This is a genomic window from Psychromonas sp. 14N.309.X.WAT.B.A12, from assembly GCF_030397575.1.
GTDB lineage: Bacteria > Pseudomonadota > Gammaproteobacteria > Enterobacterales > Psychromonadaceae > Psychromonas.
The window spans coordinates 115,344-173,014 of the sequence record NZ_JAPNXS010000009.1 but is presented as its reverse complement, the minus strand read 5'-3'; the positions used below and the strand labels follow the sequence as shown (position 1 = coordinate 173,014).

General features: G+C 38.7%; 50 protein-coding genes, 1 tRNA gene and 1 riboswitch. Of the genes, 42 read left to right on the top strand and 9 right to left on the bottom strand.

Annotated elements, in window-relative coordinates:
- Positions 1 to 61: 61 nt before the first annotated feature.
- Positions 62 to 532 carry a hypothetical protein gene (locus OW492_RS12930; RefSeq protein ID WP_290040521.1) on the bottom strand — a complete coding sequence of 157 codons (471 nt, stop codon included), beginning with the start codon at positions 530 to 532 and terminating at the stop codon, positions 62 to 64.
- A gap of 299 nt (positions 533 to 831) precedes the next feature.
- Between OW492_RS12930 and OW492_RS12925 the strand changes: the two genes are divergently transcribed.
- Positions 832 to 2,346, top strand: coding sequence for a YifB family Mg chelatase-like AAA ATPase (locus tag OW492_RS12925; protein ID WP_290040520.1), 1,515 nt, complete (start codon positions 832 to 834; stop codon positions 2,344 to 2,346).
- 11 nt (positions 2,347 to 2,357) lie between these two features.
- On the opposite strand, the gene OW492_RS12920 is transcribed toward OW492_RS12925, so the two are convergent.
- From OW492_RS12920 to pepA, 4 genes are all read right to left on the bottom strand, one after another.
- The gene (locus OW492_RS12920) at positions 2,358 to 3,254 is read right to left on the bottom strand and encodes a hypothetical protein (protein ID WP_290040519.1); all 897 of its coding nucleotides are present in this window, start codon (positions 3,252 to 3,254) and stop codon (positions 2,358 to 2,360) included.
- Between the two features lie 273 nt (positions 3,255 to 3,527).
- Entirely contained in the window at positions 3,528 to 6,386 is a 2,859-nt protein-coding gene (locus tag OW492_RS12915) for a valine--tRNA ligase (RefSeq protein ID WP_290040540.1), read from the bottom strand.
- Complete coding sequence (locus OW492_RS12910) at positions 6,386 to 6,862, bottom strand: DNA polymerase III subunit chi (RefSeq protein WP_290040518.1); 477 nt, start codon at positions 6,860 to 6,862, stop codon at positions 6,386 to 6,388. Before OW492_RS12910 ends, OW492_RS12915 begins: the two co-directional genes overlap by 1 nt.
- A 32-nt stretch (positions 6,863 to 6,894) precedes the next feature.
- Positions 6,895 to 8,409 (bottom strand): leucyl aminopeptidase, encoded by a 1,515-nt coding sequence (gene pepA, locus OW492_RS12905; RefSeq protein ID WP_290040517.1) that lies wholly within the window; start codon positions 8,407 to 8,409, stop codon positions 6,895 to 6,897.
- A gap of 186 nt (positions 8,410 to 8,595) precedes the next feature.
- Between pepA and lptF the strand changes: the two genes are divergently transcribed.
- Both lptF and lptG read left to right on the top strand, forming a co-directional pair.
- A complete protein-coding gene (gene lptF, locus OW492_RS12900) occupies positions 8,596 to 9,696 on the top strand; it encodes an LPS export ABC transporter permease LptF (RefSeq protein ID WP_290040516.1) in 1,101 nt (366 codons plus the stop codon).
- Positions 9,697 to 10,761, top strand: coding sequence for an LPS export ABC transporter permease LptG (lptG, locus tag OW492_RS12895; RefSeq protein ID WP_290040515.1), 1,065 nt, complete (start codon positions 9,697 to 9,699; stop codon positions 10,759 to 10,761).
- A 65-nt stretch (positions 10,762 to 10,826) separates the two neighbouring features.
- On the opposite strand, the gene OW492_RS12890 is transcribed toward lptG, so the two are convergent.
- The gene (locus OW492_RS12890) at positions 10,827 to 11,372 is read right to left on the bottom strand and encodes an RDD family protein (protein WP_290040514.1); all 546 of its coding nucleotides are present in this window, start codon (positions 11,370 to 11,372) and stop codon (positions 10,827 to 10,829) included.
- A gap of 161 nt (positions 11,373 to 11,533) precedes the next feature.
- Between OW492_RS12890 and OW492_RS12885 the strand changes: the two genes are divergently transcribed.
- The 5 genes from OW492_RS12885 to OW492_RS12865 all read left to right on the top strand — a co-directional run bounded on the left by OW492_RS12885 (position 11,534) and on the right by OW492_RS12865 (position 17,068).
- Positions 11,534 to 11,618: transfer RNA gene (locus tag OW492_RS12885), tRNA-Leu, on the top strand.
- A gap of 280 nt (positions 11,619 to 11,898) precedes the next feature.
- Entirely contained in the window at positions 11,899 to 12,468 is a 570-nt protein-coding gene (locus OW492_RS12880) for a PEP-CTERM sorting domain-containing protein (RefSeq protein ID WP_290040513.1), read from the top strand.
- Between the two features lie 1,527 nt (positions 12,469 to 13,995).
- Positions 13,996 to 14,979, top strand: coding sequence for a TRAP transporter substrate-binding protein (locus OW492_RS12875; protein ID WP_290040512.1), 984 nt, complete (start codon positions 13,996 to 13,998; stop codon positions 14,977 to 14,979).
- A 224-nt stretch (positions 14,980 to 15,203) separates the two neighbouring features.
- Positions 15,204 to 16,493, top strand: coding sequence for a TRAP transporter large permease (locus OW492_RS12870; protein ID WP_290040511.1), 1,290 nt, complete (start codon positions 15,204 to 15,206; stop codon positions 16,491 to 16,493).
- Complete coding sequence (locus OW492_RS12865; RefSeq protein WP_290040509.1) at positions 16,493 to 17,068, top strand: TRAP transporter small permease subunit; 576 nt, start codon at positions 16,493 to 16,495, stop codon at positions 17,066 to 17,068. The genes OW492_RS12870 and OW492_RS12865 overlap by 1 nt, the downstream gene beginning before the upstream one ends.
- 80 nt (positions 17,069 to 17,148) lie before the next feature.
- On the opposite strand, the gene OW492_RS12860 is transcribed toward OW492_RS12865, so the two are convergent.
- Both OW492_RS12860 and OW492_RS12855 read right to left on the bottom strand, forming a co-directional pair.
- Positions 17,149 to 17,778, bottom strand: coding sequence for a YitT family protein (locus tag OW492_RS12860; protein WP_290040508.1), 630 nt, complete (start codon positions 17,776 to 17,778; stop codon positions 17,149 to 17,151).
- Positions 17,779 to 18,112: 334 nt separating this feature from the next.
- Positions 18,113 to 18,574, bottom strand: a complete 462-nt coding sequence (locus OW492_RS12855) for an Lrp/AsnC family transcriptional regulator (protein ID WP_290040506.1) — start codon at positions 18,572 to 18,574, stop codon at positions 18,113 to 18,115.
- A 198-nt stretch (positions 18,575 to 18,772) separates the two neighbouring features.
- On the opposite strand from OW492_RS12855, the gene OW492_RS12850 reads away from it, so the two are divergent.
- From OW492_RS12850 to OW492_RS12815, 8 genes are all read left to right on the top strand, one after another.
- Entirely contained in the window at positions 18,773 to 19,000 is a 228-nt protein-coding gene (locus OW492_RS12850; protein ID WP_290040505.1) for a hypothetical protein, read from the top strand.
- A gap of 31 nt (positions 19,001 to 19,031) precedes the next feature.
- Entirely contained in the window at positions 19,032 to 19,352 is a 321-nt protein-coding gene (locus OW492_RS12845) for a zinc-binding dehydrogenase (RefSeq protein WP_290040504.1), read from the top strand.
- A 246-nt stretch (positions 19,353 to 19,598) separates the two neighbouring features.
- Entirely contained in the window at positions 19,599 to 21,479 is a 1,881-nt protein-coding gene (locus tag OW492_RS12840; protein WP_290040502.1) for a methyl-accepting chemotaxis protein, read from the top strand.
- A 201-nt stretch (positions 21,480 to 21,680) separates the two neighbouring features.
- On the top strand, positions 21,681 to 23,945 hold the full coding sequence (locus OW492_RS12835; protein WP_290040501.1) for a DUF1566 domain-containing protein: 2,265 nt from the start codon (positions 21,681 to 21,683) through the stop codon (positions 23,943 to 23,945).
- A gap of 420 nt (positions 23,946 to 24,365) precedes the next feature.
- Positions 24,366 to 25,400: a methionine ABC transporter ATP-binding protein MetN gene (metN, locus tag OW492_RS12830; RefSeq protein ID WP_290040500.1), complete on the top strand. Its 1,035-nt coding sequence runs from the start codon at positions 24,366 to 24,368 to the stop codon at positions 25,398 to 25,400.
- Positions 25,390 to 26,076 carry a methionine ABC transporter permease gene (locus tag OW492_RS12825; protein ID WP_113819748.1) on the top strand — a complete coding sequence of 229 codons (687 nt, stop codon included), beginning with the start codon at positions 25,390 to 25,392 and terminating at the stop codon, positions 26,074 to 26,076. Before metN ends, OW492_RS12825 begins: the two co-directional genes overlap by 11 nt.
- Positions 26,077 to 26,123: 47 nt before the next feature.
- Positions 26,124 to 26,942, top strand: coding sequence for a MetQ/NlpA family lipoprotein (locus tag OW492_RS12820; protein WP_290040497.1), 819 nt, complete (start codon positions 26,124 to 26,126; stop codon positions 26,940 to 26,942).
- Between the two features lie 251 nt (positions 26,943 to 27,193).
- The gene (locus OW492_RS12815; protein WP_290040496.1) at positions 27,194 to 27,664 is read left to right on the top strand and encodes a nuclear transport factor 2 family protein; all 471 of its coding nucleotides are present in this window, start codon (positions 27,194 to 27,196) and stop codon (positions 27,662 to 27,664) included.
- 432 nt (positions 27,665 to 28,096) lie between these two features.
- On the opposite strand, the gene OW492_RS12810 is transcribed toward OW492_RS12815, so the two are convergent.
- Positions 28,097 to 28,582 (bottom strand): YHS domain-containing (seleno)protein, encoded by a 486-nt coding sequence (locus OW492_RS12810; protein WP_290040494.1) that lies wholly within the window; start codon positions 28,580 to 28,582, stop codon positions 28,097 to 28,099.
- A gap of 159 nt (positions 28,583 to 28,741) precedes the next feature.
- Between OW492_RS12810 and OW492_RS12805 the strand changes: the two genes are divergently transcribed.
- From OW492_RS12805 to OW492_RS12680, 26 genes are all read left to right on the top strand, one after another.
- Positions 28,742 to 29,563, top strand: coding sequence for an AraC family transcriptional regulator (locus OW492_RS12805; protein ID WP_290040493.1), 822 nt, complete (start codon positions 28,742 to 28,744; stop codon positions 29,561 to 29,563).
- A gap of 396 nt (positions 29,564 to 29,959) precedes the next feature.
- Positions 29,960 to 31,138, top strand: coding sequence for a hypothetical protein (locus OW492_RS12800; RefSeq protein ID WP_290040492.1), 1,179 nt, complete (start codon positions 29,960 to 29,962; stop codon positions 31,136 to 31,138).
- Positions 31,139 to 31,718: 580 nt separating this feature from the next.
- A riboswitch (cobalamin riboswitch) is annotated at positions 31,719 to 31,852 on the top strand.
- Positions 31,848 to 32,828 carry a DUF4198 domain-containing protein gene (locus tag OW492_RS12795; protein ID WP_290040489.1) on the top strand — a complete coding sequence of 327 codons (981 nt, stop codon included), beginning with the start codon at positions 31,848 to 31,850 and terminating at the stop codon, positions 32,826 to 32,828. Its footprint overlaps the riboswitch before it by 5 nt.
- A 63-nt stretch (positions 32,829 to 32,891) precedes the next feature.
- Positions 32,892 to 33,500, top strand: coding sequence for a cobalt transporter CbiM (gene cbiM, locus OW492_RS12790; protein ID WP_290040487.1), 609 nt, complete (start codon positions 32,892 to 32,894; stop codon positions 33,498 to 33,500).
- Positions 33,500 to 34,099, top strand: a complete 600-nt coding sequence (locus OW492_RS12785) for a hypothetical protein (RefSeq protein ID WP_290040486.1) — start codon at positions 33,500 to 33,502, stop codon at positions 34,097 to 34,099. The genes cbiM and OW492_RS12785 overlap by 1 nt, the downstream gene beginning before the upstream one ends.
- Entirely contained in the window at positions 34,099 to 34,893 is a 795-nt protein-coding gene (gene cbiQ / locus OW492_RS12780; RefSeq protein ID WP_290040485.1) for a cobalt ECF transporter T component CbiQ, read from the top strand. The genes OW492_RS12785 and cbiQ overlap by 1 nt, the downstream gene beginning before the upstream one ends.
- On the top strand, positions 34,877 to 35,572 hold the full coding sequence (locus OW492_RS12775; RefSeq protein ID WP_290040483.1) for an ABC transporter ATP-binding protein: 696 nt from the start codon (positions 34,877 to 34,879) through the stop codon (positions 35,570 to 35,572). Before cbiQ ends, OW492_RS12775 begins: the two co-directional genes overlap by 17 nt.
- A 9-nt stretch (positions 35,573 to 35,581) precedes the next feature.
- Positions 35,582 to 37,387 carry an ATP-binding protein gene (locus OW492_RS12770; RefSeq protein WP_290040481.1) on the top strand — a complete coding sequence of 602 codons (1,806 nt, stop codon included), beginning with the start codon at positions 35,582 to 35,584 and terminating at the stop codon, positions 37,385 to 37,387.
- 24 nt (positions 37,388 to 37,411) lie between these two features.
- A complete protein-coding gene (locus tag OW492_RS12765; protein WP_290040479.1) occupies positions 37,412 to 38,851 on the top strand; it encodes a cobyrinate a,c-diamide synthase in 1,440 nt (479 codons plus the stop codon).
- A gap of 13 nt (positions 38,852 to 38,864) precedes the next feature.
- A complete protein-coding gene (locus OW492_RS12760) occupies positions 38,865 to 40,028 on the top strand; it encodes a cobalt-precorrin-5B (C(1))-methyltransferase (RefSeq protein WP_290040477.1) in 1,164 nt (387 codons plus the stop codon).
- On the top strand, positions 40,028 to 40,822 hold the full coding sequence (locus OW492_RS12755; protein ID WP_290040475.1) for a precorrin-6A/cobalt-precorrin-6A reductase: 795 nt from the start codon (positions 40,028 to 40,030) through the stop codon (positions 40,820 to 40,822). Before OW492_RS12760 ends, OW492_RS12755 begins: the two co-directional genes overlap by 1 nt.
- The gene (locus tag OW492_RS12750; RefSeq protein ID WP_290040474.1) at positions 40,812 to 41,453 is read left to right on the top strand and encodes a precorrin-8X methylmutase; all 642 of its coding nucleotides are present in this window, start codon (positions 40,812 to 40,814) and stop codon (positions 41,451 to 41,453) included. Before OW492_RS12755 ends, OW492_RS12750 begins: the two co-directional genes overlap by 11 nt.
- Positions 41,453 to 42,868 carry a precorrin-6y C5,15-methyltransferase (decarboxylating) subunit CbiE gene (cbiE, locus tag OW492_RS12745; RefSeq protein WP_290040472.1) on the top strand — a complete coding sequence of 472 codons (1,416 nt, stop codon included), beginning with the start codon at positions 41,453 to 41,455 and terminating at the stop codon, positions 42,866 to 42,868. Before OW492_RS12750 ends, cbiE begins: the two co-directional genes overlap by 1 nt.
- Complete coding sequence (gene cobI, locus OW492_RS12740; RefSeq protein WP_290040470.1) at positions 42,865 to 43,602, top strand: precorrin-2 C(20)-methyltransferase; 738 nt, start codon at positions 42,865 to 42,867, stop codon at positions 43,600 to 43,602. Before cbiE ends, cobI begins: the two co-directional genes overlap by 4 nt.
- Positions 43,599 to 44,375: a cobalamin biosynthesis protein gene (locus OW492_RS12735; RefSeq protein ID WP_290040468.1), complete on the top strand. Its 777-nt coding sequence runs from the start codon at positions 43,599 to 43,601 to the stop codon at positions 44,373 to 44,375. The genes cobI and OW492_RS12735 overlap by 4 nt, the downstream gene beginning before the upstream one ends.
- 23 nt (positions 44,376 to 44,398) lie before the next feature.
- Positions 44,399 to 45,184: a precorrin-3B C(17)-methyltransferase gene (cobJ, locus tag OW492_RS12730; protein ID WP_290040466.1), complete on the top strand. Its 786-nt coding sequence runs from the start codon at positions 44,399 to 44,401 to the stop codon at positions 45,182 to 45,184.
- 155 nt (positions 45,185 to 45,339) lie between these two features.
- Positions 45,340 to 46,143, top strand: coding sequence for a precorrin-4 C(11)-methyltransferase (gene cobM / locus OW492_RS12725; protein ID WP_290040464.1), 804 nt, complete (start codon positions 45,340 to 45,342; stop codon positions 46,141 to 46,143).
- Positions 46,130 to 47,221 (top strand): cobalamin biosynthesis protein CobW, encoded by a 1,092-nt coding sequence (gene cobW, locus OW492_RS12720; RefSeq protein ID WP_290040463.1) that lies wholly within the window; start codon positions 46,130 to 46,132, stop codon positions 47,219 to 47,221. The genes cobM and cobW overlap by 14 nt, the downstream gene beginning before the upstream one ends.
- Before the next feature lie 6 nt (positions 47,222 to 47,227).
- Positions 47,228 to 51,019 (top strand): cobaltochelatase subunit CobN, encoded by a 3,792-nt coding sequence (cobN, locus tag OW492_RS12715; RefSeq protein ID WP_290040462.1) that lies wholly within the window; start codon positions 47,228 to 47,230, stop codon positions 51,017 to 51,019.
- Positions 51,016 to 51,669, top strand: coding sequence for a 5,6-dimethylbenzimidazole synthase (gene bluB / locus OW492_RS12710; RefSeq protein ID WP_290040460.1), 654 nt, complete (start codon positions 51,016 to 51,018; stop codon positions 51,667 to 51,669). Before cobN ends, bluB begins: the two co-directional genes overlap by 4 nt.
- Positions 51,670 to 51,764: 95 nt before the next feature.
- Complete coding sequence (locus OW492_RS12705; protein WP_290040458.1) at positions 51,765 to 52,943, top strand: sirohydrochlorin chelatase; 1,179 nt, start codon at positions 51,765 to 51,767, stop codon at positions 52,941 to 52,943.
- 210 nt (positions 52,944 to 53,153) lie between these two features.
- The gene (locus OW492_RS12700) at positions 53,154 to 53,762 is read left to right on the top strand and encodes a histidine phosphatase family protein (protein ID WP_290040456.1); all 609 of its coding nucleotides are present in this window, start codon (positions 53,154 to 53,156) and stop codon (positions 53,760 to 53,762) included.
- Positions 53,759 to 54,685, top strand: a complete 927-nt coding sequence (gene cbiB, locus OW492_RS12695) for an adenosylcobinamide-phosphate synthase CbiB (protein ID WP_290040454.1) — start codon at positions 53,759 to 53,761, stop codon at positions 54,683 to 54,685. Before OW492_RS12700 ends, cbiB begins: the two co-directional genes overlap by 4 nt.
- Before the next feature lie 52 nt (positions 54,686 to 54,737).
- On the top strand, positions 54,738 to 55,763 hold the full coding sequence (locus OW492_RS12690; RefSeq protein WP_290040452.1) for a threonine-phosphate decarboxylase: 1,026 nt from the start codon (positions 54,738 to 54,740) through the stop codon (positions 55,761 to 55,763).
- 162 nt (positions 55,764 to 55,925) lie between these two features.
- The gene (locus OW492_RS12685) at positions 55,926 to 56,375 is read left to right on the top strand and encodes a DUF302 domain-containing protein (RefSeq protein WP_290040450.1); all 450 of its coding nucleotides are present in this window, start codon (positions 55,926 to 55,928) and stop codon (positions 56,373 to 56,375) included.
- A 436-nt stretch (positions 56,376 to 56,811) separates the two neighbouring features.
- Positions 56,812 to 57,573 carry a transporter substrate-binding domain-containing protein gene (locus OW492_RS12680; RefSeq protein ID WP_290040448.1) on the top strand — a complete coding sequence of 254 codons (762 nt, stop codon included), beginning with the start codon at positions 56,812 to 56,814 and terminating at the stop codon, positions 57,571 to 57,573.
- The last annotated feature ends 98 nt before the right edge of the window (positions 57,574 to 57,671 follow it).

Below are 57,671 nucleotides of genomic sequence, written 5' to 3'. Positions count from 1 at the left end.
GGATGAAACTAATAAATAGAGACGGACTAGTATCAGCCTCTATTTATGCTACTGCTTAGTGTTATCTGAATGCTTTTGTAGGTGTGTCAGTTTTACTTTTTGTATATTCTGCGACAGTTAACTGTTCAAAGGCTAATGCAATCCAACTACTCATTAACATGTCATAATGCTGTTCAACACCACTACAAGCTACCACTATGTTTCCGTACACAAATGATCCATAAAATAAGATATCACCATCTTGTAATGCAGAAGGGTGTTTAGATTGAATATCAACATTAGCACAACTGTTACGCCAAGCTTGATGTGCTTTTTTTCTAGCTAATTCATCAAATTGGATTGTCCACTCTTTTGGAGAACCCAATGATTTTTCTACTAAAATAGCGCTATCAAAATCAGACTCCCATGGTTTTAAGGTAGGATCCATAATCACAATATGTAATTCTTTTCTGTTGGTACGCTCAAATAATTTCAGTATTGCAGGGGTCACCAAGTCGATAGCATCTAATGCTATTTCTTTATTACTTCTCATTCATCATTTCCTTACTCTGTTGAGCATTAGTGGTTATATAAATGATTAACATACCTTGATCATTTAACCTTTTAAGTTGTCATACCATACTATTTAAAAATAAAAAATACCGTGAAGAGTCACTCACTTTAATTACCAGAAAAATGATAAATCGGATTTGTTTGTGACTTTAAATTTTGTATTACAGATCTAATTATTGCCTTTGATTATGTGTTTCTAGACACACTATTTTGCTGAATAAGTTTGACTCCTATACTTAAAGGCACATTCAAAACGGATAGCTGGTAAAGGGAGTTAAGATGGCATTAGCGAGGTTAGTATGTCGTTCTATTTCGGGAGTAGATGCTCCTGAAGTAGAGGTTGAAGTCCACCTTGGTACTGGGTTACCTGCTTTTTCATTAGTTGGATTACCTGAAACGTCAGTCAAAGAAGCAAAAGACCGAGTACGTAGTGCTATTTTAAATAGTAATTACAAATTTCCGAGCAAGCGGATCACGGTGAACCTCGCTCCTGCTAACTTACCTAAAGAGGGGGGACGTTTTGATTTAGCCATTGCTTTGGGTATTTTACTCGCCTCAGAGCAATTAAAGTGTCCTGAAATTCTACAATTTGAGTGTTATGGAGAGTTATCATTATCGGGAGAGTTACGCCATGTCGATGGCATTATTCCTTGTGCATTAGCCGCAAAAGAGCAACAACGACAAGTCATTGTGTGTACAGAAAATGCCCATGAATGTGCATTAACGGGAGCGAATGGTGTTGTTGCTCATTGTTTAGTTGATGTCTGTGCCTATTTACAACAACAGCTTACTTTGCCACCTGCTGAGCAAGATGTAACTACCAGCATCGAAGCTTCTTCTCTAGACTTCAGTGATGTTCTTGGTCAGGAGCAAGCCAAGAGAGTGTTGGAAGTTGCAGCTGTTGGGGCGCATAATTTACTCTTAATTGGTCCTCCTGGTACTGGAAAAAGTATGTTAGCTGAACGTTTTATGACGTTGTTGCCTAACTTAGAGGAGCATCAAGCCTTACAAACTGCTGCTGTCTACTCGGTATGTGGCAAGCAACGGAGTGATTGGTTTTTACCACCGTACCGTGCTCCTCACCATAGTGCTTCGGCAGTGGCGCTGGTGGGCGGAGGAGGTAAACCCAAGCCGGGAGAAATCTCATTATCGCATCATGGGGTGTTGTTTTTAGATGAATTAGCTGAATTTCCCCGACAAGTCTTAGATAGTCTTCGTCAGCCGATGGAAAACCATCAAGTTACTATTTCTCGTGCTGCAAACCAAGTAACTTTTCCTGCGCATTTTCAATTGATTGCAGCGATGAATCCTAGCCCTTGTGGACATATTTCAGGTAATTTAAGGCGCAGTACGCCAGATCAAATATTACGCTATTTAGGACGTTTATCAGGCCCTTTCTTAGATCGTTTTGCATTAGCTATTATGGTGCCGTTATTACCAAAAGGTTTATTAGCTGACTCACAACTAGGTGCAAAAAATAGAATAGAAACCAGTGCTGAAATCAAAGAGAGAGTATTAGCTGCTCGTCATATTCAGCTAACACGGCAAGGGAAATTAAATCATTATTTATCAAGTCAGGAAGTTAATCAATTTTGTGTATTAAGCAAAGAGGATGCTGTTTTTTTAGAGCAAGCGATTGATAAAATGGGATTATCTATTCGTGCTTGGCATAGCTTACTAAAAGTGGCCAGGAGTATTGCTGATCTTCAACAACAAACTGATATATCTAAAGCCCACTTGTGCGAAGCATTAAACTACCGAGCGATGGATAGACTATTAAGTAGCTTCAACTAAGGTCGTTTAAGTTATAGAGGTAACCATGGAATTGGTGTCAATGTCTGTATGGAGTCTTCCGGCAATATAACGTTATCGATGGCGATAAGCTTGCGTTTATCCAAATGTAATTTGTCTATTTGTGCTTTGTGATACAGCTTTACGAGCTCAGATAATGCTCCCTTTTCTTTTAACCTGGTTAAGCCCAGAGTGATTCTTTGAGCAAGCTCTGGGTCACTCTCATGGACGAAAAAGAAAATTGGAAAAGGGTAATGAAATAATAGTGTATTCTCTATTTCAAAATTTAAATCAGCGTATTTTTCGTATTCATCAGTTACTTCATTAATACCACGAAGATAGCAATCAAAACGTTGCTTTTTTAATTGTTGAAATAATAAACTGTATTTATAAGAAGTACGTACATCTAAACCACTGCTTTTTAGAATGTGTGCATCAGGCCAGTCTTGATGTTGACCTATGGTTAAGCGATTGTCTATAAATGCTTGTTTATTCTTGATGTTTGAAAATTTAGGTTGATCTCCTTTATTAATCAAACAAACGCGATAACCTAATAACCCGTTTAACAGAGGGACTTTAACAGCAATTGCTCCCTTTTCTCTTTCTAGACTAGAAGCAAAGTGTGCTACATCTAAGACTCCCTCATACTTTATCGCTAACCGCTGTACAGCTCTTCCTTGTTCCATCTCTTTTGATGGGACAATTTCGTACTCCCCATATTCATGACGAGTTATATCCAAAGCTTTGATTAATATTGTGATAAAAATAGGATCAGGATGTTCAATAGTATGTTGCCATACGGTAATTCTTGTGTGTGCAAGAGAGGGATTTTTATCTGCATATATTGATGTAGATAAAGTGGCTATTAATAAAAATAAAAAAGACTGAATTGTTGTTTGTAGAGAGAACATATTTTTTCATAAAAGCCAAAGAGGCTATTAGTGTAGATCATTTTCACAAAGTTGCTAAAAATGTAAGCAGTTATTTTTAATTTTTATGAAGTAATCACGGTTTTTATCAGGAAACAAGAGTAAAGAGCTTCTAATTAATTTTGAGCTTCATTTCAGATCAGTGAGTGGTAGGCGTTTTTACTATGGATGTTAAAAGCTGGATATGAAAAAGGGACTGTTAAACAGTCCCTCAAAAAGTTAAAGCGCATTAAGAAATTAAGCTAATCGATAGGGTTAAAGTGCTTTAATCGTTTCAATTTGCTCACTTAACTTGTCACAAGTAGTTTGGTATTCAGCTTGTTTTGCTTTTTCTTTCGTAATAACCGCTTCAGGTGCATTACTTACAAAGCGTTCATTACTTAGCTTCCCAGAGACTTTATCTAACTCTTTTTTCGCTTTTTCAAGTTGTTTAGCTAAACGTGCTAATTCAGCTTCTACATCAATTAACCCAGCCATTGGGATAAGTAACTCTAAATCACCAACTAATGCTGTCACCGACACAGGTGTTTGTTCACCTTCAGCAACAAAAGTAACACTCTCTAGTTTAGCTAATGCAGCTAAGAATGCTTCATTATCAGTGAAACGACGAATTGCTTGAACATCTGCATTTTTAACTAATACATTGAGTGGCACTTTCGGGCTAATATCCATTTCACCACGAATATTACGTACAGCATCAATCACTTGTTTAACCCACTCAAGGTCTGCAACAGCTTGCTCATCCACTTGTGATGCATCATATTCAGGATAAGCCTCTAACATGATGGTATCGCCACCTTGACCAGTGATTGTTTTCACTCGTTGCCAAATTTCTTCTGTCATAAATGGCAGCATTGGATGTGCAACACGTAATAATGTCTCTAATACATTGATTAATGTATTACGTGTACCACGTTGCTCTTCTTCGCTACCTTTGAATAAAACAGGTTTTGTTAATTCTAAGTACCAACCACAGAATTCATTCCAGATGAAGTCGTACAAAATATTCGCAGCGATATCAAAACGGTATGTATCTAATGCTTGGCGGAACTCTTTGACCATATTTTGTAACTGACCTTGGATCCAACGATCGGCAAGGCTAAATTGCATTGCTTTATTGTCGCCAAAACCAAAGTCTTGGTCTTCAGCATCCATTAATACATAACGGCTTGCATTCCATAGCTTGTTACAGAAGTTACGGTAACCTTCAAGACGGTTCATATCCCAGTTGATGTCACGACCTGTGGATGCCATTGCTGCTAATGTGAAACGAAGTGCATCGGTACCATGTGCTTCAATACCGTTAGCAAAGGTTTTACGTGTATCTTTTTCAATCTTCTTAGCAAGTTGTGGTTGCATCATGTTGCCTGTACGCTTGGTCACTAGGCTTTCAAGATCTAAACCATCAATCATATCTAAAGGATCTAATACGTTACCTTTAGATTTAGACATTTTATCGCCATTTTCATCACGAATAAGCCCAGTCACATAAACGGTTTTAAAAGGAACTTGTGGGGTGCCATCGTCGTTCTTCATAAAGTGCATGGTGAGCATGATCATACGTGCAACCCAGAAGAAGATAATATCAAAACCAGTCACCAACACATCAGTTGAATGGAAAGTTTTAAGATCCATGGTTTGGTTTGGCCAACCTAATGTAGAGAAAGTCCATAAACCAGATGAGAACCATGTATCAAGTACATCATCATCTTGATTTAACACAATACTGTCATCTAAGTTATGTTTAGCGCGTACTTCTGCTTCATCGTGACCTACATAAACTTTACCAGCTTCGTCATACCAAGCTGGGATACGATGTCCCCACCATAACTGACGAGATACACACCAATCGTTAAGGTCATTCATCCATGAGTTGTACATGTTTTCATATTGTTGTGGTACGAATTTAATATCACCATTTGCAACCGCTTCTGTTGCTGTTTTTGCAAGAGGAGCAACACGTACATACCATTGGTCTGTTAACATTGGTTCAATAACTACGCCGCCACGGTCGCCGTAAGGTACGGTTAAGTCATGGTCTTTCACTTCATCTAATAAACCAAGTGCATCTAGTTCACTTACCACTAATTTACGCGCAGCTTCACGTGTTAAGCCTTGAAATTGTGCTGGTAATTCTGTTGGATAATCTTCGCTCTTTTCACCATTAGTATTAAACACTTCTGCGCTATCACGAATACAAGCATCAAAAGTTAATACATTGATCATTGGCAGTTTATTGCGTTTACCTACTTCGTAGTCGTTAAAGTCATGTGCCGGTGTGATTTTTACACAACCCGTGCCTTTTTCCATATCCGCATGTTCATCACCAATAATTGGGATTTCACGATTAACAAATGGCAGTAAAATGGTTTTACCAATAAGGTCTTTGTAACGTGGATCTTCAGGGTTAACAGCAACCCCTGTATCACCTAATACCGTTTCTGGACGTGTTGTCGCCACTACGATGTAATCTTTACCGTCGGTAGTTTTTACACCATTCGCTAACGGGTAGCGGAAGTGCCACATGAAACCTTTAACATCTTTGTTTTCTACTTCTAAGTCAGAAATCGCAGTGTGTAATTTTGGATCCCAGTTTACAAGACGTTTGCCGCGGTAGATCAAATCGTCGTTATATAAATCAACAAAGGTCTTTTTAACGGCTTCAGATAAACCATCGTCCATGGTAAAGCGTTCACGATCCCAATCTACAGAAGTACCTAGGCGACGCATTTGGCGTGAAATATTACCGCCTGATTCAGCTTTCCAGTCCCAGATTTTTTCAATGAAAGTTTCACGGCCTAATTCTTTACGTGTTTGGCCTGTTTCAGCAAATAATTTACGCTCAACAACCATTTGTGTTGCAATACCTGCATGGTCGGTACCCATTTGCCAAAGCGTGTTTTTGCCTTGCATACGTTGGTAACGAATCAAAGTATCCATGATCGTATCTTGGAAAGCGTGACCCATGTGTAAACTACCAGTGACATTTGGTGGTGGGATCATGATGCAGAAACTTTCTTTATCAGTATCACCGTGTGGTTTGAAGTAACCTTTTTCTTCCCAGGTTTGGTAATTTTTTTGCTCAATCGCACTTGGGTTGTATGTTTTTTCCATCATTTGTCTTCTGTCTGGTTGGTTGACTCTTGAGATGTTGCTTCAACATCTTGAGTAGAGAGGGTGTGGCCTAGTTTTTTATAGGCACTGTAACGCATTCGCGCATTAATTCTTAGTTGTTCTTGTGCTGGCACAAAATCAATAATTTGTTGGAAGTTTAAATTAAACTTCGGAATAGATTGGTTTAGGTTGATTAACACAGCGCGAGGGTGCTGTGGAGCAAGCCAGCTAATCTCAACTGGAGAACCATATCGAGGGCCTTCACCCACTAAATTATGGGGTACAAAACTATCACCATCAAATTGCCATAAATACTCGTCAACAACAAAAGCATCCTGTTGATTCTCTGTATAAATAAACACTTTTTTATTTTGTTGATAATAATAAGCCGCTAACTGGCAAGCCTGCACAAAATGTGCAGGCAAATCAGCATTCGTATCGGGTTGCGAATGTATGTAGAAAAGAACTTGGCTCATTATTAGCTTGTACCTTGCTTAACTTGGTACATTTACGCTTCTATATCCGTTAGTTCTTGCTCACTGCGGTTAATCACAAACTGAGTTAATAACGGAACAGGGCGTCCTGTTGCTCCTTTGTTTGTGCCTGAACGCCATGCTGTACCAGCAATATCTAAATGCGCCCATGTGTAAGCTTTAGTGAAGCGAGATAAGAAACAAGCGGCAGTGATTGAACCCGCTGGACGACCACCGATATTCGCCATATCAGCAAATGGGCTGTCTAATTGCTTCTGGAAATCATCATCCATTGGTAATTGCCATGCTTTATCACCGGTTTGGTTTGATGCGCCTAACAGTTCATGTGTTAAGCCTTTGTGCGGACTCATTAATGCACTGATATTATGACCTAGAGCAATAATACAAGCGCCGGTTAAGGTTGCCATATCTACTACACATTCAGGTTCGAAACGTTCTACATAAGTTAGTGCATCACATAATACTAGACGGCCTTCTGCATCGGTATTTAATACTTCAACCGTTTGCCCTGACATAGTGGTTAGAATATCACCTGGACGATAAGCTTTGCTTGATGGCATGTTTTCAGCAGCTGCGACCAAACCAATAACATTGATTTTTAAGTCTAATTCAGCAATCGCTTGCATAGTACCAAACACCGAAGCAGCACCACCCATATCATATTTCATTTCATCCATGCCTGCGCCTGGTTTTAATGAGATACCACCTGAGTCAAAGGTTAAGCCTTTACCCACTAATACAATAGGTTTTTGATCGCTTGGACCACCTTGGTAGTTCATGATCGACATGTAAGCTGGGTTCGCTGAACCTTGTGCAACGGCTAGGTAACTATTCATACCTAGTGCTTGCATTTGCGGCGTATCAATAATCTCAGTGGTGATTTTATCAAAACGCTGACCTAACTCTTGTGCCTGTTGGCTTAGGTATAACGGAGTACAAATATTTGGTGGCATGTTAGCTAGATCTTTACAAAGCTTCATACCTGCAGAGACTGCAATACCATGTTGTAATGCTAATTCAGCACGTGCTAATTCTTTACGACTTGGTACATTGAAGGTTAGTTTACGTAAAGGACGACGTGTGTTGTCTTTATTAGTTTTAAACTGGTCAAAGTTATATAAGCTATCTTGTGTTGCTTCAACTGCTTGACGAACTGCCCAGTAGCTATCGCGGCCTTTGATATGTAATTCAGATAAGAAACAGATTGCTTCTAACGCACCCGTGTCATTTAAGGTAGTAATGGTTTTTTCAATGATTTGCTTGTACTGTTTTTCAGTTAATTCGCGTTCTTTACCACAGCCAACTAATAATACACGCTCACTCAGTACGTTTGGCACGTGGTGTAAAAATAAAACTTGGCCTACTTTACCTTCAATATCACCGCGACGTAATAAAGCACTTAAATAACCTTCACTGATTTCATCTAATACTTCGGCTGCATGGGATAGACGGCGAGGTTCAAAAACACCTACAACAATACAGGCGCTACGTTGCTTTTCCGGGCTACCACTTTTAACTAGAAATTCCATATGTATCCTTAAAACGATTATATTAAGATTAACTGTGCTATTTTTATAAAAATGCAGTTATCATTAGCTCTTGTGGATCTTGAAACGTAATATAAACTTACTAAAATAGCAATTTTACCGCAATTGCTCTCTTAATCCACTATTTTACCGCTTTTGTAGCATTCTTATTTTACATTGGAGATCAGCTTGATAATTCTTCGTTATTTAATGTTAGAAACATTTAAAAGCCAAGTTGGCATTCTCTTTGTTTTAATCCTCATCTTTGTTAGCCAAAAATTCATCACTATTCTTGCTCAAGCTATTAATGGCGTGATACCTGCTGACTTAGTATTAACTATTTTGTTTCTAAATTTTCCGACTTTAGGCATCTTAATGTTGCCTATTAGTTTTTATTTAGCAATCCTTTTTGCACATGGTCGATTACACAGTGAGAGTGAAATGGTGGCGTTAACCTCATGTGGTTATAGCCCTAATAAAGTACTTAAGGCAACCTTAACACTATCCTTATTAACCTTTACCTTTGCCTGTTTTAATAGTTTATTCCTTGCGCCGAGTGCGGAAGATAAGATGATGTCTATTATTGAGCAAGCCGAAGCAAATGCGGGTACAGCAACGCTAATTGAAGGGCGTTTCCATAAAGCTTCTGGGAATGGCGGTGTGGTCTACGTAGAAAAATATGTAGAGGGGCAAAATTTACAAAACGTATTTGCTGCACATTGGCCAAAAGAAGGAGGGGTTTCTCCTTCCGTGATCACCGCAAAAAGTGGTAATGTGGCTGAGAAAAAAGATGGGACCTGGTTAACCTTAGAAAATGGCCAACGCTATGCAGGGGTTGTGGGTGAAAATGAATTCGAAAACTCAAAGTTTTCAACATACCAAGTACATATTGCCAACTCTACCGTAGAGAACAAATCTCGTGACGTAGAGGCTTTACCCACATCAAAATTGATTGGTGTAGATAACCCTAAATACCAAGCTGAGTTGCAATGGCGTATTGCTATTCCTGTTTCTATTTTATTGATCACGTTTATGGCCGTACCATTAGCTAGAGTCAATCCACGTCAGGGGCGTTACGCGAAATTATTGCCTGCCTTAGCTTTATACCTTAGCTTTTTCTTATTATTGAGTGCATCTAAAAGTTTAATAGAAGACGGTGCCATTCCTGCTATTGGTATGTGGGCAGGACAGATATTGTTTTTTATTGTGGGTATTGTTTTACATTTACAAACAATCGGTAAGCTAAATTTTAGTCGTAGAAAAAAATTGACGCCTAAGTTGGGGAAGTAAATGGGGATTATAGATAGATACATTGGTCGCACAATCTTTGCGGCAACGTTTTTAAGCTTATTCGTACTGATTGGTTTAAGTAGCATTATTAAATTTGTTGAGCAGATGAAGAGTGTCGGAACTGGTGCTTACACAGTATTATCTGCGGCCTATTTTGTACTTTTAAAAATGCCGGTTGAGATAGCATTATTCTTCCCGATGGCAGCCTTAATCGGTGCTTTAATTGGATTAGGCTCGTTAGCTAGCAGTAGTGAGTTAGTGGTTATGCAAGCGGCGGGTATGTCTAAATTTAGAATCGCGACGGCCGTATTAAAAACTGCTATTCCAATGGTTATTGCTGTTATGTTACTAGGTGAGTTTGTTGCCCCGCAAACAGATAAAGAAGCTTATTTCATGCGCGATCAGCTTCGTAAGGGGACTGAACGAGTTGATAACAAATATGGTGTTTGGGCAAAAGATGCCAACTCATTTGTGAGTATTGGCAGAATGAACAGCAAAGCAGAATTGTATAATGTACAGCTATACTTTTTTGCTAAAGACCTAACCTTGAGTCGAGCAATGGTTGCTAAGCAAGCAACTTACCAAGAAGGGTCTTGGTTATTACAAGAGGTGAGTCAAACCAGTTTTTACGATGGTGAAACGCGGGTTGAAAATTTCCCTGATTACGTATGGGAAACTGAATTAACACCGAAAAAACTAGAAGTCATTATCAGTGAACCAGATAAGATGTCGATGCGTGATATCTATGACTACATTACTTATTTGGAAAGTAATGACCAAGATGCGAGCAGTTATTGGTTAATACTATGGCGTAAAGCGGTATTGCCTTTCACCGTGGTCGTTATGATGTTGCTATCGGTTTCATTTATATTTGGTGGTTTAAGATCAGTCCCCATGGGTACACGTCTTATTTTTGGTATAGCCAGTGGTTTTACTTTCCATGTATCTGGAGAGTTATTTGGTCCCGCTAGTTTAGTATTTGGCTTACCGCCGATTTTAGGTGCTTTATTGCCTAGTATATTAGTGTTAGTAATTGCTATGTATCAGTTAAGAAAGCAAACTTAAAGAGTGGAATGATAATTTACTTACTCAGTTAAATGGAGCTTTAATTGAGTAAGTAATAATATTTCTTACTTTTCTTTTCCTTCTACCTTTTTAAATAGAGCCCAGGTGTTTAAAGATTTTGGTAATACCACGACTTCACACTCAGCCCATAAATCTTGAAAAGCATTGCGATCTTTAAGTAACGCCATAAAACTACCTAAACCAAAAGCAGAGGTGGCTAAGCGAATCGCAGCTTGCGTCATGCTTATATTACTACCATCACTATTTTGTACTCTCAATTGAACCAGTTTCATGCCAATAGTCTGTCCTGAACAGCTCCAAAAATAAATGAAGAAAGCAATAATAAGTAATGAGATATAGGCTAAAAACCACATGCTATGACCTAAATAATCGCTGCTATCTTGATATAAACTTAAATCAATACCACCCAACTTCGCTACAATATTCACTACCAATAATGCCAGTGCCGTGGCAAAGGCAATGACGAATCCTATTGTAAAAAGATCAATAATATAAGCTCCTAAGCGTCTCCAAAAAGAGGCGCGTTTGCAGCCTTGATATTGCTCCGCTAAGTTGAGCTCTTGATTCTTTTTTTTATTCTGTTTGGCCATGATAATCCCTCAAATATGTGAAAAAACAGTGTAGCAAATGGCTAATAACTTGGCATTTTATTTATTATTCATAAAGATTGAACGGTTTTTAATCGCTTACACAGGATTGTAAACAAAATGCTTGTTTGTCATTGTCCTGTAGGTATAATCCTTTCTACTCAGCCCGAGTGGTGAAATTGGTAGACGCGACGGATTCAAAATCCGTTTCCGAGAGGAGTGACGGTTCAAGTCCGTCCTCGGGCACCATATTCAAAGAAAGCCTCAACAATAGTTGGGGCTTTTTTGTTTCTGAATAATGAACATTCTGTTTTTATCCATTACCTGTTTTGCTATTAGCCTCTATCTATATTTGATATAAGTTAGTAAAAGTTTATTAAAAGATAATGGTTGTCGGATTTTTTAACACTAATGATATTTGAAAATAAAAAAATGATGAAAAAGCATTTTAAAACAATAGTTTATATTTTTGGCATGTTTAGTGCTTTGTTAGGATGTAAATAGCTATTCATAACATTAAGGAAATAATATGAATTTATTCAAAACAGCACTGACAGCTATCATTTTACTGTCAAGTACATATGCTTCGGCTATCTCTTTTTACTCAAGTGTAGACGATGGCTCTAGTAGCACTAGTCCAACAACAACACTTACTGATGATGATCATAATTGGATTGATCCAACTGGTACTGATTTAGATGGTGCAACATGGATTCAACCAAGTGATGCTTGGAATGTTGATGGTAGTGAGTATAGTTTTTATGAGCTAGATCTTGTTACTGTTGATAATTACAACCTAACATCGTTATTCGTTTCTTATGATGACGAGCTGATTGTCTCAATCGGTTCAGATGTTATCTTTGACTCTACACAAACTGATATTGAAAAAGCTTGGAAAAATGTTTATGACATTTTCGATAGCTCACTAACAACATTAATCACTGCAGATAACAAACTAACTTTCGCTGTAACTAATAGCGCTAATGGTAACACTGGTGTGATTTGGAGTGGTACAGCCTCTGTTCCTGAACCAAGCATGTTATTTGTATTAGGTTTTGCACTTATTGCTTTTGCTTACAGACGTAAAACAAACGTATAATCTAATAACACTATTATATATCTGACGAACGGCTCTATCTAATAGAGCCGTTTTTTTATAACCTGTTTTTAATATTAAAGTGCATCACTTAATCCACAATAAATCAGGTCAATCACTTCTTAACTTCTTAAAGATTATTTTTTCTACTATGAGTCTTGATTAATTACTATACCTTGCTCATCAAACTCAATGACTCTTGGTTTATAGTTATAGTTGAGGTTAAATCGATCGTGAATACTTGCTTCTATTTCGCTCCCACAGGAGTGTCTTATTCTAGTTGGCTCTGCCGGGGCATCAGACATAGAAAGTGAAAAGTAATGTTCTGCATAAGTGGTAAAAGGCTTCAATTCTCTTATGTTATGAGAGGTGCATGATAGGCATATAGGTTTGAACGTCGATCTATTAAAGAAATCGATTCCCTTCTTTTGTTATGATCTTTTTTTGATCACGTAGTTGTTTTTTCTTTTTTTAGAAAAATAATAAAATAGTGTGCTTTTAAAATAGTTAATTGTATCAATCGTATCCTCTCGTTTTTTAGTTGTATGCCTTTTAAGATAGGGGAAAGGGATTGAACGATAGTGTCACACTCATCACATCATGCGCCTCTAGTTTGTGGTTTTCTCTCTACAAGGCCGATATATTGATGGGAAGCCCAACTATCATATCCTGTGAAGTCACAGTGAGAGAGTGAATAAGAAACTGGAAAATAAGAGATAACGTGTTACCTTATTGTTAAATTAAAATCCGTTAAATCATGTTCTTAACTGTTATTAGTAACAAACAGAATAAAGAAATCAGTTTCTAAAGGATAACCAACTAAGAGTTATTAAGGTAAACAATTTTTAAACATAAATAGTAGAACCTTTTATAAATACTTACTCAGTTATTACAGTTTGATCACAGCTTTGAAAACCTCTCATCTAAACTCCATTAATCGTCATTTTATTTAAATGGTATGTTCAGTTTTAGCGTAAACATCTAGCATCTTCTACATCCCTATTTATCTACTTTAGCTCTTTACTGAGCGCTCACTCACCTAATTGTACAAAAATCAAACAAAAATGAGAGCGGGTCTTGAGTTTTTTATGCTTTTTTATTGTTATATTATTGTAATACAAAGTGTCATTTAAGGTTGTTCAAATAACTTTTAAATATCAATCAAGTGGATTGCATTCATATTTTATTTGCTCGTATTGAAAGTAGTTATTCTATTGAGAGGGCCTGAGTCACTTTTTATTTTTACCAAAGTGATCGTTTTATTAACTTTATTAATATTTTTAAATTTATCTGCTTCGTAAGTTATTTGTACATGGAAGTCGTCAATTATTTTTAGTGAATACTGACCATCTATTTCAAAGGTATTGGTGTTCATTGATACATATCGTTTTTACTCAGTTTTACTGAATAAGCGGTAACTGAGAAATACAAAGTGCTACTTCTGCAAAAGAAAGAGGACTGTGTGGAGAGTGTTTTAACAATATAAACATTCAGATAAAGAAAGATAACTGATTATATTAGGAGTTAATTATGGGTTTTAATTTTAAAAAGAGCTTGGCTTCAGCATTGTGCTTAGCGTGGGCATCCTCTGCGTATGCTGCAGTCGAATTTAAGCTTGGTCACTTTGGTGCTGAAAACCATCCTTCACACATAGCAGCGATGCAATTTGCAAAGCAGGTTGAGGCTCGTACAAATGGCGAAGTTGAAGTTGAAATTTACCCTAATAATGCTTTGGGTAGCCCGCCAGAAGTGCTAGAACAAGTGATAATGGGGGTTGTTGATATGAGTCTATCAGGACAGGATCAATTGGCAAAACATGTTCCATTATTTGATACCGTGAGTATTCCTTTTTCATTAACTAATGCTGAGCATGCGGATAGAGTTCTAGATGGCCCTTTTAAAGAGTGGGCTACACCTGAGTTAGATAAAATTGGCTTGGTTTATTTATCCAGTTGGGATTGGGGATTTCGTCAATTGACTAACTCAGTGCGTCCTATTTTATCCCCTGCAGATGTCAAAGGGTTAAAGATTCGAACACCTCCTGCTATGACTTATCAAGCTGCAATGCAGGCGATAGGAGCAAATGTGCAAACTATTTCATTCAGTGAGTTGGTGATGGCGATGCGCCAAGGTGTGGTTGATGGTCAGGAGAATCCAATTGGGGTTATTTATAGTTTAAAACTGTATGAATCTCAGAAATATATTTCAATTCTTAATTACCTTTATAGCTCAATGGTTCATGTTGTTTCTAAAGATGCTTGGGATCGCTTAAATGATGAGCAACGTAAGATTATCAGTGAGGAGTCTGATTCAGCCCGTTTATTAATGCGTAAGTTAATGAGAGAGGAAGAATTAAAACAAATCGCAGATATGCGCGCTAAAGGTATTGTAATTGATGAGCCTGATCTTGCACCTTTCCAAGCAATGATGGGGCCAGCCTATGAACAAATTAAAAAGAAAGTAGGTGCCGCTAATTTTGATAAATGGATTGAGATGACTGAGTCTCTTAAATAATCAACATTGTAAATGCTAAACCCTATTTATTTCGTCTTGAATAAAGGCGAAATATTTCAATTTTACTAATGCATCCAGAAGCAGTTTATAGTTTGAAATCAATCTCTCATTAAAAGATCTATAACAAATTTGGCTAGCTTCATTAATACCAGTCATATTTAGTGAGTGTTGGCTGAATTATAGTTGTTTTAAATGCATTAGATATGACGAACAGGTAACCTTGTATGTTGACCTTAGCGATATTCGGGCTTTTAATTTTCCTACTGCTGATTAATGTTCCTGTGGTGGTGGCCATTGGGTTAACATCGGTCATTTTTTTTGTTGGCCTTGGCGATGCGCGGCTATTAGCTATGTTACCTCATCGCATGTATTACGGCACAACGGGCTTTACATTATTAGCCATCCCATTTTTTATTTTAGCTGGCAATTTAATGAATACAGGAGGCATTACCGATCGTATTTTCCGGTTTGCACAAACCATGGTTGGCCACATATCTGGCGGTATTGGCCAAGTTAATATTGTGGCGAGTGTCATTTTCTCTGGCATGTCGGGCTCTGCTGTAGCTGATGCAGCTGGCTTAGGGCAAATAGAGCATAAAGCTATGGTTGACCAAGGTTATGAGCCTGCAGACTCGGCAACACTTGTCGCTGCTTCCTCTGTTATTGGTCCTGTTATACCGCCTAGCATTCCCTTCGTTTTATACGGTTCAATTACCAGTGTGTCAGTGGCTCGCTTATTCTTAGCTGGTTTTATACCTGGTGTGTTGATGGCGTTAGGAATGATAGTTGCGTTAAGTATCTTAGCAAAACGTAAAAACTATCCCTGTGCAGATACTAAAGCCACATTCAGAGATCGTTTATCATCGTTTAATGGTGCTTTTTGGCCATTGATGGCACCGGTTATTATTGTTGGCGGCATTATGAGTGGCTTTTTTACACCCACTGAAGCATCCGTAGTCGTTTGTGTATACGCAGCATTATTGGGTTTCTATTACAGAGATTTAAAGCTAAAAGCATTACCGGGCATAATTTATAAATCCATTACTCAATCAGTTAGTTTGTTATTTATTATCGCCTCGGCTAACTTTTTTGGATGGTTGATTATCCATCAAAAAATTCCAGATAGCGTCATTGAAACCTTAGTCGGATTTGGAGCAACACAATCGATAGTGATGTGGATTGTGATAGGCATAGTGCTCACTATGGGGTTATTTTTAGAGGGTAATGCTATCTTTTTAATTACCTTACCGCTGTTTATGCCGATTGCCACCATGTTTGACATTGACTTGGTTAACTTCGGTGTCGTGATGGTGTTATTGATTATGATTGGTAACTTAACACCGCCAGTAGGCATGTGTTTATTTGCCGTTGATAGCTTTGCAAAAGTCGGCATGCCTGCCTTAGCTAAAAGGGTATGGCCATATTTATTGATGATATTTCTTATCACTGTGTTAATTGCATTTGTGCCGAGTATTTCTTTGTTTTTACCTAATCTTATTATGGGGGAAATGTGATGGTGGGATTATTGCAAAGCATTGATATTTGGGTGCAAAGAATACTACGCTATATTGCTATTACTATGTTTTCAATTCTCGCTCTTTTATTGATTGCGAATATTTCGTTACGTTTAATTAACGACTTAATTCAATTTTTGCTAGTGAATGGCTGGGAGGGAACTGCCAACTTTATTCAGAGTGTAATCACTATTAACTCTTTTTATTGGTTTGATGAGATTATTGAATTGAGTTTTGCTGCACTGGTTTTTTATGGTGCGGCAGCTTTGTGGTGTGCCAAGTTACACTTTTCAGTAGGGGACTGGATAACGCCGCGTATTAATAGTATACACTTACAAAATTTATATAAGTTACTGATATTACTTATTTCTGCGACTTTTATGGCTATCTTATTTTGGTATTCGCTTAAGTTAACTTTAAGAACAAATCAAGTGACCACTGCCTTCCAAATTAAGCAATGGATCCTCTACTCCTGTGTCCCGATCTCTTCGATGATCATGTTGATCTACTCAATCGTTGATGTAGTTATTGCGGCTAAACGTTTGTTGCACGGAGATCACCCAGTACAGCAATAAAAACCAAACCATTTATTTTTCTAGATATGACTATCAAAATACAACCAAACTGATCAATTCAATCAGTTTGGTTGCCTTTATTATACTGTATACCTGTCTTTACGATGATTAAGTGCAATGATTAAGTTAAGTACAATACCGCAGAAAATAGACAAAACTAATTGATATAGCGAGACAATAGATAAAGAAATTAACATGATTGTCAGGTCTGCTCCCATCAATAGCCAGCCAGCTTTGACTGCAAACTTATCTTGTAAATACAGCGCGAGAATATTAAAACCACCTAAACTGGCTTTGTGGCGAAATAATACGATAAAACCTACACCAAAAATAAAGCCGCCAAAAATAGCAGCATAAATAGGGTTAAGTGCTTCAATGCTAATGAATTGGTCGTGTAAGGAGCTGAATATAGAAACTAGTAGCACTGCAATAAAGGTTTTTAGGGTAAACATTCTCCCCATACGATGTAGCGCTAAATAATAAAAAGGGAGATTAATGAAAAAGAAAATAACACCAAAATTGAGATCAAGTTTGTAATGAATTAATAGTGATAGTCCTGCTGTTCCGCCTGTGAGTAATCCTGCATGTTTTAGAAATAAAACACCAAATGAGACCAAACTAGTTCCAATTAATATAGCCATCGCATCTTCAAACCAACGATGCCCAGTTGTTATTTTCTGTATGTTATCTACTAGTCCAGTATCTGACATCCTTTGCAGTCCTATTGTATTTTGCATTAGTCGTGCATGCTTTATATCATGGTGATTATATTGTGCAATAAGTTGTTTTATTTTGTTTTTGTTGTGCATTTTTGGTGCGTTTTTGTCTATTTTGGTGCACGTTTGAGATGTCACTTTTATCTGCTATGTCATTGCTATTTTCGTGAGAGTTAGAAGAAAAAGGTTTAAAGATTAGTTGTGTTACTTAGCGGTCTAAGGTGGTAATGAAATCCATTTTTTCTGTTCTAAAGTTGAACGGAGATTTACAGGCTTTTCTATTTTGGTTGATATTATATAAAGCCCTCCACCTCATTGTATTGTTATTTCAGTTTACCGTTTTAATGCCACTTTCTTTGATTCGTTCAAGTACGAGAGACGTTTTGATATGTGAAATGAGTTTGGTTTGGAATACTCGTGAAAGTAACGCATTCAAACTGTCTAGATCGGAAACTACCATTTTAAGTGAATAGTCTGCATCACCAGTGGTTTTATAGGCATCGATTATACTCGGTTCATTCACAATAAATTGGTGAAAGTCTTGTGCATTTTCATTTTCATGGTTAATGAGTTTAACTTCTACCATTGCCTGCATCTCTTGTTTTAATGCTTTTGGTGCGAGGCGAGCGTGGTAGCCCAAAATAAGTTGTTGTTGCTCCAGACTGATACGACGACGTGAACATTGTGATGGAGATAAACCAACTAACTCACTCAGTTCTTGATTAGTGAGACGTCCATTTTCCTGTAACAAGGTTAATATTTTTACATCATATTCATCAATATTGGACATTACAGCACCTTTTATTAAAGTTAAGAGCACAGAGTCTAGCAAAGAAAATATCAACTGGCTTTCTAATTCATAACCTAAGAATAGTTTACTGCATCATTAAAATGGTGATTTCAGGGGGTTATTTTTAAACTTTCCAATAGCTTCATTATCAAAGCTGTTTTCTATAATAGAGGCAGTAGGGCTAAGTATCGGACCCATATGAAAAGGGCTATTTATTTTACAGCTGAAAACATGCTGACACGTGCCCAAGTCAACCAGCAAGATTGTGTGTTAATCTCAGGCGCATCAGGTGGTGTAGGTTCCGCAGCCGTGCAATTAGCTAAAGCACGTGGTGCTTATGTTATTGCTATTACTAGTCCAAGTAAAAACCAACAACTATTAGATATAGGTGCAGACCAGTATTATCAAGAGATGCTGATATGGTAGAAGCATTGGGGGGAATAGTGTTGATGTTGTAGTGGATTTAGTTGCTGGTAAAATGTGGCCACAATTTTTGACACTATTAAAAGCAAAGCGGCGTTATGCTGTTTCTGGTGCAATTGGTGGGCCGCTGGTGGAGTTAGATGTGCGTACACTTTATCTAAAAGATTTAAGCTTTTTTGGTTGTACCGTGCTTGAGCCAGAGATTTTTCAAAATTTAGTAAATTGTATTGAGCAAGGCAAAATTAAACCGGTTATTTCACAAACATTTCCAATGCAATCTATCGCAACTGCGCAGGAGGTTTTTCTAACAAAACAGCATGTAGGTAAAATCATCCTAGAGATTGAACAACCTTAAAATTTTATTTCATAAAAAGGTATTATTAGCAGGGTTAGTGCTTTTAGCTAACAGCAAGTAATACCTCCTTTATTATGCATTATCTTTATTAATTCCCCCTGCGACCCAGACACTAAACATTATAAAAATGATAAATAATAGTTAAGTTAATTATCATTTGGTCGATATATTTATGTCTCATTAAAAAGAGACATAAATAATGATTATTCAGTTATTTATCTATTTATAATTAATTAAAGGTCTTATATGAAAGTATCAGGGAAAGTCATACTTGTATCATCAATAGTGTTAGCACTAACTATAACTATTCTCTCTTGGGTTCAGTATCAGAGTGTAAAAAGTACAATTCAGAGACAATCAACTAGTGCCATTAAAGAATCTAGCGATGCACTATCACAACAAATTACCAACTGGTTAACGGGAAAGTTGGAATTAATTGATAGTGTTGCACAGGTTATAGATGGAGATTTTAGTGATAAACGTATTCAAGATACGTTTGATGTAAAGGTATTAAAAGACAGCTTTTTATTAGTTTTTGGTGGTTTAGACACAAATGGTCATCCAATTAGCAATGATGCTTCATGGGACCCTGATGGTTGGGATGCGAGAAGTCGCCCATGGTATAGCTTAGCAAAAAGCACTAATAAAGCGGTATTAACTGAACCCTATGTGGACTTTACAACTAACGATATTTTAATTTCTGTGGTGGCAAAAATTACAGATAAAGGCCAATTTAAAGGGGCATTTGGTGGGGATTTAAGTTTAAAAACAGTCTCTGAATCGCTTAATACTTTAAACTTTAATCATGCTGGTTATGCTTTCTTAATGGCTAAAAACGGTAATATCATCAGTCACCCTAATGAAGATAATAATGGTCATAATTATAGTGAACTGTTTGCTGGGCAATCCTTGTCATTTACTAAAGATATTCAAGAAGTGGAAGTAAATGGTAAATCAACCTGGGTTAGTTTTACACCTTTAACCGGGCTACGTGGAGTAGACTGGTATATAGGCGTAGTTGTTGATGCTGATATCGTCATGGCTGAAGCAGATCATATTGGTGTTAGCTCATTTATTGGTGCATTAATTAGTTTAGTCATTGGTATTCTAGTATTCAGCTATGCAATGAAGTTTATTTTGAAACCGATTGCTTTATTAACTCAATCATTATTGGATATTAATAGTGGTAATGGTGATTTAAGTAAACGCTTACCGATCATTTCACGTGATGAATTTTCCGAAGTAGCAAGACAATTTAACCAATTTGTAGATAATCTGCAGGGTATTATTATTAATGTAAAAGCATTAGCTGAAGACACTGGAACCAGTGCTAATGTGGTGACAGAAAAGTCGGGTAAAGCATCACGTGAACTACAATTACAACTTTCCGAGTTAGACCAACTTGCCACTGCAATGAATGAGATGGCTTCTAGTTCCACTGAAGTAGCAAATAATGCACAAGTAGCTGCGCAATCTGCAAGTGCCGCAGATCAAGAAACACAAAATGGTGTGATGGTGGTCTCTAATACAACCGAATCAATTAATGAGCTTGCACAACACCTGGAAATAGCAGTTGAATCTGTGGTTGAGTTGACGCACTTTAGTAATAACATCGAGTCTATTTTATCTGTGATTACTGAAATTGCCGATCAAACTAACTTGTTAGCATTAAATGCAGCCATTGAAGCCGCAAGAGCCGGGGAGTCTGGACGAGGGTTTGCTGTTGTGGCCGATGAAGTACGCTCTTTAGCATCACGTACGCAGGAATCAACCAGTGAAATAAAATCAACGATTGAGCAACTACAAACAGGTGTTCATAAAGCCGAAAGTAAAATTAAAGAGAGCAGAGAGGCGGCAACGATGACCTCAAAAGAAGCGGCTAAAGCTAATGAGTCATTAGAAGTTATTCGCAATGCGATCGTTGAAATTACGGATATGAATATCCAGATAGCTTCCGCTGCAGAAGAGCAGTCTGCGACAGCTGAAGAGATAAATCGAAATACCACTAACATTCGTGATATCAGTCAAGATGTTGCTGAAGGTGCACACGAGCAAGCAAAACAAGCAAGCCTAATGCATAAACAGGTGCAAGCACAATCTGAGCAACTCAATAAATTTAAAGTTTAATTTTTCACCTATAACTGGTCATATTAAGCGGCCACATTCTTAATTTATTTTAAGGGAGTGGCTGCTAACACCTTCACTTAAAAGCTTTTCTGTTATACTTGTCACATTAATGAATGTGATAGGTATTATTATAAATTCTTCATTATTCTTGCACATTGTTATTTTATATTGGCCTTTTTTTAACCAAAGTGGGTGACCAATATGATAAAAATAATACTGAGCAACTGCCTAATCTTAAGTGCTCTTCTGGCCTTCCCTACACAAGCGTCACAAACCTTAACAGCTACCATTATTGGGTCTGGTTCACCTATTTATAATGAGAAAAGAGCGAGTGCAAGTGTGCTTATTAGTAATGGTGAAACTAACATTCTGGTGGATATGGGTAATGGAACACAAGCTAATCTGCATAAACTAGGTGTACCGATTGCTAGCTTATCAAGCTTATTATTAACCCATCATCATTTAGATCATAATGAAGAGTTTGCTCCTTTATTGATTGGTCTATTAATGTCTAATCATGACTTTGATATCGTAGGACCAGAGAATACAACACACTTTACAGAAGCGAACTTAAACCTTTATCAAGAAGATATTAGTTATCGTCTAGGGAGAACCAATAGAAACTTTGATCAGCGTAAAAAAGCAATTCACCTTAGTGAGTTAAAAGGTGGAGAGCAGTTTAAAATTGGTGCGATTAATGTGTCTACACTCGCAGTGCCACATACTATTGCGACCCTTGCGTATCGTTTTGATTATGACCGACAATCTATAGTGGTCACTGGAGATTTAACCTATTCAAAAGCATTACCAAAGTTTGCGAAAAATGCCGATTATATGATTATCGACTCTGGCGGCATGGTGATGTCAAATATGCAACCTAAAAAACAAAAAACTAATCCAAGTAAGCATAAACAAGCCACTAAACGTGCGCATTTAGACTTAAATGATTCTAGTTTGTTAGCTTCCCAAGCTGGCGTTAAACAACTCGTTTATACACACTTTCTTAAGGGAGAGGTTGATACTAAAGAAAGCCTAAAGCAGATCCGAAAAAACTATCAAGGGCCAGTTATTTTTGGTGAGGATTTGATGGTAGTGAATCAAGTAAATAAAACAGTCTCAAACAATCTCACTTATCCTGTGGTTGATACTGGCCAAGTCGCATTTTACAGTGATAAAAAAGTGATTAAAGAGCCTACTGTGGAAGAAGCCTTTTTTGGTCAAGATGGGCAATATGTGATTAATCAGCCTTCCTATACCGATAATCATGATGGCACAATTCAAGACAATATCACTGGATTGCAATGGCAACAGGGGCTGACCGAAAAATTAACCTATCAAGAAGCCTTACAAAAAGTGAAGCAGTTTAGATTAGGCGGTTATTCTGATTGGCGTATTGCTAACATCAAAGAGTTGTATTCCTTAATTCAATTCACTGGCTCTGTAAAAGGGCAAAAAGCTATCACGCCTTTTATCGACACAAATTACTTTAAGCAACCCTTAGGAGATACAAACTTAGGTGAGCGTGAAATTGACGCGCAAGTTTGGAGTAGCACTGAGTATGTAGCCAAAACCATGAATAATGATGAAACCATTTTTGGTGTTAATTTTGTCGATGGAAGAATCAAAGGGTATCCCAAATATAATCCACGTACCCATCAAGCAAATAAAATGTACTTTAGATTTGTGAGAGGGAATGTTGCTTACGGTAAAAATAATTTTACGGACAATGGTGATGGTACTGTCACCGATCATGCAACTGGATTAACTTGGCAAAAGCAGGATAGTCAACAAGCAATGAACTGGCAGCAAGCGTTAGATTATTCAGCCCAACTTCAGTTAGGGGGGCATGATGATTGGAGACTACCTAATGTGAAGGAGTTACAAAGTATTGTCGATTATACTCGCTCACCAGAAACGACTGACTCTGCTGCAATTGATCCAATCTTTGAAACGACAACTATAAAAGATGAAAGTGGTCATAAAGATTACCCTTACTTTTGGAGTTCAACGACTCACTTAGATGGCCCTATACCGGAGAGTAGTGCTGCTTATATTGCCTTTGGTAAAGCGTTAGGTGAAATGCGTGGTACGGTGATGGACGTACATGGTGCTGGCGCGCAGCGTAGCGACCCTAAGACTGGTAAGGCAATGTCTAGAGGTCCGCAGGGGGATATGATCAGAGTTTATAACTATGTCCGAAGCGTGCGAGGAGGCGTGAAGGATACCGAGCAAACTACAGATACAAAGACTCACCTAGCTTTTACTAAAAGTGATAACGAAACCCATGGGCAACAGAAGCAATCATCTCAACATAATCGCTTCATTAAACGCTTAGATAAAAATGGCGACAATAGAGTGTCTAGCGATGAGTTCCATGGCAATCGAACTCAGTTTAATTATTTAGACACTAATAAAGATGGTTATATCAGTGTTCAAGAAGCGCCAACCGGACCTGCTAAAAAATAACAGAAAGCCTTGATAATATTCAATAACTCTATTCATAAAGGTTTAAAGATATAATTTGTTCTTAATGCCTATTTTTTATGTTATTACCATTAGTGAGTGTCCAAATTAACTGGACGAACGGTGGACAAACTCTGTAACTAGCCAAGCAGTCTCAGAGGTTCAAGATTTTAGTCCCTTTAAAAAATAACGACTTTTTAACCTTACTTTTAAAGCATCACCTTAGAGTGATGTTTTTTTTGCCTAGTGAAAATCATCAAACTAAGTTTTTTGCTCTATCAATTAATGTAAATCAAATTTGTTTATTTTAATTAATTGATTTAGACGTCTAGATGGCTTAGTATGCATCCATTATTACAACTTAGCTCACAGATTTTCTATGATGCCTAATATGTAACCAGTATTTAAATTTCAGGAAATCTGATGATAGAAATAAAAGATGTAAACAAGGTATTTTATCAGGGAGATAAGGCGATTAACGCGCTTTCCGATATTAACCTAACCATAGAACAAGGTAGTATTTTTGGTGTGATCGGTTCATCTGGCGCGGGCAAAAGTACATTAATACGTTGTGTTAACTTATTAGAACGCCCAAGCTCTGGTGAAGTGTTACTCGACGGTGTCGACTTAACCAAATTATCAGATCAAGAGTTAACTAATACTCGTCGTAAAATTGGAATGATCTTCCAACACTTTAACCTATTATCATCACGCACGGTTTTTAATAATGTCGCCTTACCTTTAGAGCTTGCTGGCGTTAGTAAAAGCGAGATTAAAAGTAAAGTTGAAGAGCTATTAGCGTTAGTTGGCTTAGCTGAAAAGCGCGATGTTTACCCAGCAAATTTGAGTGGTGGACAAAAACAGCGTGTGGCAATTGCGCGGGCATTAGCGTCAGATCCTAAAGTATTATTATGTGATGAAGCAACTAGTGCATTAGATCCTGCGACGACTATCTCTATCTTAGAGTTACTTCGTAAGATTAATAAAGAGTTGAATCTGACTATTCTTTTAATTACCCATGAAATGGCAGTAGTAAAAGGTATTTGTCAGGAAGTGGCTATTATCGGTGGAGGGAAGTTAGTTGAGAATGGGTTGGTGGGAGACATTTTTGCTCACCCTAAAACAGAGCTAGCGCGTGAGTTTATTCGCTCAACATTAGACTTATCAATCCCAGCTGATTACCAAGAGCGTCTGCACAGTACACGTGTTGAAAACAGTTACCCTTTAATTCGTTTAGAGTTCACAGGTGCCTCTGTTGATGCGCCAGTAATTAGTCATGTAGCTCGTGAATTTAATATTGATATCAGTATCTTAAGTTCTAATATGGATTATGTAGGTGGTGTTAAGTTTGGCTTGATGTTAGCTGAATTTATTGGCCCAGATGAATGTGCAGAAAAAGCCATTGAGTATTTAAAACAACAAAAAATTGAACTAGAGGTGCTTGGCTATGTCATTTAATGCAGTGGTTACTTGGTGGGCTGAAAACACACGCCTAATTGAGCTATTAGTTAGTTCATTGTGGGAAACATTAATCATGGTGTTTACGTCTGGTTTTATCGGTTTTGTGGTCGGTATTCCTCTGGGTGTGTTATTACATCTAAGTAAAAAGAATGGTTTATTAGAAAGCACTAGCTTGAACAAAATATTAGGTGTTGTGGTGAATATCGGCCGTTCAATCCCATTTATTATTTTGCTGGTTGCTTTAATTCCAGTGACTCGCTTTATTGTTGGCTCGTCAATTGGGACTGCAGCTGCAATTGTGCCTCTAACCATTGGTGCGATTCCATTTATCGCACGTCTTGTTGAAGGTGCGTTATTAGAGGTTCCAGCAGGATTAGTTGAAGCCGCACAAGCGATGGGAGCTAAGCCACTACAAATCATTAAGAAAGTATTATTACCAGAGGCATTACCCGGCATTATCAATGCGGCAACCATTACATTAGTGACTTTAGTAGGTTACTCAGCGATGGCAGGGACCGTTGGTGGTGGTGGTCTTGGTGATGTTGGTATTCGTTATGGCTACCAACGTTTTGATGCCACTGTGATGATGATTACTATCGTTATTCTGGTGATCCTAGTACAACTGATTCAGTCTCTAGGTGATTATCTTGTTAAGCGTGTAGACCACCGTTAATCGTTTCATTTTAAATTTTATTAAAGCAACATCTCAAAGGAAAATGTATGAATGTTAATATCAAAAAAGTAATCGCTGTATTAGGTTTTGCGTCTGTATTTGCGCTAGCTGGTTGTGGTGAAAAAGAAGCACCGGCAGTTGATAACAATAAAGTAAAAATTGGTGTAATCGCTGGTGCTGAAGCACAAGTAGCAGAGATTGCTGCTAAAGTAGCGAAAGAGAAATATAACCTAGATGTATCATTAGTCACTTTTTCTGATTACATTACACCTAATGCTGCATTAGATGAAGGTTCAATCGATGCAAATGCATTCCAACACAAACCTTACTTGGATCAACAGGTTGCTGATCGTGGTTACAAATTTTCTGTTGCAGGTAACACATTAGTTTATCCAATCGCTGGTTATTCAAGCAAAATTAAATCATTAGATGAATTAAAAGACGGTGACCAAATTGCTGTACCAAGTGACCCAACTAACTTAGGGCGTTCTTTAATTTTATTAGAGAAGCAAGGCTTACTAACACTGAAAGAAGGTGCTGGCCTGAAAGCAACAGTATTAGATATTGTTAGCAGTGAAAAGAACCTAAAAATTGTTGAACTAGAAGCAGCACAACTTCCACGTTCTTTAGATGATGTTGCATTAGCAATCATTAATACAACCTACGCAAGTTCAATTGATCTATCACCAGAGCATGATGGTTTATTTGTTGAAAATAAAGAGTCTCCATACGTTAACTTAATTGTTGCGCGTGAAGATAATGTAAATGCTGAAAACGTGCAAAACTTTGTGAAAGCATATCAATCAGATGAAGTGTACCAAGCTGCTTTAGAAATATTCAAAGGCGGTGCCGTTAAAGGTTGGTAATCCGACTTTTAATAACGGTAGATTGATTAAAAAGGTATTAAGCGTTGCTTAATACCTTTTTTTATACCTTCATTTTGACTGATTAATGGCTGAGTTAAAAACTGTTCATATTTGTTCTGTAAATCATGTCCGACTAAATGCTATTTCCAACATAGGAAAAAGATAAAAAAGCCGTTATTCTATTGTTTAAATCTTAATACTTATCAGAAATATATGCCTATTGGTTATTTTTAATTTATTGGAGATTAACAATGAAAATCGCACGTCCACCTTTACCCCCTTTTAATGTTGCAAGTGCTACTCTAAAAGTCAGAGCCGCAGAGAATGGGTGGAACAATAAAGACCCCGAAGCCGTTTCACATGCTTATAGCCAAGATAGTCAGTGGAGAAACCGCTCACAATTTATTAATGGCCGCGCTGAAATTGTCGACTTTTTAACAACCAAGTGGGAAAACGAATTAGATTATAAGTTAATTAAAGAGTTGTGGGCATTCAGTGGTAATCGTATTGCAGTTCGTTTTGCTTATGAATATCGTAATAAAGATAATCAGTGGTTTCGAGCTTATGGCAATGAGAATTGGCAGTTTGATGAGTTAGGTTTGATGCAAAAACGCTTTGCTTGTATTAATGATTTACCCATTAATGAGCACGATCGTTTGTTTACTTGGGAAGGGGCAAAGCGCCCAGATGATTTCCCTGGTTTATCCGAGTTAGGCTTATAGATGCCTTATTTTCCTACATTTGATAACGTGTATTACGCTCATTAAGTGAACCATTTCCCTTGTTAAAAAAACTATCTCCTCCTTGTAAGTTTCGTAAAGGGAACAATCATTTACGAAACTTATGCCTTAAACCAAGCCATTGCTCCTACACAATATTTAGAATATTTATTGAGTATAGTTTGCTCTTAGTGAAATTTATTCAGACGTAGGAAGGTCTTTATTGTTGATACTTTTGTTGGTAAGAATAATCACCTTGTCTTTGTAAATGATTGAGTCCATCTATTAAGCGCAGCCGTTATTTTTACTATCAAGAGAAATTATGTTGATCATTTTTGATTCAACTTGATGACTCTATAAGTGATCAACAAAATAGGGCTGATATAATACTAACTATATTGTATTAGCCCTTTTATTTAATTGATTTTTCAATAACTAATTGTTTAACGCTGCAATTTGTTTCTCAGTTAACCCTTTAATGCCGGTCCAGTTTACTTGCGCGGTTTCAATATTGCCTGGCACATCTTTTAACCACTCTTTTTGTACATTTTTATTTAGGTTTAAATAAAGCTTATTATCCTCGATGTACCAAGCCGTTGGCTCTACATCAAATTTTTGATTAACCGCAACACCATAAGCACAAAAACCGCCGTATTGTGGTGCATATTTTGCTGGATCAGATCTAAATAAGTCTCGATTTTTAGCGCTAGCGAAATGATAAATCGCGCCATTATAAGCTGCTGTGTATTTATCCGAACCCTTTGTAGGCTTACCTTTAGTGAAATATGAAACCGTATCATAACCCTTAATTGCTAGGTCATTTTGGTTTGCGTTCACTTCGATGTTAGCAGCGAAGCTAAGGCTACTTGCTAATAGTGCAGTACTCACTAATGTTGATTTAATTATTGATGAAAGTGACATAGTTTTTTCCTTGTAACGAGTTAGATAGTAGTTATGTATTAATTAAAGTCAGGACTCACCCTTGGCTTGATAAGTAATATATGACTTTTTACTCTATGAAAGGGATGAGATAGTCTTTATATTGAACCCAATCGTCCAGAAATAATAAAGAGAACTGAAATGGATCAGCTTTCAAATATCTTGCAGCGTTTTACAATGAATACTGAGGTGTTTTTTACTGGTAATTTATGTGGTGTTAGCTATTTAGATAAACTGCCCAATCAAGGGCACTTACATTTATTACGGAGTGGAGAATTAACTTTTATAGATGAGCAAGGGAAAGCATTATTGTTTAATCAACCGACAGTTATTTTTGTTGCTCTACCATATCGTCATCAGATTATTGGCAGTGTTGAAAACCCACCAGAATTAGTTTGTGCCAACGTTATTTATGACCAAACGCACTCCAATCCCATTGCAAATGCATTACCTGCTCTCTTACACTTTAATTTTAATGAGTGCCCTAATATCAAGCAAACTGCTCAGTGGTTATTTGATGAAGCATTTCAAGATAAATGTGGTCGATTGCCAATGCTCAACGCTTTAACCGATATCTTTATTATTCATATATTACGTTTTGTATTGAATAATAAAATGATGAAACATGGCTTATTAGCAGGGCTTGCTCACCCACAATTATCAAAAGTATTATTAGCTATTCAATCTACTCCTGAATATTCATGGGGATTACAAGAAATGGCTGATATTGCCTTAATGTCTCGATCTAAGTTTGCTGAGTTATTCAAACAGGTAGTAGGGCAAAGCCCTGGCGACTATCTACTTGATTGGCGAATTATTATTGCTAAAACGTTATTAAAACAGAATAAGTCAGTTGCGTTAGTAGCGAATGCTGTTGGTTATGAAAATGGCTCTGCTTTGGCGCGTGTATTTAGGAAAAAATTAGGGCTTTCACCTAAAGAATGGCTCGTTTCAAAGCAGTAAAGGTAAGGGCGGATAAATCCAGTTGTTTAACAAAAGTTTAATTGTGCTGTCATTTTTTGAATATGAGATGGATCTCAAGCTGGAATGATGTTTATAAGCAGTGTACTTATTCAATTTTTAATTACAAATAAGAGAATCTTAAGCAGTGAGTTCAATTATTAACTAATAACTACTGCAAATAGAAGGATTTCAATAGCTTTTTTAAACATTCTACTTTGCATATTGACCTAGTTTGAGTATAGTTTTAGCTAAATATCATGTATTATCTCGTGGAAACAACAGGTATTACTGACAGCTTTTTTTAAAGCATAGTAAAGTTCATATGGACAATAAACTTAACATAACTCCCCTTGGCGATATTATTTGGTCAAGCGGCTCATTTATAATGGAGAAAAAGTGAGATACTGTAAGCTTACAATTGCTTTGATGTTGTCATTTGCAACTAACCTATCTGCTTTAGAACTGATCACAGCATCTGAAGATTCCGCTATTGAAAATATAAATCAACAATACGATATTAATAGTCTTTTAATATCCTCTAATAATAAACTTGGCCGCTATAACAAAAATGAATTTGAATATAGAGCCTTAAGTTTAGAGATCGAAAACAACAAAAACATCTACCAGAACAATATTAATGCGTTAGCTGATAAAGTTGTGGCGAAGGATAATGTTGCTCAGTACTTTAAAGATCTAGAAGCATTGGTTTTAAAAATTGATGCATTAGAGAAAGAGTACGAAGAAAAAGGCCGAGCTTTAAAAGAAGAGCATCAATCCATCATTGAAGATGGTAAAAAATTAAAAGATGCACGCATTAAAAGAAACAGTGAATTAGCATCATTAAAACAGAGAGTAGTAGCTCGTTTAACAGAAGAGTTAGCAAACCCTAAAAGTGTGAAAGATGTTTCTTTGAGTGGCACATTAAGTTGTACGACTTACCAATCTATCAATCAATGTTTAAGTGAAAATGAAAACTTCATTGTTAAAGATGCAAAGAAATCTGACAACTTCTTAAATGAGCGTAGTGTATTACTCTCTTACAAAATTGTAGATGCAAGCATGAATTTAGATGGTGAGTTAGCTTACCGTGCTGCCATGACATTTAAACCTGCTTACAACAATAAAATCGAATCTATCTTAAATGAAAAATTTGGTCTTAAATCAGCAGTATTAACGTTAAAAAGTAACGTAGATGTAGATTGGTATATTGATGGTAATAAAGTCGGTAGTGGTAAAGAGATTACCCAGGAAGTGGCGTTAGGTCGCCATGGTATTTTAGCTTCGTATAATTCTGTAGGTCAGTCTAGTGTCGAAGTTGTCGAAGGTAATGGCGAGTTCTTTTATACTTTTGCCAATACAGATAAAAAAAATAAAGCCAAAAAATCAGCGGCAGCAAAAAAACAAACAGTAAAAACAGATTATCCTAATGTGTCTACTACACCGCCTAATAAAGACTTACATAAACCAGTGATAAAGTTAAAGCCTAAAAGTTCGCTGAATGAAAAAGTAGACAAAGGTTATTTATACTTTATGGGACTAGAACCAGAAGCTGAAACACAAGAAACATTTTTGTAAAAGTTAAGAAGTATTTAAAGTGAGATACCCTAAAAAGTAACGACGGTTTCGTCGTTACTTTTTTTATATCCATAGCATTATAAACCGCTTCTTGCATAAGTTGTTTTATTGAACTGTGATTGAAATAAATCTAGGTCATATCGATTAACTCGGTAAGGTAGTGCTGTTCAGTATACTCCCATTTGGTGTGTCTATATGGATACCCGTTAGTCAAATAGTTTTTATTTCAAGCTCGCACGCTAGTTTAATATCCTTTTCATCAGTATCGCTGACCATTGTGATGATGGGGGCGGAAACTTTAAGTTTTTAATAATCGCTTTAAAAAAATCAAGTGAGCTTTTTCCTACCACCAAGCTTTGTTGGTAAAAGTAGCCACTGATGTAGCCGTTTAATCCAGGCCGTTGAAATGCATCAATTGACAGTGTAAAAGTTTCCGCTTATTGCTGACCATTAAAGTTAGTGAATAATAGGTAAGAAAAGATGTAATGTGTTGTAAAAAACGTCTGAAACGACGGCTTTATATTGACTGTTTACCCGGTTACACGCTATTGTTCAGCCTCCTTAGGATATAGTCTTAAAGCTATGCATCTCATCTTAGAATGAACTAGGAATGATGTGTTTGGGAACTTGGTCAAATACCAAGGCTGCCCCCGCAACGGTAGAGCAAATTACGTTTGTTAAGCCCGGATACCAAACCTTTGGATGATACTTGCATGAGGCAAGTACCGTGGTGTTGCGGAGGGCTTCACCGGCTGGTTTATCTTATCTAAAGTTATTTTTAGGGATTAAGAATGCCATCTCCTCCACAACTTCGCCTGTTATTAACTCAGACGGAGATTTTCCTTTGCTAAACTTTACACAGCTTAAAAAGCTAACACAAACCATTAATTTACAGCGTTTTCTTGCCCCTGCAATTGTAGCTATAGGTTGTATATTACCAACTTATGCCAGTGCACACTTTCAAATGATCTATACCCCAGAATTACTCCGTGCCAAGGGTGGAAATATCAGCCTTAAAATGCCTTTTACGCATCCTGCGGCAAGTGGTCATGTGATGAAGGTTGATCATCCTCAAGCTTTTTACATGATTAAAAAAGGCAAAAAAACTAACCTGATAGACAGCCTCTCTGAAATTGAGTGGGAAAGTGCTGTTGATAAAGGGCATGCTTATCAAGCTGATGTGAAGTTACGTGGATTAGGTGATTATGTATTCATTTCTAAGCCATCGCCATATTTTGAAGCTGAAGAAGGCTTTTATATTCAGCAAATCACTAAAACCATTGTCAACGTAGGCGGCCTGCCAACGGATTGGAATAAGGACTTTGGGTTAGCTGCAGAAATTGTTCCATTAACCAAACCTTATGCAATTTACGAAGGTGGCATTTTTACTGGTGTGGTTAAATCTCGTGGGCAAGCAGTCCCTTTTGCAGAAATTGAAGTGGAGTTTGTTAATTATGTTCCTGAAATGGAAAATAATCGTTTTGCTAAAACACCATTGATGATACCTGCGGCAGATGTATTTATTACACAAACCATTTATGCTGATGCCAACGGCACTTTTAACTATGCATTACCTAAGGCTGGGCAATGGGGATTTGCTGCATTAGACGTAGGTGAGCAGAAAGTCTATAAAGATAAAGCGCTATCACAAGATGCGGTTATCTGGGTTGAAGCGACTAAATTACCCTAGCTAAATTAATACTCATTGAAGATCAGTGAGTATTTTTCCTATTAAAATATAAAAAGGTAAATTATGCATATAGTTGATGGCGCCTTATCTTCACCAGTATTAATAAGTGGAGCTGTATTGAGCGCAATAGGCGTCTTTATTGGCCTTAAAAAAATGGATTATGATCATTTACCTTTGGTTGGGGTACTCGCCTCTGTTTTCTTTATTGCATCTTATATTCATCTACCATTAGGCTTTTCTAGTGTGCATTTAATTATGAATGGTTTATTAGGTATTATTTTAGGCTGGGTAGCCTTTCCTGCTTTATTAGTTGCGCTATTGTTACAGGTGATTTTCTTCGGTTTTGGCGGGCTATTAGTGTTAGGTGTTAACACGCTTAATATCGCTCTTCCTGCAGTGCTTATCTATTACATTTGCTATAAAGGCGTACGTCATGAGAGCCCTAAAGTCGCGGCAACATGGGGAGCTGTTGGTGGTGCTGGCGCGATATTTATTACCGCGTTGATGGTGGCATTTTCATTAGCATTATCTGGTGAGTCTTTTGTTTTAGCGGCAAAAGCCGTGGTACCTGCACATATTCCAATTATGGTGATTGAAGGGTTTGTTTCTTATGCTGCTGTCTATCTCATCCATACCGTTAAACCAGAGTTTATAAGTAAAGGTTCAAATTAATGAAATGGTTAATCTCTTTTCTTACTGTTTTAAGCTTATCTATCTCCTGTCATGCAGTTGCTCATAATGTCATGGGCGGCGTCTACGCAGAAGGGTTTGAAATCGAAGGCGAAGCAGGCTTTTCTAATGGTGCTATGGCAAATCCGGGCACAGTGGTGAAAGTCACTGACGATCAAGGGCATGCTTTAGGCGAAGTCTTAATAGATGAAGAAGGCGCTTTTGTGTTTACTGCTAAACAGCATATTACTCATCATTTTGAAGTTAATATGGGAGCTGGGCATATATTGAAAATGCAGTTACCCGCTGAAGAATTACCTGACAGCCCAAATGATGATTTAACGAGTGATAGCTTTGAGAGGGTAGATGCACATTCTTCTATTAATTCTCCTGATCAGCAAGCATCAAACAATGCACAACAAGTGACTAATTTGATGCTAGAAAAAGCTATTGCTAAACAGCTCAAGCCCTTAAGACGTGAAATACAAGAGTTAAAAGAGAAGTCAGGGTTGCGTGATATTCTTGGTGGCATTGGCTATATTTTTGGACTGCTCGGGTTAGTTGCTTTTTTACGTGAGCGTAAGCAAAAGGTTAAATCTTAATGTCACAAAGCTTAGAGCACAGCTTAACATCTTGGTCAGGACAAGCCCTTAAACATCAAGCCTCTTGGATTGATGATATTGATGCACGTGTGCGTGTAGTTTGCTCTGCTTTATTTGCATTAGTGGTGGTATCGAGTCACTCTTTTGCCCCTACTTTGTTAGGGTTGTTCTGTGCTTTTCTGTTGGTGAAAGCCAGCAAGCTGAACATTAAACGAACCCTACGTCGAGTGGTAGCGATGGATTTATTTATGTTGACATTAATTTGTATCTTACCGTTTACCACACCAGGCGATGCAATGTTTACAGTGTTTGGTTTAACCGCAAGTTGGCAGGGTTTGCTTCATGCTTTACTGATCACGGTGAAAGCAAATGCGGTATTATTAGTGTTATTTTCTTTGGTCGCTACCATGAGTGCATCAACCTTAGGGCATGCACTTGCACACCTTAAGGTACCCGATAAATTGGTACATTTAATGTTATTCATGGTGCGTTATTTGGATGTGATCAGCCAAGAATATAAAAAAATGCGAAGAGCTATGCAGGCTCGCGCTTTTGTATTACGCACTAATTTACATACTTGGAAGAGTATTGGTTATCTTTTTGGTATGCTATTAATTCGTTCAGTTGAACGTGCAGAACGTATCTCAGATGCCATGAAATGCCGTGGTTTTTGCGGGCGTTATTATCTTAACGACGAAATGAAAATCCGTTCAATTGATTGGATTTTTAGTATCGTGTTTATCTCTTTTTTAATACTGCTAATAGGGCTTAATATTGATGGCTTATTCAAATAACCCCCTGATTAAGATAGAAGGTCTTAACTATGCTTACCCAAGGCGTGGCAGTGTGTTAAACGCAGTTAATTTTTCGTTATATGAAGGTGAAAGAGTAGTAATTAATGGTGATAATGGGGCTGGAAAAACCACCTTATTACATCTTATCGTTGGTTTAAAAAAAGCGAAAAAAGGCCAAGTATCAGGATTTGGTCAAGTTTGTAAAACTGAAAAAGAATTTAATCAATTACGTGCTAAAGCGGGTTTATTATTTCAAGATCCCGATGATCAGTTATTTTGTCCTACCGTATTAGAAGATGTGATGTTTGGGCCATTAAACTTAGGGTTTACTAAACAACAAGCCGTTGAGAAATCGATGCAAACATTAGCAAGTCTTGGAATGCAAGGTTTTGAATCACGGATCACTCATCAGCTATCAGGTGGTGAAAAACGCATGATAACCTTAGCCAGTGTGTTGGTAATGGAACCGAAAGTATTGATTTTAGATGAGCCAACTAACGCACTCGATGAAAAAGCCAAAGCACGCTTGTTATCTGTATTAAAGGCATTACCCCAGGCAATGATTATTATCTCTCATGACAAATTATTTTCTGAGCAATTAGCAACGCGACAATTAACCTTAAAAGAAGGTTCACTAATCGATAGTGAAGCAACAAAACAAACAATAGCAGTGGCCTAGGGGAGCAATATGAATAATAACATTGAAGATATCACTTTTCCTTTTAGCGCTGTGCAGGGACAAAAGCAATTTAAACTAGCCTTGTTATTAGCAACCGTGAACCCATTAATTGGCGGTGTATTAATCTCTGGCCCAAGAGGCTGCGCAAAATCGACCTTAGCGCGCGCGGTGGCAGATCTTTTACCTGTGACTGAACACACTGTTTCACAATTTGTTACCTTGCCTCTAGGTGCTAGTGAAGAGATGTTAATTGGTACCCTGGACTTAGACCATGTATTAAAAGGTAAACAAGTTAAGTTCTCACCTGGTTTATTACAAAAAGCGCATACTGGTGTGCTTTATGTTGATGAGGTTAACTTATTGCCTGATCACCTTGTTGATCAAATCCTAGATGTGGCAAGCAGTGGGGTTAACATTGTCGAGAGAGATGGTGTGAGCCATCGTCATGATGCTCGCTTTACACTGATAGGCACAATGAATCCTGACGAAGGTGAGTTACGCCCACAACTAAAAGATCGTTTTGGCTTAATGGTTGAGTTAGATAATCAATACAGTATCGAAGAGCGTATTAACATTATTAAAACACGCCAAGCATTCGAGCTCGATAAAGTGGCTTTTTGTGATGAATACCAGGCACCACAAATTTCATTGCAACAACAAATAAGTGACGCGCAGGAATTACTGCCTAAAGTAACCTGTGATGATGCTTGTTTAATTGAAATCGCCACACGCTGTCAGCAAGCTAATGTGGATGGTTTACGCGCAGATATTATGATGCATCGTGCGAGTTTAACCCATGCTGCTTGGTGCGGTAGATCGGCTGTCTCGTTACAGGATATAGAGGAAGTTGCGCCATTAGTACTATTACATCGTTCGCAACCATCTGGGACACCACCGAGTTCGCCGCAATCGCCCGATGATGCTGCTAAAGATAAACCCCAAAACGGTGGTTTTTCTCGTCCAACACCTCCTCAGTCAAATGATCCTAAATCGCAAATATCTGAGCACAAATCAGAGCAGGAAAGTCAATCGAGTAACGATCAAGATGACACTTCTGAACCTTCTGGTGAATGGGGAGCAATGCCACCACAATCAGGTGAAAAACAAAAAACGGTAATGCAAGCCATTGAATTACCAGAATTACATTATAAGTCATTAACTCAAGTATTGAATAACAGCGTACTGCAAGGCGAGTTACAACAAAATGCACAAGGTAAAACAGCAAAAGGGTTAAGAAAATCAACTTTAGATAGCCACAAACCAGATTGGTTTAATACCCTGTCTAAAAATTTAGGGCAGTGGCCGCCTACACAGTTTAGTTTTAAAAAAGCTAAAACAGGGCAAGCTAAACATCACCTCATTTTATTGGATACGTCGGCTTCCACACTAGGACAAAGTTTATCGTCATTAGCCAAGTCAGTAGTAATGAATATCGCAGATAGTGCTTACCTTCAACGCGAAAAAATGAGTCTATTAGGGTTTGGTAATAATCAAGTTGAAACCTTGATTAAAGCGGGTAAAGCGCCTAAAAAAGTACAAAATTTATTGGATGATATTAGTGCAGTAGGTGGTACGCCTTTACGTCAAGTATTAGAAAAGGCGTTACAGAGTATTAAACAGTTAACAATACAAACGCCTGACCTTGCATTGTTTTGTTACTTGATCACCGATGGTCGTAGCAGTGTAGATATTGATGATTTGAAATTAAAGGTACCTACGTTATTGGTGGATATCGAAAAATCTACCATAAAACGTGGTCGAGGTAAGCTCCTAGCAGCACAATTAGATGCGCAATATTTTGCACTTTCATCTTAAAACAGAGCAACATAAAGGAATCAAATGACCAACAAAGCAAGTTGTCCTGCACTATTTTTAGCGGCACCCGCATCGGGACAAGGTAAAACGACCATAACATCAGCGATTGCACGTTACTTTACTGAGCAAGGTAAAGTGGTACGCGTGTTTAAAACAGGCCCTGATTACCTTGATCCGCAAATTTTAGCGCAAGCATCACAAGCCCATGTTGAACAGTTGGATATGTGGATGGCAGGTGAAGCTTACTGTCAGCAAAAGTTATTTGAAGCAGCACAACAAGCGGATCTAATTTTGGTTGAAGGAGCAATGGGGGTATTTGATGGCGAACCTTCAAGCGCAGATTTAGCGGCACGTTTTCATATTCCCGTAGCAATTGTGATGGATGTAAAAGGCATGGCGCAAACTGCGGCTGCTGTGGCAATTGGCTTAGCTAATTTCCGTGATGATTATACTTGCCATGGTTTGATCGCAAATAACTGTAGCAGTGAACGTCATGCGCAATTAATTCGAGATGCCTTAGGTGAACAGCTGCCTTTATTAGCTTGCTTGAAAAAAGATCCTGAAGTGGCATTACCTGAACGTCATTTAGGTTTAGTACAAGCCAGTGAAGTCTTTGATGAATTAGAGGCTAAATTTACGCTTGGCTGCGAATGGTTAGTTGATGGCGTAAATCGTGCGGATGCTAATAGCCCGTTATTAAATTTACCTGCGCCTGTTGATTTTTACTCCGCTGAACAATCTCCAGTTCCACCATTATTAGTGGGTAAAAAGATCGCAATAGCCCAGGATCTAGCTTTTAGTTTTATCTACCAAGCCAATACCCGTTTATTAGAAGAGATGGGGGCAAAGCTACAGTATTTCTCCCCATTACAAGGTGAGCAATTACCTGAAGCGGACGCATTATGGTTGCCCGGTGGTTATCCTGAGTTATATGCTGAAAATCTAGCAGCGAACGCTGCCTTACAATCGCAAATTATCGCGTTTAATAAAGCAGGAAAACCTATCCTAGCGGAATGTGGTGGCTTTTTATATTGCCTCAATGAGCTGGTAGATTTGGATGAAAAACACCATAAAATGCTTGGCTTATTAGATGGCTATGGAAGCATGTCAGGTAAACGTGGTTGTCAGGGAATGCAAAAAGCCATCTTACCCGAAGGTGAGATTCATGGGCATGCACACCATAGATCCCGTGCCATTATGAACATGCAGCCTATTGGTTACGGACAACGCCAACGTCATCCTGCACCGGGTGAAGCCATTTATCGTACGGGAAACTTAACCGCGAGTTATTTACACCTGTTTTTCCCATCTAATCCAGGGTTAATTGCTGATATTTTTACCGGGAAATTACAAGCGGTTGACCAGAAAAAGTTAGTGGAGTGGGAAAACTACAATCATCAATCTGTGGCGAGCCCAGTTAGCAAAGAGACTCAGCAGCAAGCAGCAATGCAAGCGCAGCAATAGGAACAATAAAGTTATGTGGCCGGAAACTAGCGAAACAGAGCAACCATTACGTAATGGTTTAACCACGGGAAGTTGTGCAACAGCTTGCTGTGTTGCTGCTGTGCGTGCGTTATTAGCCAACAAACAACCAGCCAGTGTTGAGATTACTTTGCCGCGTGGTGAAGTCGTTAACCTCGATATAATCGACTATCAATCCCTTGAAAAGGGCATGCGTACCAGCACCATTAAAGATGCCGGAGATGACCCTGATGCAACACATGGCGCAACCTTATTTGTCGAATTACGTTTACTACCAACGCCGGGCATTATATTTAAAGCGGCTGAAGGAGTAGGCACGGTAACACGTGATGGATTAGTACTGGCGATTGGCGAGCCAGCGATTAATCCTGTGCCACGTAAAATGATGACAGGGCATCTTGAACATTATGCGCAAGCATACCAGTATCAGGGCGGCTTTGAAGTGTCAGTAGGTATTGTTAACGGTGAGCAAATCGCAACTAATACCATGAATAGTCGATTAGGTATCATTGGCGGCCTCTCTATTTTAGGCACCACAGGTATTGTACGCCCTTATTCTTGCGCTGCTTATATCGCATCTATTCATCAAGGTATTGATGTGGCCAGAGTCAATGGTTTTACCCATTTAGCGGCTTCAACGGGTATTGCCAGTGAACATGCCATTAAAGAGTTTTATCAAATGGATGAGGTAAGCCTGATTGAAATGGGCGACTTTGTTGGGGCTATGCTGAAATATTTGCGCCGTGAAAAGATCGATCCTAAATCAGGGAACCGTATTAAAAAGCTCAGCATTAGTGCTGGTTTTGGCAAGTTAACTAAGTTAGCCAACGGGCATTTAGATTTAAATAGTCGCCAGTCTAGTATCGATTTTGAGCAGTTAGCCACTATCGCAAAAGATTTGGGAGCTAGTGCTGAGCTACAACAACAAATTGTAACCGCAAACACCACCATTCAAGTACTTAATATGACTAAACAAGCGGGCTTAGATATCGCCACTGTGGTATGTGTTGAAGCGTTAAAATTTGCTAAAACCATTGTCCATGAATCCATTGAGGTGGAAGTCTGGGCTGTAAATAGAAAAGGTTTGTTTGTGGCAAATAGTCATCAAGATAAATTCGATGTTCATGGCAACATAATCAATCAAGCAAAGGCTAACTAATGAGAGTTTTAGTCGTTGGCGGCACTGCAGATGGGCGTAAATTAGCAACTCAATTACATGAATTAGGGGTTGATGTTATCTACAGCATTGCTGGAATCGTGCGCAAAGCGACGGTACCTTGCCTGTCTATTAGTGGCGGTTTTACTCAGTTTGGTGGTTTGGCGCAATATCTAACGGATAATCACATTACGCATGTTATTGATGCCACACACCCTTTTGCTCAAACTATGAGTAATACCATTGCCAAAGTGACTAAGGACTTGTCTATTACTGCCATTCGTTTTCACCGTAAAGCTTGGCAGAAAACAACACGGGATAATTGGGTAGAAGTAGATGATTGGCCATGTTTGATTGAAAAAGTAGCTAAACATAACTCATTATTCATCACCGCAGGACAAGTATCACAATCAGTGATTGATGCTTTATCTGCGCAGTCGAGTCAGGTGTTATTGCGCACTGCGATGCCCGCTAAAATTACTTTGCCAGCTAATGTCACCTGGTTAAAAGCAATTGGTCCATTTCATCTCGAAGATGAAAAACAGTTGTTAGCAACTTACCATATTGATGCGGTGATCAGCAAAAACAGTGGTGGAGATGCCACTTATGCCAAGATTGAAGCTGCTGCGTTAGCGAATATTCCCGTTTATCAATTTAAGCGTCCCGTGCTACAAGCATTAACTTATCAGTTTGATGATGCACTAAGTTGTATTGCATTATTGCAATCATCATCGACTTTAGCTGAATCTGAAGCCACACCTAATACCAGAGTAATTGAGCCAAATAATGAAATTTGATTATATCCACGATCCGAGTTTGATCGAAAATGAAAGCTTTCGTCAAATCAGAACTTTAACTGATTTAGAACATTTATCTATTGAAGCCCAACAAGTAGTGATGCGCGTGGTGCATAGCGTTGGTATTCCTGCTGTCGCAACACAAGTTAAATTCAGTGCGAATGCTTGCCAGTCTGGTATTGCAGCCTTAAGAAAAGGCGCGCCAATTCTATGTGATGTAGAGATGGTAAAGCAGGGCATTACCAAACGAATGATTAATACCGATCCTTATTGTTTTTTGAATGCACCTGGTGTGCCTGAGCGAGCGAAGGAAACCGGTGAAACCCGTACCATGGCAGCATTAACTGCATGGTTACCCTATTTAGAAGGCAGTGTAGTAGTTATTGGAAATGCACCAACTGCACTGTTTCGTTTATTAGAGATGATCGACCAAGGATCGCCTAAACCCGCTTTGATTATCGGTATGCCTGTGGGGTTTGTTGGCGCCGCGGAATCAAAACAAGCTTTGTGGGATCTACACCAAACTTTAGGTATTGAATGCATCACACTGTTAGGCCGCGAAGGTGGCAGTGCAGTATCAAGTGCAAGTTGTAATGCCTTATTACGTTGTATTAAAGGGGAATTATATTAATGATCAATTTTTTCAGTAAATTAGTTAATAAATTAGGGTTAGCTTCCAGTACAAGTAACCAGATTAGATCGCATGCAACTGGCGTACGAGAGATCTCGGTGATTGGCTTAGGGGTTGCGGAGAATGCCACGTTAAGTGAGCAAGCATTATTAGCGTTACAGTCGGCTGATTTAGTGATTGGCTCTGAGCGCCAACTATTAACCTTAGAGAAATATTTAGCAGTACCGCCGGCTATCGACTCACTAGAAGAGGGGGAGCAACAAGCTGTTGAACCTAAGGGGGATCATCTTCCGCCAAGAACCGAAATACTGCCTAAATTAAAAGACTTAAAAGCGTTAATAGAAACAGAACAAAATGTAGTGGTGTTAGGGTCTGGTGATCCACTTTATTATGGTATTGGTACTTGGATTAGCAAAAACTTTAAAGACGCATCCGTCCGCTTCTTTCCTGCTGTATCAAGCATTACACAAGCTTGTCATAGTTTATCGATAGCGCAACAAGATGTGAATGTAGTGAGTTTACATGGACGACCTTTAGAAAGGTTAAAAGTGGCTTTAAAAGCGCAGCAAACCTTGTTGCTATTAACCGATCAAGATAGCTTACCTCAACATGTGGCTAGCGTTTGTTTAGAAAGTGGCTTTTTTGATGCGGAAATTATGGTGTGTGAGCGCTTAGGTTACAAAGAGCAAAAAATATCACGATTCACTGCTGCTGAATTATGTGAAGCTGAAACGAATGGGCAACGACCAGCATTTGATACTCTACATGTCACCTTCGTCATTTGTGGGGAAAATAGAGGCTTCTTACCTGAGTTTCCAGGGATTAAAGATGCCGATTTTGAAACCGGAGAATTAGGTAGTAAAGGGATGATCAGCAAACGTGAAGTGCGTTTGGCTATTTTATCATTATTGCAACCAAGCAAAGGTGATTTAATTTGGGACATTGGTGCAGGTTGTGGTGGCGTTTCTATTGAATTGGCTTATTGGCAATCAAAAGCCACTGTCTATGCTATTGAGCATAACCAAGAAAGGTTTAATTGCTTGATGAAAAATCAGATAAAATTTGGTGTTGTCAAAAATCTTAAACCGCAATTTTCGCGTGCACCAGAAGGATTAGCAACGCTACCTGCAGCAAATAAAATCTTCATTGGTGGAAGTGATGGTGAACTACCTACTTTATTAACGCAGTTATGGGCTAAATTACCTGAACATGGCCAAATCGTTGTTTCTGCTGTAATGGAAAAAACCAAAGCTCAGTTGTTAGACTTTTACTCTCAACGTGAAGACTTAAAAGATGCTGAATTAGAAACATTACAGATTGCTGTCAATAAAAGTAGAACCCTAGGAGGGCAACTAGCTTACCGTCCTGCGCTAGCAGTTAGTTTATTTAGTTTCACTAAAAAGGCAGTGTCATGAGCGAATTAACCTCAACACCAAACACGGCATTATTCATCGGTGTGGGTGTGGGACCTGGTGATCCTGAGTTATTAACGTTAAAAGCGTTCCGAGCGATTCAAGCTGCCGATGTGATCTGCTATTTAGAGAATGAAGCAGGGCAATCACAAGCATTAGAAATTGCTAGCGAAGCATTAAAAGAGCCGGTTAAAGTACAGCAACACTTAGGTGTGCGTTTTGCTATGTCTCGTGAGCGTATTGCTGCTAATGCCGCTTACGATAAAGCGATTATGCAGATACAAGCAGAACTTAAACAAGGTAAAACCGTGGTGTTTTTATGTGAAGGTGACCCGCTATTTTTTGGATCTTTCACTTATCTACTAGAACGCTTGGAAAGTCAGTATCAGTCACAAGTAATTCCTGGGGTGCCTGCTTTTGTTGCTGCCACAGCGCAATTACAATTACCGTTAACCGTATTAAAACAGTCTTTTGCGGTGATCACAGGACGCCATAGTGATGCCAAAATTAAAGCCGCATTATTAGAGCATGATGCCGTGGTTATCATGAAAGCGGGTATTGAACGTCCGCGTTTAATCGCATTATTAAAAGAGACTCAACGATTTGATGATGCCAATTATTTGGAATATGTCAGCCGAGACCAACAGAAAATAATACGAGACTTAAATCAATTAGACAATGTTGCAGGGCCTTATTTCTCACTCTTTGTTATTACCAGAGAGGAGCTTACCGCGTGATTCGCATTATCTGTTTAACTGATGTCGGGCTGCAATTGGCGAGGCGTTTACAACACCTTTTAAATAATGCTTCGACAGCAGTAAACAGTGAGGTTTGCTTTAAGCCAACACCTTTTAAAAAGGGGGTGCAAGGCTACTTTACACAAGGTGATACGCTTATTTTTATCTGTGCCACTGGCATTGTTATGCGAACTTTAGCGCCAGTAATAAATGATAAATATAGTGATCCCGCTGTTTTAGTCTTGGATGAGCAAGGACAGTTTGTGATCCCGTTATTATCAGGTCATGAAGGTGGTGCTAACGAGTTCGCGAGGCAAGTTACAGAGTTACTGCAAAATCAATTAGTGTTAACTACAGCTAATAGCTACTTAAAACCTCAATATGTTGTAGGTATGGGCTGCGAGCGCCATTGCCCTGAACAGGTTTTACAAGGTTTATTAGACCAGTGTTTAATCAAAGCTGGACTTACTATTGATGATATTAGCGCGATTACTAGCATCGATATTAAAAGTGATGAAGTGGGATTAATTGCCTTAGCTGACACCTTACAAAAACCTTATCTAACTTTTTCTGCTCAGACGCTAAGTTTAATGGAAGATCGCCTTTCCACTAAGTCTGATTATATTTTTAAAACTGTTGGTGTGTATGGCGTGGCAGAATCTGCGGCACTGTATCAAGCGCAGCAGCTGACTAATAACGGTAGTGAATTGCTACTTAATAAACATAAAAACAAACAAGCTACCTGTGCGATTGCCAGAAGTTATAGCCTGTAAATTATTAAAAACTAGGAAATAAAATGAGTTTAAAAAAACAACTTTTTGTTGTCGGTATGGGACCGGGAAATGCAGATTTAGTAGCACCAAAAGCATTAAAAGCGGTTGAGCAAAGTACTGATTTAGTCGCATATGGACTGTATTTAGACTTGTTAGGTGAGCCTTGTAATAACAAGGTTCATCATGATTTACCGTTAGGGGAAGAGATTGGTCGTGCTCGTTTAGCATTAGATCTCGCGGCAAGCGGCAAAACCACGTCACTTATTTCAAGTGGTGATATTGGTATTTATGCGATGGCCACCTTGGTGTTTGAATTGTTAGATAGACAACTTCAAGGGCTTGAAGATCATCCTGAATGGCTAGACGTAGAAATTGACGTAGTACCAGGGATATCTGCTATGCAAGCTGGCGCAAGCCGAATTGGTGCTATGTTAGGCCATGACTTCTGTACGGTAAGTTTGTCAGATCTATTAACGCCTTGGGAAACTATTGATAAGCGTATTCATAGTGCTGGTGAAGGAGATTTTGTTATCTCTTTCTATAACCCTGTGTCGAAAAAGCGTGATTGGCAGCTTAACCATGCACGTGACGTATTATTAAAATATCGTCCAGCTTCAACACCTGTTTTATTAGGCCGTCAATTAACCCGTGAAGATGAAACCATTCGTATTATTCGTTTAGATGAATTAGATGCTAAAGACGTTGATATGTTTACTCTAGTCAGTGTGGGTAATAGTGAGTCAAAGCATATTGTTAATGGAAGCCAACACTGGGTTTATACACCGCGTGGTTATAAAAAGAAATTATAACGTCGTACGTTAATTTATCTGTGAAAGCACTTACTTGGTAAACCAACCTTTGTGCTTTTACCTTGAGCTAATAGGAATTGCTTAGCTATAAATCACTTTTCCTATTTGGATTAAAGTAAAAGATTAATAACTAATTATTAAAAAATGGAATAACTATGAAAGTTTACTTTATTGGAGCAGGGCCGGGTGATCCTGAGTTGATGACCATCAAAGGGGCACGCTTATTAAAGCAGTGTCCTGTTGTCTTGTATGCTGGATCGTTAATTCCACGTCAAACATTACAAGATGTTGAAGACAGTGCGGAATTAATTGTTGATACCGCAAAGATCAATTTGGATGAGATGGAAGCCTACTTTGTTGAAGCAGCAAAAGCAGGCAAAGATGTGGCACGTCTACAATGTGGTGATCCTGCATTATATGGCGCTATCGCAGAGCAAATTCGTCGTTTAGAAAAACACGGTATTGACTATGAAGTGATTCCAGGTGTCAGTGCGACAGCAGCCTCAGCGGCTTATTTAGGTAAAGAGTTAACCCTGTCTGGTGTATCACAAACAGTCATAATGACTCGTTACGAAGGGAAAACGCCTTTTCCAGAGCGCGAGCGTTTACCGCAACTGGCACAAAGCGGTGCAACTCTAGCGATCCATTTAGGCATCACTAAAATTCGCAAAATAGTGGCGGAGCTGATCCCACATTACGGTGAAGACTGTCCTGTTGCAGTGTGTTATCGCAGCTCATGGCCAGATCAAGACAAAGTGACCGGGACCTTAGCGGATATTGCTGAAAAAGTTGAAGCTAAAGGCTTCAAATTAACCGCGCTTATTTTAGTTGGCCATGTACTGGATACCACCAACTTTGAAGACTCTTATCTTTACCACAAAGATAAGCCGAATATTTTCCGTCGTCGTAAAGGCGAACTATCAATACAAGAACTAGAGGCTCAACATGACAACAAGTAACGTTTCATTAAATAAGATACCAACTACAGTCGTAACTGGCTTCTTAGGCAGTGGTAAAACAACGCTATTAGCTAACTTACTTAAAAAAGCAAAAGGTAAGCGCATTGCCGTGATCATGAATGAATTTGGTGAATTAGATATCGACTCAGAACTGCTTAGAAGCTGCCCATTAGAATGTGAAGATGAAGCGGCTGAATTAGTTGGCGGCGAAGATGGTATTTACGAACTGGCCAATGGTTGTATCTGTTGTACCGTTGAAGAAGAATTTTTACCTGTGATGGAAAAACTGGTTGAACGTCGTGACCAAATCGACCATATCCTGATTGAAACATCGGGTTTAGCCCTACCAAAACCATTAGTACAAGCCTTCAACTGGCCTGGTATTAAAGAGCACTGCACGGTTGATGCCGTTATCACAGTGGTTGATGGTCCTGCGATTGCAGCAGGGCGCTTTGCTGCTGATGAAGATAAAGTATTAAAGCAACGTGCCATGGACGAGAGCCTAGATCACGATCCAAGCTTACAAGAGTTATTAGACGATCAATTGAATTCTGCTGATTTAGTGGTTGTAAGCAAAAGCGATCTATTAAACGAAGCTGATCAGTTGCGTGTTAAAGAGGTCGTGCAAAAACGTTTGCCGAGCTCGGTAAAAACCGCTTACATCAATAACGGTGATGTGCCACTGGAAGTATTAATCGGTATCAATGCAGGCTCTGAGAAAAATATCGATAAAGTACATAACCACCACGACCATCATCATGCTCATGGCGCACACCACGACCACGCACATGACCACTTTGACTCAATGGTGATCAGCTTAGGTACTGTTGATGCTGACAAACTTAAAGCAAACGTTGAAAAACTATTAAACGAGTTTAATTTATTTCGTATCAAAGGTTTTGCAGCCGTTCAAAACAAACCGATGCGCCAAGTATTACAAGCCGTTGGTAAACGTTTAGATGTACATTTTGACCGTTTATGGGAAGCCGTTGAAACGCCAAAGACAGAACTAGTATTAATCGGTAAAGGCTTAGATGAAGCTACCGTGACCGCTATTTTAAAAAGCGCAGAGGTTTAATCGTTAATGCACCTATTAGCAGCACAACCAGGCGGGTTTGTTGAGCAAGAGGGGATTGTGGATTTAGCACAATCCCCTGCACCTTTAGTGGTGTTCAGCGCCGCCGATAGTCAATTAACGGCGCTTTCTGCTGGATATCAAGCAGTGAGTGAAACACACGCTTTAGCAGAAACGCGTTTAGTGAATTGGACTAATTTATTAAAGCCAGCCGCCTTTGATCTTTATGAAGATAAAGTACTAGGGCAAGCGCAGGTGGTGGTGGTGTCGTTATTAGGTGGCAAAGCTTATTGGCAATATGGTGTGGAAGGACTGATTCGTTGGTCGAAAGAAGCACCTAATCGCCATCTTATTTTAGTGCCTGGTGATGATAACATCGATCCCGAGTTGATTGAGTTATCGACTGTGTCTACGCAAGTTCAGCATCAAGTTTGGCGCTATTGCCGAGCTGGTGGCATTGATAATAGTGCACAGTTATTTACCTTTTTAAATAAGCAGTTTTTTGACCTTTCAGTGGATTATACTGAGGCGGAATTTCTACCTGTTGCACAGTTTTATAACCAAGAAAAAATACACTGGCAAGCTGGGCAGCAAGTAGTTGCACTGCTTTTTTATCGTAGTCATTTACAATCAGCTAACTGCCAGATGTTTGATAAGCTTATTGAATTAATGTCAGATAGTGGATTGAATCCATTACCCATAGTGATCAGCTCATTAAAAGATCCGCAGGCAATGCAAGTTGTCAATGCCTTGCTTGTTGAGCATGATTGTCGTTTGATTTTAAACTCTACAGGCTTTGCATCAAACACTGTCAGCACACCGGGGTTAAGTTCTCAGCCAAATAGCTTTACACGCTTGTTTGACGTAGATATTCCTATTTTACAGTTAGTCTTATCGAGTAGTACTTTAGAAGATTGGAACGATTATAAGCAAGGCCTACGTAGTCGTGATATCGCCATGCAAGTGGTGTTACCGGAAATGGATGGCAAGGTATTAACTCGCGCCATTAGCTTCAAAAGTGAAGCCTTTTATGACGAAAAAACACAAATATCACTCGTGCAATATCAATTACACCAAGAGCGTGCGTTGTTTGTGATTGAATTGGCTAAAAAATATATTCAGTTATCTCAAACCGCTAATCAAGATAAACGCATTGCCTTGATCCTAGCAAACTACCCAACAAAAGATGGTCGAATAGGCAATGGTGTAGGGTTAGATACTCCGAACTCGACAGTCAATATATTAACTAAACTAAAAACAGCAGGTTATCCGATTGGTGAGGTTCCAGAAAATGGTAACCAACTGATTGAACAGCTACTACAATCCGTTACCAACAATCCAAATACCTTACATCATTTAGCGTGTTGGCAAAGTCTCTCTCTAACTGAATACAAAAGGTATTTTGCAGCGTTACCGTTAGTCAGTCAGCAAGCGATTACCGATCGCTGGGGGCAACCTGAAGATGACCTTAAATGTCGTGATGGACGTTTGATGATTGCAGGGATCCGATTGGGTGAAACCTTTATTGGTATTCAGCCTGCGCGTGGCTTTAATATCGATTTATTAGCCAATTACCACGATCCTGATTTAGTGCCACCACATAACTACCTAGCCTTCTATTTTTGGTTGCGTTTTACTTATCAAGTGAATGCCGTTATTCACGTAGGTAAACATGGCAACCTTGAGTGGTTACCCGGTAAAGGATTAGCGTTATCTAATGAGTGCTGGCCAGATGCAGTATTAGGCCCAATGCCTCACTTTTATCCGTTTATTGTCAATGATCCCGGTGAAGGGGCACAGGCTAAACGTCGAACACAGGCGGTAATAGTGGATCACCTGATGCCACCGATGGCGCGTGCGGAAACCTATGGTGATATGGCCGAATTAGAAGGGCTGGTGGATGAATACTATCAAGCGCAAGGGTTGGATACACGCCGTGAAGTGTGGTTAAGAGAACAAATTTTAGAAAAAGTACAAAGTACCAACATCTTAGATGAATTAAATGAAGCAGCGCGTGGCGATGAAAACCAAGTTTTAGAAGAGTTAGATACCTATTTATGTGATATCAAAGAAGCGCAAATCCGTCATGGTTTACATATTTTAGGACAATTGCCAGAGCAGCATAAAGTGGCCAATACTTTGGTTGCCTTATTACGTTTGCCACGCGGAGAAGGGCAGATCAACCAAGGTATTTTGCATTGTTTAGTGAAGGACTTTTCTCTACGGATTGATGGCGAGCTATTTGACCCGTTAAGTGCTGGGCGTGAGCCATGGTTAGGCGAACAACCAGCGCTATTAGTCAATATCAGTGAGTCATTATGGCGTAGTACTGCAGACACGCGAGAACGTTTAGAGTTACTGGCTTTACAGTGGGTAGAACACTATTTATTGGCGAATAACGATCTCGCTGAATTGATAGCTTTTCCTGCAAGCCATGCTTTACTGGTTTATGCCCAAAACACTATCCATAGCGCCTTACAACAAAGTGTTGAAAATGAGTTGAGCGCGATCATAGATGGGCTTGATGGTAAGTTTATTGAGGCCGGGCCAAGTGGCGCGCCTACGCGTGGCCGATTAGATACTTTGCCTACCGGGCGTAATTTTTATTCCGTAGATAACCGAGCTATTCCTTCTAAAGCCGCTTGGGTATTAGGCCAGCAATCGGCCCAAGCGTTAATACATCGTCATCTACAAGAGCAAGGGGATTACCCTAAACAACTCGGTTTATCGGTGTGGGGAACGGCGACCATGCGTACCGGTGGTGATGATATTGCACAGGCCTTTGCGTTAATGGGTGTAAAACCCATTTGGGCAGAAGGGAGTCATCGTGTAGTAGATTTTGAAATTATTCCCTTCCAATTACTGAACCGACCGCGTGTTGACGTAACACTACGAGTATCTGGTTTTTTCCGTGATGCCTTTGCAAACGTAATGGCGCTCTTTGATGCCGCCGTAGTGGCCATTAGTAAACTTGATGAGCCAGGTAATGGCAATTTAATTCAGCATAATATACAACAACGCGAAGCAGAGTTAATTGCCTACGGTATGACAATTGACGAAGCAAAACGACAAGCAAGTTATCGTGTATTTGGCTCGAAACCGGGCGCTTACGGTGCAGGTTTACAAGGTTTGATTGATGAGCGCTGTTGGGAAGAAAAAAGCGATTTAGCTGAAGCCTACTTAAACTGGGGCGGTTACGCTTATGGTAACAGCGATAAAGATGGCGTACAGGCAAAAGAGGCCTTTCTAGATAGGCTAAGCAATATCGACGTAGTGGTGCAAAACCAAGATAATCGTGAGCATGATCTGCTGGATTCTGATGATTATTATCAATTCCAAGGTGGCATGAGCAATGCTGCTCAGGTTTACTCTGGGAAAGCGCCGACCATTTATCATAGTGACCATAGCAATCCAAGCAAACCAGTGATCCGTACTTTGAAAGAGGAATTAAACCGAGTACTGCGTTCTCGCGTATTGAATCCGAAATGGATCGAAGCAATGCGAGAACATGGTTACAAAGGTGCTTTCGAGATGGGGGCGACAGTAGATTATTTGTTCGCCTACGATGCGACTACTGATTTGATAGCCGATTATCAATATCAGCAAGTCACCGACACCTTGTTGATGGATCCGACTAACCAACAATTTTTAAAAGACAATAACCCACAGATAATGGAAGAAATGGCTGAACGATTAATGGAAGCTGCACAGCGTGGTTTATGGCAAGCACCTGATGAATATCAAGAAAAGCTACAAGACTTATTGTTACAGTGTGATGAGATGCAAGAGAGTAAGTCATGAAGAGCCAGCACAGTTATCAAGAAAGTGAAAAGCAGGCTATCTATAAAGTGATTAAAGAGCGCCGCGATATGCGTCACTTTAGCCCTAAACCGTTGGAAGAAGGCTTATTGTTGCGTTTATTAACCGTCGCAAATCAAGCGCCAAGTGTAGGTTTAATGCAACCGTGGCGGTTTATACGTGTGACCAGTAAACCGCTACGAAGTGATATTCAACAGCTCGTTGCCGCAGAACGAACTGCAACGGCTAATTTATTAGATGAACGTAAAAGTGAATTCCTAAAGTTAAAAGTAGAGGGAATTGCTGAATGTGCAGAATTGATTGTTGTTGCATTACCCGATGGTCGTGAAAAGCATGTATTTGGCCGTCGGACTATGCCAGATATGGATTTAGCATCAGTATCCTGTGCTATTCAAAATATGTGGTTAGCAGCGCGAGCAGAAGGTATTGGGTTAGGGTGGGTGTCATTGTTTGAACCAGTTCAATTAGCTAACCTATTGAATATGCCAGAAGACAGCCGGCCCATTGCGATTTTATGCATTGGCCATGTTGAAAAGTTTTATGAAAAGCCAATGTTAATCGAGCAAAAGTGGGGAGAGGCCGCTCCCATAGAAACATTTTTGTTTGAGAACCGTTGGCCAGAAAAAGTGTAATTAATGATACGTTAACGTTGCTGTTTTTATGGCTATTGGTACCATGGCAGCCAAATCAGCTCAGCATAAATATAGATAAGAAAAAGAGATTTAAAATGAATGAACAAGTAGTTAAAAAAGGCATTATGGTATGTGGTCACGGTAGTCGTGATAAAGATGCTGAAGTTGAATTTTCATTAGTAGCAGAAGGGTTAAAAAAACGCTTCCCTGATATGCCTATTGAATATGGTTTTTTAGAGTATTCTGCACCTAATATCCATATGGGATTGAATAGCCTAATCGCACAAGGGGTTAACCATATATATGCGGTACCAGGCATGTTATTTGCAGCCACTCATGCGAAAAATGATATTCCATCGGTATTAACTACCTTTGAAGAAAAAAATGCGGGCTTACAAGTGACTTACGGTCAAGAATTAGGTTTACAACAACCTATGATCAACGCCTTTCAAGCACGTATTTATGAATCATTAGGACTGGATGCGGACAATCCCCCTAAAGAACTTTACGATACTATGCTGGTGGTAGTAGGGCGTGGTACTTCAGATACTGAGGCTAATGCAGAAGCTGCTAAACTAACACGTATTGTAAGTGAAAATATGGGCTTTGGTTGGGCTGATACCGTTTACTCTGGTGTGACTTATCCGTCAGTGGGTGTAGGTCTTGAGAAACTATTAAAGCTTGGCTTTAAGCGTATTGTTGTTGCGCCTTACTTCTTGTTCACTGGTCGTTTAATTAAACGTATTTCTGGATATATTGATAAAGTAGCAAAAGAGAACCCAGAAGTTGAATTCATTAACACACCGTACCTACGTGATCACGACAAAGTAATTGATGCCTTTGAAGTACGTGTTCGTAATATTATGGATAACCAACAAGTACAAGGTGAAGATTTAATGGCGACCTTTAAGCGTCGTTTAGCGGCGGGTGAAGTAGACGTTCATCACCACCATGCAGAGTATCAAGATCCTGAAGCGCATAGCCATGATCACGACCACAGTCATTCGCATGACCATAGCCACGACCATTCTCATGATCACAGCCATGCTCACGGTCATTCGCACGATCATAGTCATGCACATAGTCACAGTCATGCAGAACCTCATAGCCATGGCGTCTATAAGCACATTGCACACCCACTAGGACCAAGAACAATGATTGGTGAGGGTATTTGTAACTGCTTTATGAGTCAATTTCCTCAAGAATTATTAGATGAAGAAAAAGAGCGTATCGAGAATGGTGTACAAGGCGAAGCACTAGCACATCGTAAATAGTATTCGCGCACTATTAAATTGGGGGCTTACGTAGAAAGCTTACCAAGAAACAGTTATCAATAATCTTTGATAACTGTTTACTCTCCATTTCGCTCCTTATACTATGCTCTTATATTCAATAGCTTAGATACGTTAAAATCAGTTAGTCTATTGAATCAAATTTGATTATGATTGTCTTAACTTTCACCTTTACTAATTTAAGAGTGTACATTGAATAACCAAACTACTTTTTATCTTGCCCGTCATGGACAGACTGAATGGAATGTTGCACAGCGTATTCAAGGTCAACTAGACAGCCCACTTACGCCACAAGGCAAACAACAAGCTGCATTATTAGCAGAGCAGTGTCGCCAATTAAATATCACTAAAATTTTGACTTCCCCCTTGGGCAGAGCAGTGCAAACCGCGGATGTTTGTGGACAACTCTTACAAATAACGCCAGTGCCAGTGAAAGGTTTTGAAGAGCGTCATTTTGGCGATTGGCAAGGTAAATTTACCCATCAAGTGAATACGTTAAGTGATTATGATGAAATAACTTCTCAGATTACCGACTGCAAACCCAAGCATGGTGAGAGTTCAAAACAGTTAGTAACCCGTTTTGAAGCAACCTTACGAGAAGAGCTTAAAAACGCAGCAAAGGAAGTTAGTTTAATCATTATTCATGGTGATATCTTACGTTGTTTTATGGCGCAGTTTATCCCTCACCTAACCCCGAATTCGGGCTCTAAGGATAACGTAAGCACAGGTTATGATTATAAAAATGCCGAGCTGATAGCATTAAGTTACGATCAAGATTCTGGTACTTTTACAAGCCTATGATGGTTTTTTTCACCCTAGTGATTGCTTTGGTTATTGATTACTTTATTGGTGAGCCTAATCGTTACCATCCATTAGTCTTATTTGGCAATCTAGCGAATACGCTGGAAAAAAAATTAAACAAAGGTACGCCGCAACAACGCTTTATTAAAGGTATGTTTAGCTGGGCTATATTAGTGTTACCTGTACCGTTGATTTACTTACTCTTAATGTGGATCTTACCTGTTTATCTCTTACTATTAGTTAACATCTATATTGTGTATTGGGCCGTGGCATTAAATAGCCTTAACCAACATGGTATGCAAATCTATCAGCCTTTAAGTGAAGGTGATTTATCAAAAGCACAGCATTTTTGCTCTTACATTGTAAGTCGTGACACCAGTGAACTTGATGCCCAAGCGATAAGCCGAGCAACCACTGAATCCATGTTAGAAAATGGTCACGACGGCGTAACTGCGACCTTAATCTATTTTGTATTAGGCGGCGCATCATTAGTTATTATACATCGCTTAAGTAATACGCTGGATGCGATGTGGGGATATCGAAACGAACAGTTTAACTATTTTGGTAAATGCAGCGCCCGTATTGATGATCTATTAGGTTTTATCAGCGCTAAAATCACCGCTTTATTATTTGCAATCATTGGCTTGTTTAATGGCACTGCACAACAGGCATTAAATAATGCTTATCAACAGAGTAGAGACTATAAAAGTCACAATGGTGGCTGGGTGATGGCATCAGGCGCAACGGTTTTACAGGTTTGTTTAGGCGGCAGTGCGGTTTATTTTGGCAAAACAGTGGTTTCTCCACAATTAGGGGAAGGTGAAGCAGTACAAAGTAAACATATCGCTGCAAGCTTAACGTTAGTAAAAAAAGCAGTATTACTTTGGTTGTTGATGGTTGCATTATGGCAAAGCATTTTGTGATTGGTACATTTTTAATTTATAAACAACAGATTAAACAAGGTTTATTAAAATAATGGCAATAATACATGGCGGACAGCTGAGTAAAGTAGCAAAGCAGTTTGCGATACCTGAACAAGCATGGTTAGATCTTTCAACGGGTATTGCGCCATTTAGTTATGCTATTCCTACGATTCCAGAAAAAATATGGCAAGATCTCCCAACTATTTCACCGAATTTAATTACCGCTGCACAGCAATATTACCAAGCCGAATTCTGTTGGCCTGTTGCAGGCAGTCAACAATTAATCGAAAAATTACCATCACTTTGGAACGATAAAAATAGTGCGATAAAAGCAGGGGAAGTAAAGCATGCGTATTTGCCTAAAGTCGGTTATAAAGAACATCAACGAGCTTGGTCGTTAGCCGGTTATCAACTGCATTTTTATCAAGAATTTTTGCCAAATAACATCGAAAAAAATAGCGTAGTGATAGTGATTAACCCAAATAATCCACTTACCGATACTTTCTCTATCCAACAACTAACCCAATTAAAAAAGCACTGTCAGCAGCAGCAAGCACTGCTTATTATTGATGAAGCTTTTGCCGATATTTTTACACCTGAATTCAGCTTTGTGCCTCATATCACCAATGATAATGGATATGAGGACCTGATCGTATTGCGTTCATTTGGTAAGTTCTTTGGCCTAGCAGGGATCCGCATCGGCTTTGCATGCACCACTGAAATATGGCGAGATATCATTAAAGAAAGTATTGGTCCTTGGTCAATTAACGGGCCTGCATTATTTATCGCTGAGCAAGCATTACAAGATACACAATGGCAAGCCGCACAGAATGAACGACTTAATCAACAAAGTGAAGCGATGCAACTATTGCTGAAATCGTATTTATTGAATGCACGCATTGAAGCGAATGCTTTGTTTATTACTGTTTTCTTAGATAATGCACCTGATATTTATGAAAAATTATGCCGCCAAGCTGTATATGTAAGGTTAACAGATGAAGGTAACGCTCTTCGATTTGGTTTAACTGATATGTTAAATATGCAGCGTTTAGATGAAACATTAGCGACAATTACTTAAGTACCTGAAATCTTAATATGTGAGCGCTGTAAAAGAGTGGATAATTATCAATATTGAATACCTACAAAGTAAAGTAGCCTGTTAAAAAAATAGGTGTTACTTTGAATCTTGTTTTATTTTTAGCGTGATAAGAGCCTTAAACCTAAACCGAGAGATATGATCATGAAAAAATTAATACCATTACTATTTTTATCATTTTTTGTAACTAGTTACAGCCATGCATCTGAGGGTGTTACTTCTGTTGCGAGCCACCATTCAGTAAAAGAAACCGCTGATAGATTTGTAGATATATTGTCTAAAAAAGGGTTAACTCTTTTTGCGCGTATTGATCACCAAAAAAATGCGAAAAGTGTCAATCTGGAGCTAAGAGAAACAGAAGTGCTAATTTTCGGGAACCCAAAAGTAGGCACACCATTAATGCAATGTGAGCAACAAGTTGCGATTGATTTACCACAGAAAGTGTTAATTGCTAAAGACGCTGACGGGAACGTGTGGTTATCTTACAATGACCCTGAGTACATAAAGCAACGCCATCAGGTGACTGGATGTGATGCTGTATTTTCCAAAGTAGCTAATGTATTAAGTGCCTTGACCAACGCAGCTGCAAAATAGTATCTCCCTTCTAAATGAGTAAAGTAGTTTCCTAGAGACTACATTACTCATCTCATTGCAATAATTACCCAGTGCAGAGACAGTTAATTCTTCCCCAATAAACCTTTATCACTTCCTATCAATATCAACTTATTATGTATCTTCTATAAGTCATTTTATTAAAATAGCTTCATTTCTAGGCCATTATATTAAATAAAGCTATCTAAACTCTGGGCAGGAAAAATAAACTAGTTTAAAGCATAAACTGAGCCTTGCTAAGATTAACCTCGTTGATCGTCTGTCGAAGAATGAAAGAAAAAGTATTTATTCTTTAATGGCAGTTCCCTTACGAAATTTACAACGAAGAAATAAGTTATTTTAACAAGTAAAATAGAACAGTTAATTAGTATGATTGATATAGTAGCCTGACATCTATTCAATTTTAATAAGGATATTTATGAAACTCTCTCAAATTGCTTTACTTTCTATGGCTGCATTAACGTTTAATGCACAAGCTGATTTACTCGATGATATTCAAGAAAAGGGTGTTATCACGGTTGGTACAACGGGTGATTATAAACCTTTCTCTTATTACGATGGTTCAAACTACTCTGGTTACGATATTGATGTTGCTAAACATCTTGGTGAACAGTTAGGCGTAAAAGTAGAGTTTGTACAAACGACGTGGAAAGGCTTAGTGCCTAATCTACAAGCGGGTAAATATGATATTGCCATGGGAGGAATTACTCGTCGTATCTCTCGTCAACTAGCAGCAGAACAATCACAAGGTTACATGACTTTTGGTAAACTATTTTTAGTTGCCAATGGTAAAGAAGCGCAATTTGATACCTTAGCGGAAGTGAATCGTCCTAGCGTAAAAGTCGGAGTTAATATTGGTGGCACTAATGAAAAATTTGCCGAGCAGTTTTTAACGGAAGCGACTTTAGTAAAATATGAAAACAACTTAGATGTTCCTAAAGCTGTTGCCAATGGTGATGTAGATGTAATGGTAACTGAAACACCGGAAGCGCTTTATTATCAAACGATTAATAAGAAACTACAGGCTGTTCGTGAAGAAAACCCATTTACCAAAAGCCAGTTTGGCTACTTAATGCCAGTGGGTGAACAGCGATTACTAAATACTGTTAACTTCATAATGGATGAGATGAAGCTTAAAGGTGTAGATATTCAATTAATGAAAGATAATTCGCTAATGTAAGCTTATACCCACAAATATAAAGACACTTACCTTTTTGGCGAGTGTTTTTATATTGCTCTAATTACCCACACCGAAGTATCTATAATTGGCTTTATCTG

Excerpts from the sequence above, each read along its gene's own strand:
- OW492_RS12930 (WP_290040521.1), bottom strand. The coding sequence starts at position 532 with ATGAGAAGTAATAAAGAAATAGCATTAGATGCTATCGACTTGGTGACC.
- OW492_RS12925 (WP_290040520.1), top strand. The coding sequence starts at position 832 with ATGGCATTAGCGAGGTTAGTATGTCGTTCTATTTCGGGAGTAGATGCT.
- OW492_RS12920 (WP_290040519.1), bottom strand. The coding sequence starts at position 3,254 with ATGTTCTCTCTACAAACAACAATTCAGTCTTTTTTATTTTTATTAATA.
- OW492_RS12915 (WP_290040540.1), bottom strand. The coding sequence starts at position 6,386 with ATGGAAAAAACATACAACCCAAGTGCGATTGAGCAAAAAAATTACCAA.
- OW492_RS12910 (WP_290040518.1), bottom strand. The coding sequence starts at position 6,862 with ATGAGCCAAGTTCTTTTCTACATACATTCGCAACCCGATACGAATGCT.
- pepA (WP_290040517.1), bottom strand. The coding sequence starts at position 8,409 with ATGGAATTTCTAGTTAAAAGTGGTAGCCCGGAAAAGCAACGTAGCGCC.
- lptG (WP_290040515.1), top strand. The coding sequence starts at position 9,697 with ATGGGGATTATAGATAGATACATTGGTCGCACAATCTTTGCGGCAACG.
- OW492_RS12890 (WP_290040514.1), bottom strand. The coding sequence starts at position 11,372 with ATGGCCAAACAGAATAAAAAAAAGAATCAAGAGCTCAACTTAGCGGAG.
- OW492_RS12880 (WP_290040513.1), top strand. The coding sequence starts at position 11,899 with ATGAATTTATTCAAAACAGCACTGACAGCTATCATTTTACTGTCAAGT.
- OW492_RS12875 (WP_290040512.1), top strand. The coding sequence starts at position 13,996 with ATGGGTTTTAATTTTAAAAAGAGCTTGGCTTCAGCATTGTGCTTAGCG.
- OW492_RS12870 (WP_290040511.1), top strand. The coding sequence starts at position 15,204 with ATGTTGACCTTAGCGATATTCGGGCTTTTAATTTTCCTACTGCTGATT.
- OW492_RS12865 (WP_290040509.1), top strand. The coding sequence starts at position 16,493 with ATGGTGGGATTATTGCAAAGCATTGATATTTGGGTGCAAAGAATACTA.
- OW492_RS12860 (WP_290040508.1), bottom strand. The coding sequence starts at position 17,778 with ATGTCAGATACTGGACTAGTAGATAACATACAGAAAATAACAACTGGG.
- OW492_RS12855 (WP_290040506.1), bottom strand. The coding sequence starts at position 18,574 with ATGTCCAATATTGATGAATATGATGTAAAAATATTAACCTTGTTACAG.
- OW492_RS12850 (WP_290040505.1), top strand. The coding sequence starts at position 18,773 with ATGAAAAGGGCTATTTATTTTACAGCTGAAAACATGCTGACACGTGCC.
- OW492_RS12840 (WP_290040502.1), top strand. The coding sequence starts at position 19,599 with ATGAAAGTATCAGGGAAAGTCATACTTGTATCATCAATAGTGTTAGCA.
- OW492_RS12835 (WP_290040501.1), top strand. The coding sequence starts at position 21,681 with ATGATAAAAATAATACTGAGCAACTGCCTAATCTTAAGTGCTCTTCTG.
- metN (WP_290040500.1), top strand. The coding sequence starts at position 24,366 with ATGATAGAAATAAAAGATGTAAACAAGGTATTTTATCAGGGAGATAAG.
- OW492_RS12825 (WP_113819748.1), top strand. The coding sequence starts at position 25,390 with ATGTCATTTAATGCAGTGGTTACTTGGTGGGCTGAAAACACACGCCTA.
- OW492_RS12820 (WP_290040497.1), top strand. The coding sequence starts at position 26,124 with ATGAATGTTAATATCAAAAAAGTAATCGCTGTATTAGGTTTTGCGTCT.
- OW492_RS12815 (WP_290040496.1), top strand. The coding sequence starts at position 27,194 with ATGAAAATCGCACGTCCACCTTTACCCCCTTTTAATGTTGCAAGTGCT.
- OW492_RS12810 (WP_290040494.1), bottom strand. The coding sequence starts at position 28,582 with ATGTCACTTTCATCAATAATTAAATCAACATTAGTGAGTACTGCACTA.
- OW492_RS12805 (WP_290040493.1), top strand. The coding sequence starts at position 28,742 with ATGGATCAGCTTTCAAATATCTTGCAGCGTTTTACAATGAATACTGAG.
- cbiM (WP_290040487.1), top strand. The coding sequence starts at position 32,892 with ATGCATATAGTTGATGGCGCCTTATCTTCACCAGTATTAATAAGTGGA.
- OW492_RS12785 (WP_290040486.1), top strand. The coding sequence starts at position 33,500 with ATGAAATGGTTAATCTCTTTTCTTACTGTTTTAAGCTTATCTATCTCC.
- cbiQ (WP_290040485.1), top strand. The coding sequence starts at position 34,099 with ATGTCACAAAGCTTAGAGCACAGCTTAACATCTTGGTCAGGACAAGCC.
- OW492_RS12775 (WP_290040483.1), top strand. The coding sequence starts at position 34,877 with ATGGCTTATTCAAATAACCCCCTGATTAAGATAGAAGGTCTTAACTAT.
- OW492_RS12770 (WP_290040481.1), top strand. The coding sequence starts at position 35,582 with ATGAATAATAACATTGAAGATATCACTTTTCCTTTTAGCGCTGTGCAG.
- OW492_RS12765 (WP_290040479.1), top strand. The coding sequence starts at position 37,412 with ATGACCAACAAAGCAAGTTGTCCTGCACTATTTTTAGCGGCACCCGCA.
- OW492_RS12760 (WP_290040477.1), top strand. The coding sequence starts at position 38,865 with ATGTGGCCGGAAACTAGCGAAACAGAGCAACCATTACGTAATGGTTTA.
- OW492_RS12755 (WP_290040475.1), top strand. The coding sequence starts at position 40,028 with ATGAGAGTTTTAGTCGTTGGCGGCACTGCAGATGGGCGTAAATTAGCA.
- OW492_RS12750 (WP_290040474.1), top strand. The coding sequence starts at position 40,812 with ATGAAATTTGATTATATCCACGATCCGAGTTTGATCGAAAATGAAAGC.
- cbiE (WP_290040472.1), top strand. The coding sequence starts at position 41,453 with ATGATCAATTTTTTCAGTAAATTAGTTAATAAATTAGGGTTAGCTTCC.
- cobI (WP_290040470.1), top strand. The coding sequence starts at position 42,865 with ATGAGCGAATTAACCTCAACACCAAACACGGCATTATTCATCGGTGTG.
- cobJ (WP_290040466.1), top strand. The coding sequence starts at position 44,399 with ATGAGTTTAAAAAAACAACTTTTTGTTGTCGGTATGGGACCGGGAAAT.
- cobM (WP_290040464.1), top strand. The coding sequence starts at position 45,340 with ATGAAAGTTTACTTTATTGGAGCAGGGCCGGGTGATCCTGAGTTGATG.
- cobW (WP_290040463.1), top strand. The coding sequence starts at position 46,130 with ATGACAACAAGTAACGTTTCATTAAATAAGATACCAACTACAGTCGTA.
- cobN (WP_290040462.1), top strand. The coding sequence starts at position 47,228 with ATGCACCTATTAGCAGCACAACCAGGCGGGTTTGTTGAGCAAGAGGGG.
- bluB (WP_290040460.1), top strand. The coding sequence starts at position 51,016 with ATGAAGAGCCAGCACAGTTATCAAGAAAGTGAAAAGCAGGCTATCTAT.
- OW492_RS12705 (WP_290040458.1), top strand. The coding sequence starts at position 51,765 with ATGAATGAACAAGTAGTTAAAAAAGGCATTATGGTATGTGGTCACGGT.
- cbiB (WP_290040454.1), top strand. The coding sequence starts at position 53,759 with ATGATGGTTTTTTTCACCCTAGTGATTGCTTTGGTTATTGATTACTTT.
- OW492_RS12690 (WP_290040452.1), top strand. The coding sequence starts at position 54,738 with ATGGCAATAATACATGGCGGACAGCTGAGTAAAGTAGCAAAGCAGTTT.
- OW492_RS12685 (WP_290040450.1), top strand. The coding sequence starts at position 55,926 with ATGAAAAAATTAATACCATTACTATTTTTATCATTTTTTGTAACTAGT.
- OW492_RS12680 (WP_290040448.1), top strand. The coding sequence starts at position 56,812 with ATGAAACTCTCTCAAATTGCTTTACTTTCTATGGCTGCATTAACGTTT.